The organism is Sphingobacterium litopenaei, from assembly GCF_014692495.1.
Lineage (GTDB): Bacteria > Bacteroidota > Bacteroidia > Sphingobacteriales > Sphingobacteriaceae > Sphingobacterium > Sphingobacterium litopenaei.
On the sequence record NZ_JACOIJ010000002.1, the window covers coordinates 173,015 to 230,685 of the forward strand.

Here is a 57,671-nt window from a genome sequence, read left to right on the forward strand (position 1 = left end):
TTCTTTTTTCAAAGCAATTAATCGGTCATTTACAATAGAGCTTCTAAAACCATCAATTTTGTTTTTAAACTCTTTTAGGTCATCTAAAGATTTCTCCACTAAATCGCCAAGTCCTTGTTTGAATTGATTAAATATTATAGAAATTTCATTTTCATTAATATTCTCTGGCTTTGGTAAAGAATCAATTTGCTTAATCTCGTATTTAATGGCTTGTTGACGTGTTCTAAGTTCAGATAATCTACTTTCCAATTTTACCAAATCTTCCTGAAGTAATTCAAAGGATTCATTATTCTTTAATCCCTCAATAGATTTATTGATTTTTAAAACTTCACTTTCTAACTCATTTAAATGGGCTTTGGCATCCTGAATTTTTAACTCATCATTTTGAGTCACTATTTTTTTTATTTCAGTAAAGTAGTCTTTCTTTTTTTTCAGATTATCGTTCAACGATTTAATTTCTGAATATTTTTCAAGTCCCAAATTCAAATAAAAAAGATGTGGTCCAAAATCTGGTGGTATCCTTTTTTTTGTATCGTGGCACTGAATTAAATCTTTAAATTCCGACCTTTCATCTCTAATAATTGGTTGTAACAAGTTTCTAAAACTTAACCGTTTTAAGCTTGTAGGAAAACGTTCAAAATATAAATTCCCTAAATAGTCCGAAGCATCATCCAATCTATCAAAGTTCTTTTCTTCTCCATTAACGAAAATGGTTATTTGCTCCTGATTTTTTATTGAACGAGAAATAGTCATTTTTTTGTCATCAAAGTCAAGGTCTAATTTGATTTGACTTTCTGTTATTTCAGTATATTTTTTAGGAATCAGATTTAACCTACTGTCGGATATTCTTTTAAGTAAACAAAAGTTTATAAACTCTATACAAATAGACTTGCCCACACCAATTTTCTTATTGGTGCTTTCCGCCTCTTCTCCCATAATAATATTTATCCCATATTCAAAAGTGATTGGGGCAAATATTTGAGGCTCGCTATATAGTCTATTAATTTTAATCATTTTTGTTTTCTAACATAAATAAAAGGCTCTTTAAAATCAATGATTCCTGATGAATATAAAAACGCAAGTCCAAAAAATAAATGACGGTAACGTGTAATATTATATTTTTTTAGGTCTTTAGATAACTCGAAAATAGAAATCTTATCAACTTTTTGACGTTGAATATTTTTCAAAATCAAAGAAGCTACATATACAGATGATGTTTTTATATTTTCGTCTTTAGATACTAACATTGTTAATTATTTGGAAACACATTACAGTTAATCAATTCATCCAATAAATAATATTTTATGGCTATTTTATCGAACTTAATGCCGTTTTCTGAAAGTTTACCATAAAACAATTCAACTAACCTCTCTAATGCCATTTGAGGATTATTAGCCTCAGCCGTTAAAATCTTATCGCTTTCATCTTTTAAATAACTTGATATTTTAATTGCCTTTACACTGTCAATTCCTTGTTTAGCTTCAAATAATGGTTGTTGATAGACAGTACATAGTTCAGCATATAAATTTATCAAAAAACCACTATGTTCAGAGAACCTATTGTAGATTTTAAATTGTGGGTCTACATTTTCAGGTTTCTCTGATATACTTCGATTGTCATCCTTACTTAAATATTCAATCAAAGCCATTATTGTTTCTACCTCGTTGGATTCTGTCTTCTTCCTTTCTTGTAAGACTTGTTCGTTAAGAAAATCTGCAATACTTTTAATCTTATTCAAATCTGTAATATTATTTATTACTGCTAAGATTTTCTTTATATCAAGGACATCTTCCTTATGGTTGAAGTTATTACCAAATTTTGTTTTATAATCTTTAGCGTCCTTAGCGATTAGCAAAAGTTTTAATTTATAGTCTTTACGATTGGTATCTTTGTAAAACCCATCAATAGCCTCCTTAATTTTCTTATTATCATTTTGGGAAGTTACCTGAATAGCCAACTTATTTTTAGTATCAATTAGGTCAATATGAGCAAAATTATTCTCAATGAAATTAGTGTTCTCAAACTCATATCCTAACAAATTGAAAAAATCTCGGTAAAAATTTTCCGCATAGACATTAATATCTGTTAAATTAAGGGAATTGAGTAGCTCTACCTCTGCTTTAAGGTATGCTAATCTTCTTCCAATTAAAGTTAAATATGATTGCCTATTGTCCATACTTATATGCCAGGTAACTGTTACAATACAACATTTTGATTTGGACAAAGATATTAAATTGAGTGTTATGATTTCATTCTAATCATCTGAAACACGGAAAATATTACATGGCGGTTAGAAAATAAAGCTGTGAAAAAATACGTGTTTTTATTAATGTGAATTGGTTGTTTAAGTATAAGTAAACAGTCCTGTTATTTATAAATAACAGGACTGACAGTTCTTTAAAATTTCTACAATTGTGACACAAAAGAGCGTTCCAAACCTTTAAATTTGTGCGATACCTTTTGCATATCCTTTCCAACTTTCTCATTAAGAATTTTTGCATAAATCTGTGTGGTGGCTATGTTTTTATGCCCTAACATTTTGCTCAAACTTTCAAGCGGAACGCCCTCGCTTAAAAACAGGGTGGCAAAAGTATGGCGTGCCAAATGAAAGGTTACTTTCTTTTCTTTAAGGCAGTCGATTTGTTGGGATATTACTTTTAATCTATCATTACAGGAACTATTAGACGGAACAGGAAAAACTTTGCCGTCCTTTGACAATCCTGTATACTTTTCGATAATCATTTTCGGAATATCCAACAGCATTACATTGGACGATGTTGCCGTTTTTCTCCTGCGAACGATAATCCATTGATTGCCATCAAAGAACTCTTGTATATTACTGTTTTTAAGCCCTTTTATATCCGAATACGAAAGTCCTGTAAAGCAACTGAAAACAAACAGGTCTTTAACCAATTCGTCTTTCTTTTTCTCGCAGTTGAACGCTACAAGCTGTTCCAACTCGTTCCGCAACAGATAACCTCTGTCTTTATCCTTTTTGGTGTTCTTGTACTCGCTGAACGGATTAAAAGCAAGGTGCTTTCTGCTAATTGCCAATCGGCAAAGCGTAGTAAAACCAATCATATACAGCCAAATGGTGTTGTGGGTTAAACTTTGGTCGTCACGCAGGTAGTAATCAAAGTCCTGCACAAAATCAGGGGTAAGGTCGTTAAAAGATACATCGGAGTAACCGTATTTTGTAAGGGCAAAATTTTGCAGGTGCTTTAAAAGTGTTTTGTACTTACTGCGTGTACCATTTACCCGAAGTCCGTTATTGACCTTTTTTTCATAATCAGAGAGGAACTGCTCGTAGAATTTGAAAAAGGTCAGTTCTCCGATTTCCATTCCGAGAAAGGCATTTTTAAGTTTAGCAATGTTTACCGCTCCCTCGTTCTTTAGGATTTTGGAATAGCATTCCTCAATACCCAAACGAATTTTGTCAAGTTTGCTGTTTGTGTCTTGTGCTTCTCGGCTTTTTCCTAAAACCCTGCCGTACTTCAAATCCCAATTCGATGCGGAAATATCCAACTTTGTGCTGAATGCAGACTGTTTACCATTTACAGTAATCCTGCACATAACCGTAACTTTTCCATTTTTCTTCGGGGCGTTCTTTTTAAGGTAGAAAAGCACCTTAAATGTTGATTTTTTTGTCGTTTCCATACTCACAATTCTTAATGATAAAATTAAACTTATGTGAGCCACGGAACAATATGAAAGATTGCGCAAAAAGCTGAAATACAGTATTTTGAATCGATTGTTTCCGATGTTTAAAAGTAACGTTTTAGTAACCTTACTTTTGCCAATCGTTGCTTTTTCCTGCGTTTTACCACATTACCAAAAAATCATAAAACGGCTGTAAAGCCTTTATTTACAACCGTTTTGCCTGTTTTTAATCTTTGATGTATATTTGCTGAAAATTTATTTTATATATATGGTAGAAGTTACATTAGAAAACACGTTGATTGGACATCAGAATCCTATTTATACATTGGCTGTTGATGAGCAAAATGGTTTGTTGTATTCAGCAGGTAATGATAAGGGAATTGTTGAATGGGATTTGAATACTATGAAGTTCAAACGTGTTTTGTGTACAGTACCATCTTCTGTTTATAACTTATGTTTTATTCCAGAGAAAGATTTGTTAGTCGCAACTTTACGAACAGGTGGTATCTTGGTTATTCGGAAATCTGAACCTGAATTAGTTGCGAAATTAGCAGTTGAAAAAGGCGCGGCTTTTGTAGTTAAAGCTATTCTTACCAAAAATGAGTTGCTAGCAATCGATGAATATGGAAAAGCTTACGTGTGGAATTTAGATAATTTTGAATTATTGTATTCATTCAAAGTATCAAATACAACAGTTCGTAGTTTAGTTTTGGATGAAAAGAATCAGACTCTAGCGGTAGGTGATAAGAATGGCTATATTCATTTATTTGATACTCGTGATTATCATAAAATTAATTCTGCTCCAATTCATACGCAATCCGTAACAAGTTTAGCTTTTGTAGATGGTTTCTTGATTTCAGGAGGTCGTGATGCCAAGATGTATAAGACTTCTGTTACTGATTTATCAAAAGTAGCCGAAGTGACGCCGCATATGTTTACAGTATATGGAATAATTCCGTTAGGTGAATCAATTTTTGCTACAGTAAGTCGTGATAAGACTATCAAAGTTTGGGATACTGAATTTAAATTGCAGAAAAATATTTCTAGAGATAGAGGTATAGATTCTCATCATTTATCCATTAATTCTGCTGTATATAATAGTTCGTTACAACTTTTATGTACTGCTGGAGACGATAAGTTGGTAAAGGTGTGGAAACTTACTTTCTAATCTTGCATTAAATAGAATTTTCGTTTTTTATAGATTAAGTAGACCACAGTAAAAATTGACCAAAATAATATCAGGACAAAAGTATATCGCATCATGGTATGATTAAGGTTGGAGGTTTCGCTTTGCATATTGTAATAATAAGATCCTAAAATACCTGTAGTATATCCAACCAAAATAGCTGGTAGTTTACAAAGCATGGCTTTATACCAAATAAAACCAAAACTGGTTAGGATAAAAATTAGCGCAAGATAGAATAGGATGTCGTGGTCGGCTGGTAATCTTAAAATTTTATTTAAAGTGGGGATTCCATTAAATCCTAATAAATAAACAAACCATCCGCTATACAAGCCCAATGAAGTTCTGGTGAAAATATGTATATACGTAGGATTATCAACATCTCGTATTCTGAATATCATATTTAATTTCACGAGCGAATAATATGTCACTAAACTGCATAAATACGCGATTAACAAATAATTATTCACTTTAAATACCATACTCATACCCAAGAATAATTGGTTTATTATCATCCAATTTCCAGACTTTTCGATTTGTTGTGCTAAGGGAGCATCTTCTTCACTTTCTCTTTTTAATAAAATACAATAGAAAACAGCTGTCAGAACCAAGCCAATAGTAATCACCTTCCAAATGTTGAAAGTCGAAATATGCGGAGTAAGGTAGGACCAATTCGTCGAAAAGGTTTCATAAATGGATAATCCATATACTTTCTTATCATCTATTATTATAATCCAAAAGCAATTAATAACAATAAATAATAAGTTTAGAAAAGCTATTTGTTTCGCACTTTTCATTTAGGTAAATAATCGTCTATTCTGTCAATAGTTAGTTAGCTTAGTAAATTTAATATTTCTTTAAGATATTTTTCGTCTATTTTATCAAAATAATTTAATAACTCACTATCCACATCCAATACCCCCATTAAATTTTCACCTAGATAAAAAGGAATAACTATTTCAGATTTAGAAAGCGAACTGCACGCAATATGTCCTGGAAATTCCTCTACATTTGGAACAATTAGTGTTTCTTCTTGTGCCCATGAAGTGCCACATACTCCTCTGTTGTAAGCAATACGAGTACAAGCAACAGGCCCTTGAAATGGACCTAACACTAATTCATTTTCCTTCACTAAATAAAATCCTACCCAAAAGAAGTTAAACTGCTCTTTTAGTGCTGCGGCAATATTTGCAAGATTAGCAATCAAATCCGTTTCTCCAGTTAATAATGCTTTGATTTGAGGTACTAAACTTTTGTATTGTTCTTCTCTATCTCCTGAAATGATTTTTAAGTCTTCCGCCATACATGTTTTTTATAAGTAGCAACAAATATACACTAAGCTTAGTAGTAGAAAATAATTTGTGCGTAATTATTGGAATAATAATTTGAACGTGAAGCCAAAATACGTATAAGAAGTGGCAAAAGTTTGGGAAGTATAAGGGCGCACAGCGTTGGAATTGTAAAATAAACGTACATTGTAAAACCTGTTGATGGTATAATCAATAGAAGGATTGAACGTGATATTTTTGTTTCCACCAGTTACTTCGTCATAATCAACTCCTGTACGATACATCAAGACTTTTCTGTCGTTCAATGCAAAATCCATTCGGAGGTTTATGTCGTTTTTCCAATTGCGGTGTGCAAAAAGACCAAAAGGCAAGCGGGTATTTAATTTTCTATAGCCCAGTCCAGCGATATAGGATTTTTCTTCCAACATAGAAAGTTGGCTGTTTTCTAAGCTCAGCGCGATGTCTCTAGATTTGCGATATTCCGTCGTGATACTCATATTATTATCAAAACGCATATCCACACCAATCAAAGGCAGGAAGCGGTTGGTCAAGGTCACTTGGCTGTATTGTTGTGCTGGAATAAAATTATTATTTCTGTCTCGCACATAAGGAAAATTTTCTTCCCGATTATATTGCAGATTCGTGTAATAATTCGATATACTGTATTGCGATTGGTAATGGTGATTCAAATTGATAGAACGAATGATATCTTCAATGCCTAATAGTTGAGCTAAAGCCGAATAGTTTATTCGCCAATTTGGCAAAGGAAATGTTGGTTTGTTAGTTTTATCCAGGACAAAATCCTTATGCAAATACGTTTTTAAGAAAGCATTAAGAATGACATCCTGTTGATTTTCATTATATCCATCCCAAAAATATTGTGCATCTCGACCCGTTGAATTAGGGTTGTAGGTACCTAATAATTCGGAGACTGTCAATTTATTGTTTTCAAAATCTTGAAATAAGATCGCTGTATTTTTGAAGGATGTTTTGAAAGCTACTTGCGAGACGGAATAACTGCCTGTTTCGTAAAAGTTCTGTGTATCGAATGACTGAAAAGACAGAGTACTATTTCTGTTTGAAATACGCGAAAATGTAATATCTATCCTTAACCCTTTTATAGGTTCGGTATGTGCTATAGCGGATAGATTTTCCGAATATGATTTCGTAAATATTCCATTTTGTAACGTGTCAGTAGTCAACCATTGATTGTCTTTAGCTCTTCGTAAAATATCCACTTGCGAACCCAAAATAAAATCTAGTCCTGGCGCATTCTGCTGGAAGCTGTAACCTAGTATATTGGAATTCGGAAGATAACCAGGCAAATAAGTTCCTTCAATTTTGGTATAAGCTGCATTGATAGTTCGAATTCCGGTGAGTATCCTCACCAGAAACGATGTAAAGCTATGGTCTGTTGGCTTTGTATAATCTCTATAAAATCTGAATTTACTATAGAGGGTGTTGAAGTTGAGAGATGGATTGACTTGTATGGTTCTATTGTTTTGGATGCTGTTGCCAAAATTGATGTTTTCATTTTTCAATAGATTCAAAGGCTCACTTTGCCAGTTGAATTGCGTACCATACCGTGTGGTGATATTTATCCATTGTAGGTAAGGAATTTTATGAATTGGCAATGTGTAAGTGAAGTTGAGCATATGGTTGTAATCCATATTTCGTCCCAAACGCCAGAAATTGTTCCAAAGTGTATCTTTGCGCGCTCCGTCTAATCGGCCATGTGGCTCATCAATAATGGCATAATTCGTCGCATTAAAATCCAGTCGCAATGATTTGGTCAGATCCCAACTGATACCATAAATACGGTAGGTGTTGAAGTTTTTGTTATAATATGTCGGCAAGACGTTGTTATTCGCATTGTCCCGAAAAGTGTTTTCATGATAAATTCTATTCACATCCATTCGAAAACTCAACAATGCAGGCATTAAATTATAATTGAAGGATTGGAATAATTTGCTCTTTTTAAAAGGTTCTTTAAATGTGCTGTTGGGATTATTAAACGTATAATCCAAGGAGCCTTTATAGGTTTTTTGCAATTTAGATTCGGTGTACAAATCACGATGAGCGTATTCATTGTACAAATAGGAAAGCGAAAAATTCTCGACATTCCATGGTTTTAAAGTTTTCTCTGCGAAATGAGAAACCTTTCTTGCATTTATGATACTAAAATGCTTACGTTGTGTATAATCTTGAATACGTCGTAATAAAGAGTCTTTACTGCTTTCAGAAAGGCTCTCCAAACTTTTGCTAAGTAAAATATCCCCTTGAAATGGGTTGTATTCTGGTGTGCCGATTTGTTTAGAAAAGTTGAAATAGAGCGGAATCGAAATCGCATGTTTCGGATGAATGAATTTCCCCAATTCTGCATTCGCCATAAAGTCCATGGAAATACGTTCAGTTCTATCTTGTTCGGAAATGCGTTGAGAAATATCCCCGAAGCCTGACGACATTTTGGTTCCCGATACGGAAATATTACCTAAATCGGCTAGTTTCACGTGCAACTGCCCCGTTGCAGCCCAACGACTTTTATCTTCAAAATCTGTTACCCGTAATTCATTGAACCAAAATTCACCTGAAATTTCTCTTCCATCGTCTAATGGATTAGCAGAGTTTTTAGACTTTAGTGGATTTTTAATGCCCAACATATAAAAACGAATTTTGGACAAATCTGGTACGCCTTTGATAGTAATTGTATTCACTCCGTCATTATACTCATAAGGAACATCCAATGGCCAAGGAATTCCATCTTTAAAGGCATTATCTCGAGCCATTTTGGCATCAAGAAGGCTATTTAAATTAACAATAATATTGTTTTCTGAAGGCCAAATAACTTGCGGAGCGGAGCTTCCAGCTGGTGTTACTTTTAGCGGAGCTTCGTATTGATAGTAATGATGTTGGTCGTCCGTGCCCAGTCGAATAAAAGTGAAGGCCTCGTCATCGCGTAAAGTTTCACCTTCAGCATGGACGAAAAATTCTATATTGCCATAAGGTCTAAGGTCGTAAGAAGCATTTTTGAAAGTTGCCCGCCCATAGCCATCTTTTAGATTTTTAATGGTTAAGCTAAGTGACTGTTCGTTCAACTGCACATCCAAATTGTTGTTGCTGTAATCCACTTGTCGATTAATGGTTGGAGGTAACACATAGGGAATAGGTGTTCTTTTTCCGTTTTCTTCAATATTGACATGTGCAACTTCTATTTTGGAGTGGTCAGCAGGAGGATTGAGCCCTAGGTTTGGGTCAGCGATAACTCTTTGGGGAGTATTTTCAAGATTGTATTGTCGCCAATCACTTCTTACAAACTGCATTTGTGCAAGACGTATTATAGCCGTATCGGTAAAGTTGGTGAGAAAAAGCCGCACAAATCGGATGGTTTTAAAATCATTGATATTTCCGTATTTCTTTTCAAAATCTCGAATGGGAATTCTTAGTTTGTACCATTTTACATCCATTTTTTTGTTTAAGACAATAGTTTGGGAAGTTTGTTCATCCACGATATAATTATTTCCTATATACATATCTTGAGGACGTAAGGAGATTTTATATTCGTAATAATTGTCGGGTTCGTTCATCGTATTGTCACGACTGATGTCTTCCGCATCAGGTAGGAGGGTACGCGCTGCATTTTCTATGCCATAAGCTTCTACAGATTGGTTTTGCGTTTTGGAATTGCCTTCTGTGCCGTTAATATGTTGATAACGCGCTAAAATTCCTTGGCTTCGATCAAAATGATTGCCACGATAATAGGTATAATCATCACTCGAAGGATCTTTTGCTAATTTCTCGAAAGCCTGTGGGCTTAAAAGACTTCGCATCTGATTCAAAAAATCACGATGAAATTGGACTTCTTCTTCGTTGGATAGTCCATCGAGACCTACATCTTGGGTTTTTCTGCTTGCATCCGTATTTTCAAAAACTGAGTTGATAGGTTGCAAACGTGCTGCATATCCCCACACCGTTTTATCAAGACCTGTTTTGTCTCCATGAGCTGGGATAGCATTTTCTAACGATTTTCTTCCATCTTTGAGAATATCTTCCGACAAGTTGCCTAAGTTGATGTACAAATCACCTCCGTCTTTATTTGGATTAGTCAACGTCGGGTCCATCATCCAAATATCCAGATATTCAATATTGTGGGTTTCAAAATCAGTTTGTTCAAGTTTTTTGAATATACCAGCCCATCGGGTACGCGGTTGAAGTAATTTTCCTTCTGCATCAAGGAGATAAGTACTATAATTATAAGGACCACGCAACATGGGGTAATAAGCCAAATCCAGAGTAGGAAGAAAAGCATCTATACCAGTCTTGATTTCCTTGAATGGAAAAACTTCCTGTTCGGTGACGCGACGCGTACGATGATCTGTCAAAAACTGTACATCCACATTGGGATTTAAGGAGGAAGATTGATAGAAAATAGGATCGATATTATAAAAAGCTAAATGAGCTCTGTTGTATCCATAAGCTAAATCATTGCTTAATACATGTTCTTGAAATAATTGGGGAGTAGCCGAAATTTGCCAGCCTTGTTGATTTTTAATGTTTATAAAGCTAAAATTATTCTCAAAATCATCTAAATAGGCTATTCCTTTGCGCTCATTTCCAGCGTTCAACGCTTTGGCATATCCAGGTTTGGAATGCGCGATTTCTCCATACAAACTAATTGTTGATTCTTCATTGGTCTTGTAAAAAGGTAATTTATCCAAAATGCGTGTTAACCATTTTGAACTCGTAGCATAATGTATATCTGCACCCATCATCATATTGGCAATAGATTCTGCACCAATCTGTACTTTTTCGGAATAAGGTCTTTCGCTCAATCGCATAAAAGTTGTTCCCAATGCCAGTTTATCATGGACATTGTATTCTAAACGTGCTCCTATAAAAGTTTTTTGCTGCGACCCAAAAATACCATTGTCTTCTATTTTTACGCGCAAATCACCACTGCTTAATAGAAGAGCCTCATTTAAAATGCGCAAAGTACCAGATTCATAGTCTAATGCATAATCCGAGTTTTCTTGTAGCTGTAAGCCTCCTGCATATACCTTGACGGAATTAGGACTTATATCAAAAATTCCTAACTGATATTCTGCACTACTGTTCGATTGAATTGAACCTCTAAGACTATAGCGGTCTTTGTTTGGAAATAGTTGTACGGCATCTGCTTGAGTCTGTAAATATAATTCTGGAAAGGAATATTTTTGTTTTAATGCTTGTTCTGAAGCTAAAAATTGATCCTCTAAGTCCTTGCCAAAGGGTTCTATCGATGGAAATATGAGTTTTCCTCGTATATTATCTATTGTGATTCCTGAAATAAAATCTAATATTCCATCAGGACCTGAATTATTGTTGCTGGTTAATTTGTCCAATCCTGTCAATTCTAGCCAAGACTTGTTTGCCGTGCTATTTCCTTCTTGCAGAAGTGGGTTTTTAGTGCTGTTCTGTGTTTCGGTACGAACAATCTGAAGTTGTATATCCTGTTCGCTGAAGTTGTTTCCACCCAAAGAATAAATATTTTTCATCATCAAATCCCAAATGGGAAGATTGGTTTTCACTACTTCGTTCTTTAGTAGTTTGGTATATAAAGCTTTGGGATTCGCAGCATCAAAAGGAATATCTGTTGATAAATCTCCAACTTGATATTCTTTACCATTCGCTGTGAAACGATAGGCTACTGCTAAAACCTGATCCTCATTCAACGGAAAATTCAAAGAAATATAGCCTAATTGCCGATGGACTATATAATCTTGTCCTTCCAGGAGTTTTTGCGCAGTTTGAAGTCTCGCATAGTTATCTGTAGCTCCATTATTACCAAAAAAAGAGGATAAGAAAGAACTGTTTGAATATCGCCCATTTTCTCCTAGAAGTTCGGTTAGATTGTTTGCTAAGGGCGTTCCACTTTGATTTCCCGAAACAGAGTTAGGGAAAAGAGCATTTGCATTCCCCATAATGTTATTGTTGAACGGATTTTTCTCCGCCAAATCCAGAAACGCTACAATATCTCTTGCGCCTTCCACTTTATTTGTACGATTACTTATCCAAACTTCTATGGTTGTAATTTGCACAGGAGAATTAATTATAGGTGCAGTTTGTAAGCTTTTGTTGTAATTTTCTCTAAAATACTGGGCTAAAAAATAATGCTGATTTGCATCGTATCTGCTTAATGAAAGATTTAATTCTCTCTTAGCTTTCCCGTTTGAAATAATGATTTCATGGCTATCCGAACGTTTTTGTGAGAGTACTCCCGTAAAATTTACTTTTCCTACTTGCAATTGCGTCTTGATTCCAAAAAGTGCTTCTGCATTTCCCATTAATTGAGAGCGCGTGATGAAATTTACATTTCCAATTTCTAATCTTTGTAAAATGTCATCAGGCTTACCGATGTAATCGAATTTAATTTGATTCTCAAAGTCAAATTCAGCTTCTGAACTAAAATTTGCTAGTACGTTTCCACGTTCGCCAATCTTTCCATTCAGATGGAGGTTGAAATTTTGGTCAAAATCTAAGCCCCATAATTTACGATGACGCTCGTTGAGTAGAAGATTATCATTTTTGTTGCGTTGTGCCATCAATGAAATATCCACACTCCCTTTTGGCGTGATTTCGATTTTATTGCCCCCAAAAATTCGCTCAAAAGCAGGACTATTAATAGTTATAGGTTTGATAAATCCAGAGGAAGTATCGGATTTTGTTTGAGAGGCAGAGGTACTAGCCCAATAATTCTGTATGGCTATTTTAGTCGCTAACGCATTATATTCAATACGTTTAAGGTATTGTGGGTAACTAAAAATGGATGGTGCGTTATTTTGTATATGAAAAAGCTGATGCTTAGGATTGTAACTGTATGTTAGATATGAAGGAGTTTGAGATTGGGATTTTTTGAAAAAGGTAAAAGGGGTTGGCAATATATGAACTTTAGATAGCGGTAAAGAATAGCGCAGTGTATCTCCTAAAGACAAAAATGTTTGCCCCTTGCTTTGTAAGCACAGCAAGCATACTAATAAGAGAAGAAAATAGAATCTACGATTCGCCAAGGCTAATGCCAATTAAGGACTTTACAATTGATTTTTTAATTACTTATAAGTATACGATTTCTTTTAAGAATAACAAAGTGATCTGTTATAATAGATTTAGTAGTTTTCTATGTTAATTTATGATTATCTAAAATATTCTTTAAAGAAAAATAATTAACAAAGAATTTGTTTCTTAATAAACTTTTGTTTAAGTTTGATTAAACAGATAAAACGTTTTAGTTGGGTTTTATGATGGGAAATTATGGAACTGATGTTTATTTCTTTTTATGATAACCAAATTATCTTAATAAATCTAGTTTATAAACCAAATTAATGTGTTATGAAAGTTCGAGGCACAATTCAAAGATGGACTGCAATTTTTGGAGTCGCTTTAGCCACTATTATCCAAGTAGGCTGTCAGAAGGATTTGGATGGGGTAGACTTAGATAATGAATATGCTAACTATGGTGCAAATGGTACTGATCAACCTAATTCTTCTTCTTTTGTGTATTTGGTTACCGCATTAAGGGATTTAATGCCAGACAAAATCATTTCGTTTTATAATATTGGTCCATCAGCTTCTCGCCTTTCTTTTAACGGGGTAACAGTTGGCTCAAAAGTAGATTATGCTTGGAATCCGTATTATAGTACTTATTCGGCACCAAATATTCCTGGTCTGGATAAATCAAGGTTAGGTGCCGCTGCTATTGATGTGAATTCCACCTCTAGTTCAACACTGACAAGTTTTGCCAACAGAACAAAAACAGATGGCTACGGTGTATTTCTTTATTATGATTTGCGTTCTACTAATATTGCTTCTTATTTATCGGGTGCCTCAAATATTCTTTATGGACAAAATACAAGTTTTGATAATGGTACTACAATCCAACGCCCACTACGGATATCGAATCAGGATCTACCTATCAATTAATATCCGCTACGAATGGCTCAAGTGTATTAGATGTTTATTTTAGTGGAACTACTGACGGAACTAAAGTTCATTTATGGTCGCCAAATAATAGTAATGCCCAAAGATGGAAAATCACCAGCGTAGGAAACGGTTTTTATAAGCTTCAACCTCTTGTTGCTCCTACAAAATGTTTAGATGTCTCGAATGCTGGAACAGCCAATGGTACGCAAGTACAGATATATAGCGATAACTGTACAAATGCACAAAAATGGAAAATAACCAATGTAGGAAATGGGTATTATACGTTAAGCCCAGCACATAAATTAACTTCCAATTTGGATGTCAACCAAGGAGCTTTTACAGATGGTACTAAAATTCAAATTTATAATGCCAATACGGGTAATGCACAAAAATGGAGATTAATCAAACTATAATTTAAGTTTGTATCAGGTGTGTGAAAAGAAAGGGGGAAAATTTCCCCCTTTTGTATTTTATAGCTTTTTCAAAGCCAATTTGATAATTTGTTCTACGGAAAGTGATTCGCTAGTTTGAACAATAGAAGCCAATACTTTTTCGACTTGATTTTTGGCAAAGCCAAGCATAACTAAAGCTGTTAAAGCTTCTTCTGGCACAGATTGTTTTGCAATTGGTAAAGGCAATAAAGCATCATCACCTTGTTTTTTCAATTTATCCTGAAGTTCCAGGATAACACGTTGTGCTGTCTTGGGGCCAATACCTTTGATTTTTTGGATCATAGCCACCTGACCATTCACGATTGCAGATTGTATCTCTTCCGGAGTACTTGAAGAAAGCATCATCCGCCCCGTATTCGGACCAATTCCAGAAACGGAAATCAAATGGTTAAACAAATGACGTTCACCTTCTGTCGCAAAGCCATATAATGTATGCGAATCTTCTCTTACTTGAAAAGAAATAAACAACTTGGAGTTCTCCTGATCTTTGATCAGCGAATACGTTGTTAATGAAATATGTATATGGTATCCAATTCCTCCTACTTCAAGAATAACATGCGTAGGGGCTTTGAATACCAATTTACCGTTAAAATAATCGTACATTTTTATTGTTTTTCGTATGATTGCGCATCCACAACAGCGATTGTTACCATATTCACAATTTCGCGTACCGAGCTGTCTAATTGCAATACGTGTACTGGCTTGTTCATTCCCAATAAAATAGGACCGACAGCTTCTGCATTACCCACTTCTTGCAACATTTTATAAGCAATGTTACCTGATTCTAGATTCGGGAAAATAAGTGTATTCGCCGCTTGTCCATTCAATGTGCTGAAAGGGAAGTTAGATTTCAACAATTCACTATTCAATGCAAAGTTCGCTTGCAACTCGCCATCTACTACTAAGTCAGGATGATTTTGGTGTAATAATTTTACCGCTTCACGAGTTTTGATTGAAGTAGGGCCATCGTTTGATCCAAAGTTAGAATACGACAATAAGGCCACACGAGGTTTCACGTTGAAACGACGTACCGTTTTCTCAATTAAAACCGTAATATCTGCTAACTCTTCAGCTGTTGGGTTTTCATTCACGGTAGTATCACCAAAGAATAAAGGTCCTTTTTCAGTCAACATCATATACATACCAGCAATACGACTACCCGGTTTTGCACCAATAACTTGTAAAGCTGGTTTAATTGTAGAAGCATAGTTGCGTGTCAAACCTGAAATCAATGTGTCCGCATCACCAAATTCCACCATACTTGCTGCATAATAGTTGCGGTTTGTGATAAGATGTGTAGCATCAAATTTGGATAAACCACGACGTTGACGTTTTTTATACAGGTTTTCCACATATTCGTTGAAACGAGGACTATCTACTTCTTTACGTGGATCAATGATGGTAACGTTGTCTAATTCGAAGGCATATTCTTCAATCAAAGAAGTGATTTTTTCTTTATTTCCCAACAAAATAGGAATAGCGATGCCTTCTTCTTTCACGATCTGAGCAGCACGGAGAGTTTTGTAATTATCTGCTTCTGCAAAAACCACACGTTTAGGATTGTTTTTTGCTACTGCAGAAAGATGACGCATAATACCATCATCCTTTCCTAGACGTTTACGTAATTCATCTTTATAGACATTCCAGTTTTCAATGGTTTTGCGTGCTACACCTGATTCTACAGCAGCCTTGGCAACGGCCATAGAAACTTCCGTAATCAAGCGAGGGTCTGTAGGTTTTGGTATAACGTAGTCCGTGCCGAAACGTAAATTGCTAGTGTTGTACGCTTGATTTACCTCTTCAGGAACAGGTTCTTTTGCTAATTCAGCTATGGCTTTCACCGCAGCAATTTTCATTTCCTCGTTGATAGCTGTTGCACGAACATCTAATGCTCCACGGAAGATGTATGGGAACCCTAATACGTTATTTACTTGGTTTGGATAATCTGAACGTCCTGTACCCATAATGATATCGTCACGAGTCGCAACGGCCAAATCATACGCAATTTCTGGGTTTGGATTAGCCATCGCTAATACTATAGGTTTTGGTGCCATTGTTTTCAACATTTCAGGTGTCAGAACATCCGCAGCGGATAAACCTATAAATACGTCAGCATTGTTTACGGCATCCGCTAAAGTATAAATATCTCTATCTGTAGCCCATTCTGCTTTTGTTGGATCAAGATTTTCTCTATCCTTTCGGATTACACCTTTACTATCCAACATGACGATATTTTCTTTGCGTGCGCCTACTGCCACGTACATCGCTGTACAGGAAATAGCCGCAGCACCAGCACCGTTAACAACGATTTTCACGTCAGCGATATTTTTGCCTTGCAATTCACAAGCGTTTATCAATGCTGCACCTGAAATAATAGCTGTACCATGTTGGTCATCGTGCATAACAGGAATATTCATTTCAGCTTTCAGACGTCTTTCAATCTCGAAACATTCTGGTGCTTTAATATCTTCTAAATTGATACCACCAAAAGTCGGTTCTAATGCTTTGACGATATTGACAAATTCATCCACATTTTTTGTGTCTAATTCAATATCAAAAACATCAATGTCCGCAAAAATTTTAAATAAAAGACCTTTTCCTTCCATTACAGGTTTTCCGGCTTGTGCGCCGATATCCCCAAGTCCTAAAACAGCAGTACCATTACTGATTACTGCCACAAGATTTCCCTTAGTGGTATATTTGTATGCATCTTCGGGGTTGGCTGCAATAGCCAAACAAGGCTCTGCCACACCTGGTGAATACGCTAATGATAAGTCTCTCTGTGAGTTGTACGGTTTTGTTGGAACGACTGCAATTTTCCCAGGACGACCCATTGCATGATAATTTAGGGCATCCTTTTTTCTGTTAATATTGCTCATAATTTATTTTTTGTAATCTACTTAATCCACAAAAGTATTATTATATATTAATATGGACGAAAAATATTCACTATTATTTTAATGTATTTAGTAGTGTAAACATGCGTTGACGCATTTGCGAAGCTCCACCATCATAGTTGTAAACTAATAAGGAAAAAGTGTATTTCTTGCCGTCTTTAGCAGTATGATAGCCAGTATAGCCTAAAGTTCCATTGATAGTTCCACTTTTCATGGTCATTTCATTATAAGTTGGCAGACTTTTTTGGAATTCACTAAACCAAGGTCTTTTGAGTGCATATTGCATAATTTGGTTCATAGCATTAGTAGTCACATTGTTTTGAGGAGACAATCCGGAGCCATCCACAATATCCAATTCACTGGATTTGAGATTCAATTTTTGCTCCCAATATTTTTTTACATACTGTGCGCCATCATAAGTTGATGTTTTGCCTCCGCTAATAAATGCAATGCTTCTTAATAAAGCTTCTCCATATAAGTTGATACTGCGTTGATTGAACCAATGTACTATTTCGTGCAAAGGAGGCGATACATGAGTATCCAATTCTTTAGAAGCTTGTGGTACTTTTTGTCCTTCTTCAGCCATACGTTGGCCTGTAGTGATTCCTTGCAGGATTTCAATGCTATCCGTTGCCAAAACTTTTTGAAAATTAAAAGCTAAATCATAAGCTGGATCAGGTAAAGAAATCTCAATTGTTTTTTTCAAATTTTGACCATAAGTTCCTTTAATGACAATTTTCTCACTGTATGGTGCAGAATAAGCATATACATTATCGCCTGAGCCGGGACGGCCTACTTTAACTTGATTTACCAGTTTCAAATAACTTAAATCCGATGTGGTATTCGAAATAGGGGCATCATCTTGAATTCTTCCCGCTTGAAAATTAATTCCGCTGCTATTTTCACGCCAATTCAACGAAGAAATACCAGCACCGTAATAATTGCCCATATCTGTCCAAATCCACCCTCCTGGAACATCTATGCCTTGGTACATACTATCATCTGCTATAATACGCCCATCAACGGATGTAATACCAACATCGATAATTGCTTTCTTCCATTTGGCTAAAATCACATCTTCTTTGGTGTGTGCATATCGATGACTACCTAAAGTGGGATCTCCTTCACCATGCACTACAATATCTCCATGCAAGATGCCGACAGAATCAATTTCTCCAGTATAATACAGCTTCGTTTTATACGTGTAATCTTTTCCTAAAATATCTAAGGCCGTAATAGAAGTAATGACTTTCAAGGTCGAAGCTGTTGGAAGTCCTACGGTCGTGTTTTTTTCAAAAAGCGTTTCCCCTGTTTCGCTATTGATTACATGCAACGCCGCTATACCGTTTGTAAGAGAAGGATGCTTCGTAAAAGTTGAAAAACTCTGTTCTAACTTTTGTTTGATTGTTTGCGCTTGCGTAGTACACGTAATGCCCAAACTTAGGATGCTTGCTAGTAAAATAGATTGTAATTTCATAGTATTGGGTATATGAGCAAATATACATTTTTCAAAACTATCCCTTATGTACCGTATTTGTAAAAAAGGTACACACATTTGTGTTCGATTTCCATTATGGGAATATAAATGTTTAACTTGCATTACTTTTACATATCAAAAACTATGTCACATTTAGAAAGATTAGCACAGATCAGAGCGGCTATGAAAAGCCAAGGAATTGATGCTTATATCATTCCATCATCTGATCCGCATATAAGTGAGTATCTTCCAGAAAGGTATAAATGTATTGCTTGGGTTTCTGGGTTTACAGGTTCTGCAGGTACTTTAGTTATTACTCAGGACTTTGCAGGATTATGGACGGATGCAAGATATTTTGTACAAGCCAATGAGCAATTGGCGGGTACGGGGTTTGAATTGGTAAAATTAAAAACACAAGGGGCAGCTGAATATGCCGATTGGTTAAGTGAGCAATTAGAAGAAGGTGCTCAGGTCGCTTTTGATGGCAACTTAGCCTCATTATTAGTAGCTCACACCGTCAAAAGTATTCTAGAGCCTTTGCAAATTAAGGTGAATGGACATGTAGATTTACTTTCTGCAATTTGGAATGATAGACCTGAACTTCCGCAAGTAAAAGCTTTTCTTTTGGATGAAAGCACAACGGGACAATCAACAACTTCGAAATTGGCTGCTGTTCGTCAAATCTTAGCAAAAGCAAGAGTAGAAAGTCATTTCATTTCTTCGTTGGATGACGTTGCTTGGTTGCTAAACATCCGTGGACAGGATGTTCCTTGTAACCCAGTGGTCTTATCTTTTGTGTACTTGTCACAAGATAAAGCTATACTTTTTATTGCTGATGGTAAGCTGTCTCCTGAAGATATCGCTATCTTAAATAGCCAAGGTGTTGAAATTGCTGATTATGAAGCAGCATTAGAGTTTGTGAAGAATATTGATACAGCTTCTATAGTTATCGATCCAAAACGTACTTGTTTCGCTATTTACGATAGTATTCCATCTTCGGTTAAGATTGTAGAAAAAATCAATCCTTCTACTTCCTTAAAGGCAATTAAGAATGAGGTAGAGATTAATCATATCCGTCAGACAATGATTAATGACGGTGTCGCGATGACTAAATTTTTCAAATGGCTAGAAGAGGCTATTGGTCAAGAGGAATTATCCGAAATATCAATTGCTGAGAAGTTACAGGGATTTCGTGCAGAGCAAGACGGATTTGTGGATGTAAGTTTCAGCACTATTGCAGGTTATTTAGATCATGGAGCTTTGCCACATTACCATGCTACGGAACAAAGCAATTATACATTGAAACCAGAAGGTTTATTGCTGGTCGATTCTGGTGGCCAATACAAAACAGGAACAACCGATATTACGCGCGTGATTTCTTTGGGTAATATTACGCAAGAGGAGAAAGATGATTACACAATTGTGTTGAAAGGAACAATAGAAGGAAGTCAAGCTATTTTTCCAGTAGGTTCTAAGGGGTATCAAATAGATGCCATTACACGTAGACCCATTTGGGCTACCTTACGTAATTACGGTCATGGAACAGGACATGGTATTGGTTTCTTCTTGAATGTGCACGAAGGTCCTCATGTTTTCAATCCTACTCCGACAGATATCGCTATTGAAGAAGGAATGATTACTTCTATAGAACCGGGCTTATACCGAGAAGGAAAACACGGTATTCGTATTGAAAACTTAGTCTTGGCTAAAAAACATGATAACAGCATTTTTGGCGATTTTATGAACTTTGAAACGCTGACTATCTGTTATATCGATACAGATTTAGTAAATAAAGATTTATTAGGGCAGGAACATATCGATTGGTTAAATGATTACAACCAATTCGTCTTTGATAAATTATCGCCTCATTTGACAACTGCAGAAGCAAGTTGGTTGGCAAATAAAACAAAAGCCATTTAAAAGAAAAAATGCTACTCAATCGAGTAGCATTTTTTCTTTTAAATGGACTTATAATTGATATATTTAGCTAATCAATATAAAGGCTATACTATATTATGCATTCAAGAAGATTCTTTATTAAAAAAATAGGACTCTCCACGCTTAGCGTTGGCTTATTTACGACGGCATCACAAGCTTTTTCTTTTGGCACAAAAGCTAAATCGAATAAGCCGATAGTCCTATCAACCTGGGATTTCGGTTTAAAAGCGAATGAAGAAGCTTGGAAAATTTTATCTCAGGGAGGCAGAGCTTTAGATGCAGTAGAGCAAGGTGTGCGTCTTACAGAAGCAGACCCGGAAGAGCGCAGTGTGGGATATGGAGGACGTCCGGATCGTGATGGCAAAGTCACCTTGGATGCTTGTATTATGGATGAAAATGCTAATATTGGTTCTGTAGCTGCTTTGAAAAATATAAAGCATCCTATTTCTGTGGCACGAGCGGTTATGGAGAAAACACCACACGTCATGTTAGTAGGTGAAGGTGCTTTGCAATTTGCCAAGTCGCAAGGTTTTTTGGAAGAAAATCTATTGACCGAACCATCTGAAAAAGAATGGAAAGAATGGTTAAAAACAGCAAAGTATGAACCTGTAGTCAATATTGAGAATCACGATACGATTGGTATGATTGCATTGGATGCGAAGGGCAACCTTTCGGGAGCATGTACTACGAGTGGTATGGCTTACAAAATGCACGGTCGAGTAGGAGATTCGCCTATTATTGGTGCGGGATTGTATGTAGATAATGAAATTGGCGCAGCGACGGCTACGGGGCATGGCGAAGAAGTTATCCGTACTGTGGGCAGTCATTTGGTTGTAGAGTTAATGCGTCAAGGAAATTCTCCGCAAAAAGCTTGTGAAGAAGCGGTGCAAAGAATTATTAAGTTTACGCAAAAGAGAGGCAAAACCTTAGATAATATACAAGTTGGCTTTATCGCTTTAAATAAACAAGGAGAGTATGGCGCGTATTGCATACATGGCGGATTTAATTATGCCAAGTATGATGCAAAAGGAAATGAATTAATAAAGGGAAAATCGTATTTGAAGAATAATGGCTAAACTAGAAATAGCAAGTTTTAATGTACAATCTGCATTGATAGCACAAGAATTTGGTGCAGATCGCGTTGAATTGTGTGCGGGAATGGATGTCGGTGGGACGACTCCTTCGGATGAAGATATCAAAGAAGCACGTGATAAGTTAAAAAATAAACTTCATGTTATGATTCGTCCTCGTGGCGGAAATTTCGTGTATTCAGAAGCTGAATTCGAACAAATGAAAGCAGATATATTGCGTATTAAACAAATGGGTGTAGATGGATTGGTGTTTGGTGTTTTGAACGAAGACAACACGGTTAATGTTGCGCAAAATCGCGAATTGGTACAATTGGCTTCACCACTTTCTTGTACGTTTCATAGGGCTTTTGATGAAGTTCCAGATTTTAAAGTAGCATTAGAAGAGGTTATATTCTGTGGTTTTGAGACTATTTTAACATCAGGTTGTAAGCCAAATGTGAATATAGGGCTGGGTAATTTGCGGGAGCTGGTACAATTGGCTAATGACAGAATCACCATTATGCCTGGTGGTGGGTTGCGTTCTACTAATGTGCAGCATATTCTGTACGAAACAGGAGCTTCTTATTTTCATTCTTCTGCTATCACTGATGGAAGTGATACGACAGTAGGGATGGAAGTAAAAGCAATTAAAGGCGCAATAAAAGTTTAAGCGTTTGTTAATAGTTCTTTTAATTTTTCCTTGTTCAAAGGTTTTTGAACATAATCTAAAATAAAAGGATATTGATTTATTTTTTGTTTATCCGACTCCAGATGAGAAGAACTAATAATGAAAATCTTAGAAGTTAGTATAAACCGATAGCTTTCTTCCTGAATTTTGTCCATCATTTCCCATCCTGACATATAAGGCATATTAATATCTACAAATATGTAATCTGGCATTTTACTATTCATTTGATTTTGCGCGGTCAAAGCTCCTAATGCATCTAATGCATTTTCGTAACTTATAAAATCTATAGTTATATTTTCAATATTCTTTACCATGTTTTCGAATATGAATCGAAAAATAGCATTATCATCAATGAGAACTACGTTGTAATCGGCCATTGTATATTATATTATTGGAAATTTAACAAAAAATGTTGTGCCTTCGCCCACCTTACTTATAAGATCTATTTTACCACCAAGAGACTCCACTTGATATTTTGTGATGTTAAGACCGATACCTTTTGTTTCAAATCCCCGATGAAATATCTTTTTAAACATAAAAAGTTGTGATTTCATTTTCTCCAATTCCATTCCCAGGCCGTTGTCTTGAATAGACAAAGTAACATAATTCCCATCGTGATAGGTTCTCACATGAATTAGAGGTTTTCTTTTAGGATCTGAAAACTGTAAAGCGTTATCCAAAAGTTGGTCAATGATACTGTATAAAGTAACTCTTTGGGTTTTTACTTCTTTAACTTCTATATCTTTAGTAATGGTTGCTGCTTTTTGTAGTATAGTTGGATTATGTATGTTGATTATTTTTTCCAAGACAGCATGAAAATTGCAAAGTTCTATCTCGTTTTTATCCTTAGTCGGATTAATATCGGAGGTAATCACAATTAAATCTTCTACGGTTTCATCCAATTCATCGCAACTTGATTTTAAAAGTTCCAGAAACACATCTATGCTTTCTTTTTCCCGAGATTCTTTGATGCTGTCTATTAACATTTTAATATTAGCTATAGGACTTAGGAAGTTGTGCGCTATGATATGATTGGCTTCTTCTATTTGCAGAATTTTGGATTCTAAGTGTACTTTTATTGTTTCTAAATGATTTCTCTTGATTTCTAATTCATCTGCATTTCTTTTTAAACCTGTCATATCTACAAGCTGAACTATGAAATATTTAGGATTCTTTTGGGTATCCCGAACTAAAGAAATGGTAATAGAACACCATACATAATAGCCACTTTTATGTAGATATCTTTTCAAAAATGTTTGGTAATTTCTTTTTCCCTCGATTAATTCATTTCGCACCAATAAATCATATTTCTTATCATCTGGATGTGTAATATCCTTCGAGCGGATCTTTTGAAGCTCTTCCTTAGAGTAACCTAAAATTTCTGAAACTGTATGATTGCTTTCTACCACGTAGCCGTCTATAGAGGTGAGCGTAGTTCCTACACCCGAAAAATGGAAAGCCTGATAGAACTTGCGTTCTGAAAAGATCAATTGATCTTGATATTCTTTTTGCTTGGTAATATCGGTAATGACAACGGCAACGATTTCCGCGTTATCAGGAATAGGTTTGATCGTTAATGAATACCATTTGATGTTTTCACTGCCCTGAGCAAAGCTATATTCTAAGGTATTTTCAGTTCTGTTTTCGAGGCTATCCCGTATTAGAGGACTAGCTTTAGTTGAAATTGCTGGAGGAAGAACATCCGTTAAAACTTTTCCAAGGAAGGTGCTGGGAGGGAGTATTAGTAGTTCTGGTTTATTTGTCCAATAATTTAAGAACACTCCTTCTTTATTTACTTCGAAAATAATATCATTAATCGAAGATACTAAAAGCCTGTAATGATGTTCCTGTTTCCTTAATTGTATAAGTTGTTCTATTAAAAATGTATTATCATACAATGAAACTATATATTCATCTTCAGATTGGCATAGTTGAAAATGAGCAGAAAGGTACTTCGTATTTTTGTTTGTATTTACTTGGATAATGTACTTTGAGTCGTTACTGAGAGGGATTTCGGATAATACTGGTCTTAAAGAGTTGTAATCTAAGAATGAATATTCTTCAAGCACATTTATATTATCCACATCAGCTATGGATAATAAATATTGTGCTTCAGGAGTGAGCTCTATGATAAAGCCCGTGGTATTTATCCGTAATATTCCTTCTACCTTGAACTTATCCAAAGAGTCATTTTCAAACATTAATATCCAGCTAAATTGTTTAATTAGAGGTGTTATTATCAAATTTTTACTTAACCTCTCTTTAAAGATAACAGTTTTTGGAAATGAACGAATGGTTTTTAAAAAACTTTTGAAATAAAGGTATATTGGTTAATTTTTAGTGATTAATTCTGTATAATAATTAATATAACCTAGAATAATTTTTCTTTTAAGACAACGAAATTTTAGGAATTTGTTCGATCAATGTACTTGCTGCAGCCACTGTTAAATCATGCTTTAATTCAGATAATTCTAATTTAGTTTGATCAGAAAGACGAGGAATACAATAAAGATGAATCGAAGATTGTACTTCTGAAAGGATAATATCGCCAAAAACTATTCCTTTTCCTGCCAGAATTATTTTTTCTGGATTGAGAATATGAATTAACGTTGCAATTCCTTTCCCCAGCATATGTCCAATTTTTTTAATTGCTTCGATTGTCAGTTGATCCCCTACATTGTAAGCATGCACTAGTTGTTCGTAAGTAATCGGACCATCTTTGGTACTTAGAATGGAAGCTTCTCCTGCATTAAGACGTTCTTCAATATAATCAATAGCAGTCTGGAGAGAAGCTTCTACTTCCAAACAGCCTTTTTTGCCACATCTGCATAATTTATTACTATCTGCTAATGGGATATGACTAAATTCGCCAGCAAAACCTTTATGACCTTTAAAGATCTTATTGTTGATAAGAATTCCTAATCCCACACCCCATGTCAAATTGATTACAAGAGTATGAGAAGAGTTTTTAGCTTTCCCAAAATGTTTTTCTACCAAAGCAATCGCTGTTGAATCATTTTCAATATAAGTAGGTAATAATGTGCGCTCTTCTAAAATGCCCGCTACATTATACAAAGGAGAATCAGGTAAGTGCGAAGAATTAATTTTCTTTTCAGCATCTACGAAACCTGGGCATATAATACCAATACCCAAAAAGGCTGATTTACCAAACTGTTGCTTTATATTTTCAACAGCACTAACAATTTCTTCCAGTAATTCGTTTTCCGCGGTGATTAATAAAGGAATTTTCACCGTATCTACAACCTTTTCGATATCCATATTATAAACATCAATCAAAGTACGTTTCCTTTCTATCGAAATCGAAATTATATATCCTAATTTATTTTTATCGGCTTTATATAAATATGCTTTTCTACCACCTGTAGAATCTGTGAGACCTAAATTTATAATATATCCTTTTTTTAGTAGGTCTTTGATTCCTTTGGTAGTAATAGGTATACTTTTTTCTACAGCAAGGCTTAAATCGCCGATGGAGGTAGAGCCCAAAAAGAACAAATTTTTAAGGATGTTAGTGTTTAGATTCATGGTAATTGGTTTTTATTTTTGTAAATATATAAATTAAAAATTAATAAAATTAAAATTTAATAAGGCTAAATATTATCTTTTTTAGAAAAATGTAAAATTAAAACTTTACTGAGAGACTATTTGGTATTGCAATTAGTGGATTATAAGATCAAAATAATTGTATAGCTATTTTACTAAAAAAAAGTTTTACTTTTTTCTTTTTAGTAAAAATTTTCTTCTTTTTTCTTTTCCATTGTATCCTTTAGGATTGTATTCTTTTATAGTCCAAAAAAGAAATGCGCTCCCAATGGAGCGCATTTCATATGAATAAAAGATAACTTAGTTTTGTTTAGCCCACCATAATGGTGTCAATACCGCATCAGGACCACCCAACAAAGAAACGGCTTTATCATAGCCATCTTTGTCGGAGTTCATTAGACTAGATGGATATTTTAACCTTTGTGGGAAAAATTTGATCTGATTGGTCATGTAATTTGCAGTTGTCAATGCTGGCAAATTTGGCAAAGGATTTTCAATCGCAGGATTTTCGAAGAAAGGTAAACCTAATCTTCTGTGATCTGACCATGCTTCTAACGGCAACCATGGCATATTTGCAATATACTTTTGGGTTATGATTTTTGTTAAAGCATCGTTGCGAACAGTTCCGTTTTTATAAATACTATTGACAGGATATTGAATAGTTGCGGTGCCTGCCACTCCTGTGTAGCCGTCTACATAATTCATCGTTCTCGAAGCACCCGGCTCTGTTGTATGGGTGAATTTTACCGATGTTCCCACTCTATTGTAGGTTTCAGAATTCAAGTATGCTGATGCATATTGGGAAACTCCATGGTAATCAAAGTTAGCTTTCACGCCATTTTCATAAGCCGCTTGAGCAGTAGTTCCCGTATTCCAGCCTTTTAGCGAAGCCTCAGCAAGTAAGAAGTAAGTTTCCCAGCTCGCGAAGAATATACGGGAAGAGTTACTTGTTCTATAAGTCTTGGCAAGTGCAGGCATTTTTCCGACTTGAATCGAACGAATTGGGTTCACAGCGCCTTTGGCTCCAAAGTCACCACTTACTGCCGTGCTCCAAGTGAATTTCGTATCTATCCTAATAGTATCCGTATTGAATCCTGTTACAGGAGGAAATTTAACTTGGGTAGTCGAAGCATCGCTCGTATATGAAGGATAATTAGACCAAGTATTGCTATTAATATCTCCCGGTATATAGAAGGTTTTATAGGCTCGTGGGTCTATAATATTAGGTAAACCATCAAAGAAATATCCCGCTGTTGGATCATTGGTTCGAGTGGAATAATGACCTAACATTCTTTTTCCAATGTAGTTTTCTGGTTTTATAGCTGAATGATATTGATCGCCTAACTGATCCTCGGATTTAACACCTCCTAAACCCACATAAATATTATTTAGTGCTGTAGAAATTACCTGACCATTCCATTCTCTACTCATCACACCAGAAAGTGGATCCCATCCTGGTCGCTCTGCTACTTTGAAATTGTGGTCTGCTGTAGTGATTAATTTGTTGGATGCTACAGCATCTTCAAATTCTGATTTTGCTTTATTAGCATCTACCTCAGCGATACGCATAGCTAAGCGAAGGCGCATTGAGTTACCATATCGAATCCATTTGTCCCAATCATATTTGTACGCGGGATCTTGGTTTTGAAGTTTGTCAGGACGAGTTATATTAGCATCTATTTTGCTTGTAGCATCTTTCAGTTCGGCCAACAAGAAGTAGTACACATCTTGTGTTGATTTGAATTCTGGATTTTGGCCAGCAAATGCTTCGGTAGGAATAGCACCAAAATTGTCTGCCAATTCACTCATCAAATATGCTCTCCAAATTCTAGCTACCTGAGTAAGGTTATTGTTATAAGGTTGCGCAGAGCCATTTACAACTTTCATTTCGGCGATTTGAAGTGCTGTATTTGCGTGATTTAACCATTCTGAGATGTAGCGCCAATAATCGTTTGTCCAATCATCATTGTATCCACCACTGGTAATACCTCCTGAAAGGTGTTGACGGCCAGCAGCTTTCCAATACAATACAAATACGCGTTCAGCAATATGTGGATCTTGTTGCGCTGCAATTATTGAATTATTAATAAAATACTCTACTTGAACTTGATTTTCATTTGCTTGCGTAGGGTTAGTATTTATTTCATCAAATTTCGAACAACTCGAAAATGATGCTGCGGTTGCTAATGCAATTGCTATAGTAAGTTTTGTTAATTTCGTTTTCATTTTCTTAGATTTTAGAAGCCCAATGAAATATTTAAAAAGTATGAGCGTGAAGTTGGGAATGATAGGTACTCGAATCCCACAGCATTGGTGCTAATCGCATATACTGATTCTGGATCCACACCATTTGCGTGGCTCTTAATCATCCAAACATTGTTAGCGGATAAAGAAAATTTAGCACTTCTTACTATTGAAGAATTCAATAATCTTCCAGGAATACTGTAGCTCAATTGTATATTTCTTAAACGAATATTCGTCGCGTCATATAGATTTTGCTCCGTGATACCTAGGTTTCCAGAAGTGTTAGTCACTTGGTTCCAATATTGTTGATGGGTTACCGTTTTAGTATTCGCAGTATAACCACCATTGCCATCACTCACTACACCATCTACCACAAATGGTTGTCTATCGCCATTTACTACAGTCTCTGCTGCAAGTCCAGCACGTTGCAATGCTAGATTAGTACCAGCGAAGAATTTTCCGCCAAATCTACCATCCACTAAGAATGATAATCCAACATTTTTGTAAGAGAAGGAGTTTGTGATACCCAATAAAGCTCTTGCACTTTGATCACCTAATAAATGAGAACCGTTTGCTGCTGTTGGAAGTCCATCACCGTTTACGATAATTTTGCCATAATGAGGGCTGCTAGTATCCTCCACGCGCGCATATTTTGTTCCGTATATAGTACCATAACGTTGACCAACTGTACTATTAACTTGCAAATTGTCAAAGCCACCTAATTGATAGATGTTTAGATCCTCTGTAAGCTCGATCAATTCGTTTACATTTTTAGAGTAGTTGACATTAATATCCCAAAGTAAACTTTCAGCATTTTTTAAAACATTAATTCCTAATACGGCTTCTAAACCTTTGTTTTGAATATTACCCGCATTAGCCATATAGTTTTGATATCCTGAAAGAGGATTCATAGCCAATTTAATAAGTTGGTTGGTTGCATTAGTTTTGTAATAAGCAAAATCTAAAGAGAAGCGATCGAATGCTCTGATGTCAAAACCAACTTCAAATGATTTTAGGAGCTCACTTAGTACATTTGGATTATACAAAGTTGGGTTTTTAGAAGCAGTGGTGTTTCCATTAGGATCTTTTCCGATTGAATATGTGTTATATAGTTCATAAGGAGCAAGACTGCCTCCAGTTTCCGCATATGAAGCGCGTAGTTTAGCAAAATTTAACCAGGTAGGGATTGAACCTCCAGTTTTGCTAATCATATCAGACACGACCAATGATGTACTTATTGAAGGATAGAAATATGATCTATTCGCTTTGCTTAAAGTTGATGACCAGTCATTTCTACCTGTCACGTTGATAAACCAGAAATTATCGTAGTTGATTTCAGCAGTTCCGAATAATGAATTGATTTGTTTTTCACGAATACCTTCCGACACTCCTGGATTTCCTTCTGAGTTGCTAATTGTGAATAAATTCGGTACAGTCAACGAACCTGCCGATGAGGAGAGCCAATTTGAGCTTTGTTTCATTATTTGTCCGAAAACAGAAGCTGAACCATTCCATTTACCAAATAAATTGTCTTTACGTGCATTTAAACTTACAATGTAGTTGCGCTCATTGAAGTTGTCAGATCCTACACTATACGAGTTTGTTAATGAAGATCCTGTATAGGTTCTACTGTCGAATTTCGTGTTATATAGATCCGAACCAGCTCTGAAGTCCGCATCTAACCAATCATTAAATTTGTATTTGATAGTCGCATTTAATAAAAAGCGATTTCTCGAATCTTTATTTAACTTATTATTTACCGCCCAATATGGATTTACTGTATTACTGTTATTATACCAAGTTTGATTTGCCCCAGGTTGATCCATGCCTGCTTCGAATTCCGTAATATCAATTGTATTAGGTATTAATAATGCCGTAGAATAATAGTTACCTGCGTTTGAACCACCAACAGCTCTGTTATTAGCTGTTGTATTCATGTATTGAACTTTCAAATCTGTGGTCCATCTTTTTTCTGCACCAAATTGTGATGTCAGTTTAGAGATTAGGTTCAAACGATCCAATTTTACGCCTGGCGTTTTACTATCGTCATGTAGATAGGTGCCTGAAGTATACAAACTAGTGCCTTCGCTTAAAGATTGTTGGAAAGTTAAATTGTGAGTTGTGTTTACACCTGTCTTGAAGAAATTATCTAAATTGTTATATGCCTGTAAAGTGTGTGGTTTTCCGTCCCAGCCTGTTACACTTTGACCGGTAATCTTTTCTCCCCAATTACTTCCTGACTGTGCATTAAATAATCCATCCGTACCTTGAGAAAATTCCGTTTGAAGTTCTGGCGTAATGAAAAGATTTTCTAATCCTACGGTAGCCGAATAAGAAATACCCGCTCCTCTAGAACTTTTACCTGATTTTGTGGTGATTAAGATTACTCCGTTTAAGGCTCTTGAACCGTATAAAGCTGAAGCAGCACCACCTTTTAATACGGACATACTTTCGATATCTTCGGGATTTAAATCTCCGATACCGTTACCCATATCTGCAGATGGGTTCCAAAAATCATTGTTCGACGCACCAGCAAAGTTTTCCATAGGAACGCCATCCACAACGATTAAAGGTTGGTTGTCTCCCGTTAAGGATGTGAAACCCCTCAAAACAATTTTAGATGATGAAGCGGGACCACTTGAACCTTTGATAATTTGCAAACCTGCCACTTTACCCGTCAAGGCGTTAGCGATATTGTTTTCTCTTGCTTCTACTAATGCATCCCCTTTAATGTCCTGAAATGAGTATCCTAAGGATTTTTTCTCTCTTTTAATACCCATTGCTGTCACTACGACTTCGTCGATGCCGCTAGCATCTTGTTCTAAAGTAACACTTACTGTTGTGCCCGATACAGTGATTTCTTGAGAAAGGTAGCCTAGTATAGAAAATTTTAATTTTTCTCCATTGTTAGCTTGAATAGTAAAATTACCATTTGTGTTAGATTGGGTGACTCTATTTGTGCCAAGGACATAAACTGTCACACCAGGCAAGCCTCCATTAGAATCTGTTACTCTCCCAGTAACAGTCTGTTGTGCAAACACTGTTGTAATGCTACATATTAGCATCAACAGCGAAATGCTCCAATGTTTGTAAAATGTGCTCATAATTTGTTAGTAGTAATGAATGTTTGTTATTGATTTTTTATTAAGTTGTCACTTTGCATGACAGCTACACAAGCTGATGCAATAGTTTGTATATTGTCTAGATTTGATATTTCGATAGATGTACGTTGTGATAGTCTTGGAATACAAAAAATGTGAATTGATGATTGAATCTCTGGTAACAGGATAGCTCCAAAGGCAGCTCCAATGCCGCTAATGATTACTTTCTCAGGATTTAGAATATGTATTAACGTGGCTATACCTTTACCTAGCATGAACCCCATTTTCTTTATTCCATGAATACTTAATTGGTCGCCCAGTTTGTAAGCTTGGATAAGTGAATTTAGAAATTGTGACTTGTCTTTACTCTCCACATGAGGTGCTAATAACGATACTTCGCCTTCTTTCAGTCTTTCTTTTATGTATTCTATTGCGGATTCGAGTGAAGCTTCTACTTCCAAGCAGCCTTTTTTGCCACATGAGCACAGTTTATTCTCATCCGCCAATGGAATATGGCTAAATTCACCAGCAAACCCATTGAAGCCTCGGAATAATTGTTGATCTACTATAATTCCTAATCCAACGCCCCAAGTTAAATTGATTATTAGTGAATGATTTGTGTTTTTCGCTTTCCCAAAGTTTTTTTCCGCAATTGCGATGGCTGATGAATCGTTTTCTATATAAACGTCTAACTTAAGATCATTTTTTAATCTACGAGGTAGATCGTATAATGGAGATTCCTTTGAATACGAATTATTTACACCTTTGTGAGAGTCCACAAATCCTGGAGTAGTAATGCCAATAGCAAAAATTGGATATGTATTATAGGTTTCTATAATTTTTTCAGCATAAACAACTATACTGTGGTATATAGTCAAGTCATCGAACTGATTAATGTTTATATCTATATTTTCTATCAACGGTTCGTTGAAAATATTATATAAGCCCATAATAATGGAATACCTATTTATACTGATTGTAAGCGTATTTCCAATTTTTTCTTTGTTCAATTTGTAGGCTGCCGCTCTACGGCCACCAGTTGAGGCTCTAAGGCCGTCTGGAATAACAAAATTTTGGTCAATCAATGACTGTATCGATTTAGCAATAATTGGAACGCTTTTCCCAATAGAATTACTTATCTCTGCTATTGATTGTGGTCCAGAAAAATATAAGGATTTTATAATTTGCGTATAAAACTGGTCCATCATAAATAGGTTCTTGTAAATGTTTTATAAAGTTAAGTATATAATTTTTTAAATTCCAAATACTTTTTAAAAAATATAATAAGTTGTACTTGTTTCCTGCATTTTTATTTTAAGTCACTTGTCAAATCATTTTTTTATCTTCGGGAAACTAAACTCTATCTAATTACATGAAACAACGTTATTATTCGCTGGATGTGTTTCGAGGTGCTACAGTTGCACTTATGATAATGGTCAATAATCCAGGGACTTGGGGAATTATGTTTGCTCCGTTGAAACATGCGCCCTGGCATGGATGTACGCCAACGGATTTAGTGTTTCCTTTTTTTTTATTTGCAGTAGGAAATGCTATGTCATTCGTTATTCCTCGATTACAAGAAGCAGGAGATGCTATTTTTTGGAAAAAGGTGATTAAAAGAACAATTCTTATTTTCTTAATAGGATTGGGATTAAATTGGTTCCCATTTGTCCAATGGATTGATGGTACACTCCAATTCAGAGAGTGGATGAGTAGTGTCGATCCTACAAAAGGGGTGCGAATTCTTGGGGTATTACAACGTATTGCTATTGCTTACTTCTTTGCATCTATACTTGCATATTACTTTAAACCGCGGACGTTAATTTATATTTCAGCTCTAATTTTGTTTGGTTATTGGGGGATATGCGCGGCATTAGGTGGTGAGGATCCTTATTCATTAGCAGGATGGTTTGGTACTGAAATAGATAAAAATATTTTAGGTGTACCGCATATGTATAAAGGAGAAGGCGTACCTTTTGATCCAGAAGGACTGATGAGTGCCTTGCCTGCGGTAGTACAAGTTGTATTCGGTTATTTAATAGGAGTGTTTATTAAGAAACAAGGTCAGGTAGATTGGTTGTGGACTAAAGTTCCTGCTTCCAATGAACCACATTTTAAATTATTGTCTGGACTTTTTGTGACAGGATTTATCCTTATAGTTTTGGGATGGGCATGGTCATTAGGATTTCCAATTAATAAAAAGATATGGACTAGCTCGTACGTGCTCTACACAACTGGATTGGGAATTATGACGATTGGCGGAATGATATGGTATATCGAGGTACAAGGTGTTAAGAATTGGTTAACTAAATTTTTTGATGTCTTTGGCAAAAACCCATTATTCATATTTGTATTGAGTGGTTTATTTCCAAAAGCTATGGCTTTAATTCGTATACCGAATGGATTGTCTGATGCTGGAGAACAATTATACATCACGCCTTTATCTTGGTTTTATCAAAATGTTTGTGCGCAAATGCCGGGAGTACCTGAAATCGGGTCATTAGTTTATTCATTATTGTTTTTGGCGCTGATGTGGATTATCGGTTATTTCATGGATAAAAAAGGTATTTACGTGAAGGTGTAAGTAATATGAAAGTTTGGAAATTAGGTAAATTTGGAAATAGTATAGATAGTTGTCTAAATATATGGGAAATCTGACTGTGAGATAATTGCTCATAGATAAGGTAATTTTCAAATTTCCAAATTCTTTTCATTTTCAAATTTAATGCTTACCTTTGCAGACAATTAATTAAATTTTTAACGCTTTAATATTATTCACGAAATGTATTTAAGTAAAGAGTACAAAGCTGGTATCTTCGCAGAATTTGCTGGTGCAGCTGAAAACACTGGTTCTGCAGAAGGACAAGTTGCTTTATTCACTAAAAGAATTGCTCACTTAACTGAGCACTTGAAAAAAAACAGAAAAGATTTTAATACACAACGTTCTCTACAAAAATTAGTAGGTAAACGTCGTTCATTATTAGCTTATTTGTACAAAAAAGATATCAACCGTTACCGTGCGATCATCAAAGGTCTAGGTTTACGTGATATCATCAAGTAAGCTTCATACAGTGAAAAGCTTAAAAAGCCATCCATTTTTGGATGGCTTTTTTTTGTATTATGCTTACATAGAATAAAAAATCCGTAACTTTGTTCAGAATTTTTAAAGGTCATAAAAATCGATGCATCAGTAGAATAAAGAGGAAAAATGCATCTCGAATTACAAAACAATGAGTTATAACGAAAAAAAAGTAACAATCGATTTAGGCAACGGACTTGCTCCTATCGAATTGTCTACAGGTAAATTGGCTAAACAGGCTGATGGTTCTGTAGTATTAAAGCAAGGTGATACGATGTTGTTAGCAACAGTAGTATCATCAAAAGAAGCTAAAGCAGGTGTGGATTTCTTACCACTTTCTGTAGACTACCAAGAAAAATATGCGGCTACAGGTCGTATCCCAGGAGGTTTCTTACGTCGTGAAGCAAGATTATCAGACTATGAAGTGTTGATTTCTCGTTTGGTAGATAGAGCTTTACGTCCATTATTCCCCGAAACATATCACGCAGACACGCAAGTGATGATCTCGTTGATCTCTGCTGATAAAGATATTATGCCAGATGCATTAGCTGGTTTAGCGGCTTCTGCAGCTATCGCTGTGTCTGACATTCCTTTCAACGGTCCTATTTCTGAGGTACGCGTAGCGAAAATCGATGGTCAGTTAGTAATCAACCCACGTTTATCTCAATTAGATAAAGCGACTTTAGAATTTATCGTTGCTGGTTCTGCACAAGATATCGTGATGGTAGAAGGTGAAGCAAACGAAATTTCGGAAGCTGAAATGGTAGAGGCTATTGCTTTTGCACATGAGGCTATCAAAAAGCAAGTTGCTGCACAATTAGAATTATCAAAATTAGTAGGTTCGGAGACTAAACGTGAGTTTAACCACGAGCCTTCGAATGAAGAGTTAAGAGCTCAAATTTTCAGTGCTACTTACGATAGAGTATACGAGATTGCAAAATCTGGTTCTTCTAAACATGAACGTTCTGAAAAATTTGCTGCTATTGGTCAAGAAGTAATTGATTCATTAGGTGAAGAAATCGACGACGAGACTAAATTTTTAGCTAAAAAATATTTCCACGATGTACAATACGATGCGGTTCGTAATCTAGTATTGGATGAAGGAATTCGTTTAGATGGTCGTGATGTACGTACTGTACGTCCTATTTGGTCTGAGGTAGATTATTTACCTGCAGCACACGGTTCAGCAGTATTTACACGTGGTGAAACACAATCATTGACTTCCGTTACTTTAGGTGCTAAAGACGATGAGCAAATGATTGATGGTGCATTTATCAATGGATACAACAAATTCATTTTACATTACAACTTCCCAGGTTTCTCAACAGGTGAAGTAAGACCTAATAGAGGTGCTGGTCGTCGTGAAATTGGTCACGGTAACTTGGCTATGCGTTCATTGAAAAAAGTATTGCCTGCTGATTCTGAAAATCCGTACACAATTCGTGTTGTTTCGGATATCTTAGAATCAAACGGTTCTTCTTCAATGGCGACTGTTTGTGCGGGTACGTTAGCTTTATTGGATGCGGGTGTGAAATTAAAATCACCAGTATCTGGTATTGCAATGGGCTTAATCACGGATGAAAAATCAGGTAAATATGCTATTCTTTCTGATATCTTAGGTGATGAAGATCACTTAGGTGATATGGACTTCAAAGTAACGGGTACAGAAAATGGTATCGTTGCTTGTCAGATGGACTTAAAAATCAATGGTTTGAAATGGGAAGTATTAACTCAAGCGTTGGATCAAGCGAAAGAAGCTCGTCTTCATATCTTAGGTGAGATGAAGAAAACTATCGCAGAGCCTCGTGAAGATTACAAACCTCACGCTCCTCGTATCATCCAATTGACTATCGATAAAGAATTTATCGGTGCTGTAATTGGTCCAGGTGGTAAAATCATCCAAGAAATGCAACGCGAAACTGGCGCTACTATTTCTATTGAAGAAGTAGATAACAAAGGTATCGTTCAAATTTTTGCAGATAATAAAGCTTCTATCGACGCGGCTACTACACGTATCAAAAATATCGTAGCAAAACCAGAAATTGGTGAAACGTACGAAGGTAAAGTGAAATCTATTATGGCTTTCGGTGCTTTCGTTGAGATTATGCCAGGTAAAGATGGTTTATTACACATTTCTGAAATTGATTGGAAACGTCTTGAATCTATGGACGGAATCTACAAAGAAGGTGATATTGTAACTGTTAAATTGTTAGATATTGACAAACAAGGTAAAATGAAACTTTCTCGCAAAGCTTTATTGCCTCGTCCTCCACGTGAAGACAAACCAAGAAGAGAAGATAAGCCAGCTGCAGCAGCTCCAGCTCCTGAAGCGCCAAAAGCTTAATTTTTCAATAACATAATATTATAAAGGCTCAATCAAAAAAGGTTGAGCTTTTTTGTGGAATGAGATTCAGCTTACTTATTATTGTCTGTGTATTTTTAGACAAACGATTTATAAGGAGCTTTTTAAAGAGTAGAGATAATAATTTTTTACTCACTCCGTTTCACAGGTTCTAAATCTTTTAATTCGTCTTCGGAGAATAATCGATAATGTACTTTAAAGGTTTTGCCGAGAGGTGTTTCTAAAGAAAAGCCACCAGGTCCAAAACCGTCTAGTACATCTAAAGTAAAATGAGAATATTGCCAATATTCGAAAAGGTCTCTATCAATCCAAAATTCAAAACCCTCGACTAGACCTATCATGGCGTCATTCATTCTTGGAAAATATCCGCCTTTTTCAAAACATTGAGGTTGTGTCCCTTCGCAACACCCACCAGCTTGATAAAACATCAAATCTCCATGTTGCGCTGCTAACTGTTGAATCACTTGCTTTGCTTCTTCTGATACATCTAATCGTTTTATCATAATTCAGTTTTTTATAAAAATGGGGTTTCCTTGGAAACCCCAATACATAGATAGTGTGTCTAAAAAAATCCTAATTTTTCTTTATTATAAGAAATCAACATGTTCTTTGTTTGTCGGTAGTGATCCAGCATGATTTTGTGGTTTTCACGACCAATACCTGATTGCTTATAGCCTCCAAATGGAGCACCAGCAGGGTAGGAGTGATATTGATTTACCCATACACGTCCTGCCTGTATGGCGCGAGGAACCGTATACAGTTGATGTGCATCACGAGTCCAGACACCAGCACCTAAGCCGTAGATTGTATCGTTTGCAATTTCAATGGCTTCTTTCTCATCTTTGAAAGTGGTAACAGCCAACACTGGACCGAAAATTTCTTCTTGGAAAATACGCATCTTGTTGTGTCCTTTGAATAAGGTAGGTTTGATATAATAGCCATCTTCAAATCCTTCACCTACGTTGTTTACATCACCACCAGTCAATACTTCTGCTCCTTCTTCTTTACCTAGTTTGATGTAAGATAAAATTTTATCTTTTTGAATTTTCGAAGCTTGCGCACCCATCATTACTGTTGGATCTAGTGGGTCACCCACTTTAATCGCATTTACACGTTCAATTACTTTCTCAATGAATTTATCGTAAATGGATTCTTGGATTAATAGGCGCGATGGACAAGTACAGATTTCCCCTTGATTCAGGGCAAATAGAACTGCGCCTTCTACAGCTTTATCTAAGAACGCATCGTCATGATCCATTACCGATTCGAAGAATACGTTTGGTGATTTTCCGCCTAATTCCAACGTAACTGGAATAATGTTTTCTGTAGCATATTGCATTACCAATCGCCCGGTTGCTGTTGATCCTGTAAAGGCAGCTTTCGAAACTTTTGGATTAGTTACTAAGGCACGGCCTAATTCAGCACCAAAGCCATTCACAACATTGACCACACCGTCAGGAATCAGATCCCCAATCAATTCCATTAATACCATGATAGATGTAGGGGTGCTTTCTGCAGGTTTTAATACAACAGTATTACCTGCCGCTAGGGCTGGAGCCAATTTCCATACCGCCATTAATAAAGGAAAATTCCAAGGGATAATCTGGGCAATTACACCAATCGGCTCATGTACAATTAATGAAACTGTATTAGCATCCAACTCACTTAATGAACCTTCTTCTGCACGGATTACACCCGCGAAATATCTAAAATGATCAATTGCCAATGGAATATCGGCATTTAACGTTTCACGTACGGCTTTACCATTATCAACAGTTTCTACTGCCGCGATATATTCCAGATTTTGTTCGATGCGATCGGCTATTTTGTTCAGAATGATACTTCGTTCTGTAGCAGAAGTTTTCCCCCAGGTTTGAAAAGCTTTTTCTGCAGCATTTACCGCTAATTCTAAATCTTCTTTTGTAGAATGAGCAGCTTGTGTAAAAACTTTTCCATCCAAAGGAGAGATGTTGTCAAAATATTTTCCTTGAACTGGAGGTACAAATTTTCCTCCAATATAGTTGTCATAACGCTCTTTGAACGTCGGTCTTTGAATTGTACCCATATTAGTGTTTATTTATTTGTGTTATCTGTTTATTCAAATTTACCGAACACGAAAGGGGTGCTATAGCATATTTGTGTCAAAGTGCAGGACTATTGTTTCAAGGTCTGTAACAATTTATTATATTTGGTTACGAGCCAATTATAAAAGTTTTTAATGTTATGATGAACAAATCTTTTATAAATACTCTTCCGTACGCGAAGGAAAAGGAGCTAACTACCTTGATAGAGAATAAGCGTTCCTTTGCTGTAGACGAAATGGAACTTCATGTTTTCGAAACATATGAAGCTAGTTCCCTTGTACCATTACAATTTGGCGATATTGTTCTGATTAATATGTTGGAAGGCAAAAAAGTTATGCATATTGGCCAATTAGATGCATTTGATTATCAGCCGGGACAAATGCTCATGCTTCCATCCTATACCAAAATGCTGATAGATTTTCCAGAAGCTACATTGCATAAACCAACACAATGCACTGCTTTGGTCGTAAGTAAAACGAAAATAGATTCAATATTGAATTATCTCAATGAATTTAGTCCAAAGCATCAAATGATAGGCGAATGGAATTTTGATCCTAATATCTTTCATTTATATAATACACCTGAATTGACCGATCTACTCAATAAGTTTTTTCGCATAATGATGGATTCGAATGCGCTCAAAAGTGTGTATGCGGATTTGACCTTCAAAGAAGTCATGATACGTCTCATGCAAGCGCAATCTATGTTGGCATTAGAAATTGGCAATTCTGCGAATGCGGTACTTTTGCACTTAAAGGAATTTATTCGTACACGGATTACTGAGAGAATTTCGATAGAATCTCTAGAGAGAGTAGCTAATATGAGTAAATCGAGTTTGACGCGTCTATTTAAGAAAGAACTTGGTGTAAGTCCAATGGAATACGTTATCAGTGAGCGAATCAGCAAAGCTAAAGAGTTGCTCAAAATGACTAAATCCGTCAAAGAATCCTGTTTTGGAGCAGGATTCAGTGATGTAAATTATTTTGTACGTATTTTTAAGAGTAAAGAAGGTATTACTCCTGGTGCTTTCTTGCTTTCTGTTTAGAATTAAAATTTCATTACGCGATCGAGTTCACGTTTTGTATCACGCTCTTTGATGGATTCACGTTTGTCGAAATCTTTTTTACCTTGTGCTAAAGCTATTTCTATTTTGGCGTATCCACGCTCATTTATAAAGATGCGTAAGGGGACAATAGTAAAACCTCGTTCTTCTCCTTTTTCTTTTAATTTCTTGAGTTCTTTTTTAGTTAAAAGCAATTTTCTATCGCGTTTTGCTTCGTGATTATAAAAGGAACCGAACGAATACTCGGCTATGTGCATGTTACGAATGTACAATCCATCTTCAAAAAATGAACAAAAACTATCGTTAATATTGGCCTTGCCTTCACGTATAGATTTGATTTCTGTCCCCAACAATTGCAACCCTGCTACGTATTTGTCAAGAAGATGATATTCGAACGATGCTCTTTTGTTTTTTATATTTATTTGGGATGATATAGCCATATTTTAATTCTTCCTATGCTGCAAATTTAATAAAATAAAGCATTGAATTTAATATTCTTAATACTTGTTAGTGTATTAACAATAACTTAACTTTATGATATTTATAAGTTTATAAAATTGCTAATAACCGACCAAAATTTTGTAAGTTTGCACGTTTTGGTTAGAGTTTAATGATTCGTAAAAAATGGACTAAGCAATGGAAGCTCTAGTATGTTAGATTAAAGTCATAGTTTTAATGTACCGTATCAACTTCATATTTAATCCGTATTTTTGACGATTATTTGATTTTAGTCAAAAAGTAAGAAAAATCGCATTTTAATAGAAATATCTATAGCATGAGCAAGGGAAAGTTAAGTGAAAGAACAAATAAGTTTCTTCAAGAACAACTAGAGCCTATAAAAGCAAACGACTTATACGCATATTTTAGACCCATACAATCCAAACAAGATACGGAGGTTATAATTGATGGCAAGCGTGTGTTAATGTTTGGTTCGAATTCGTATTTAGGTCTTACTACCGATCCACGCATTATTAAAGCTTCTCAAGATGCATTAGCAAAATACGGTACAGGTTGTGCAGGTTCTAGATTCTTAAATGGAACTTTGGATATTCACGTAGAATTGGAAGAAAAATTGGCTGATTATGTAGGGAAAGAAGCAGCGGTATTATTCAGTACAGGTTTCCAATCCAATTTAGGTCCTTTGTCATGTATCACAGGACGTAATGATTATATCCTTTTGGATGAACGCAATCACGCATCCATCATAGATGGAAGTAGATTGTCCTTCTCAAAAGTAATTAAGTATGCACACAATGATATGGAAGATTTACGTGCTAAAATTGCTCGTCTTCCAGAAGAAAGCTTCAAATTAATCGCTACAGACGGTGTATTCAGTATGGAAGGTGACATTGTTAATCTTCCAGAATTAATCAAGGTAGCTGAAGAATTTGATGCCGCAGTAATGTGTGACGATGCGCACAGTTTGGGTGTGATTGGTGAGCGTGGTGCAGGTACAGAAAGTCACTTTGGTTTGAAAAACAAAGTTGATTTGATCATGGGTACTTTCAGTAAGTCGTTAGCATCTTTAGGAGGTTTCGTAGCTGCTGATAAAGATACTATCGAATATTTGAAACATAGAGCACGTTCATTAATGTTTTCAGCTAGTATGACTCCTGCTTCTGTAGCTTCTACATTGAAAGCTTTGGAAATCATCCAATCAGAACCAGAGCATATCGAGAAATTGTGGGCTAATACGAACTACGCTAAAAAATTATTGTTAGACAGCGGATTTGATTTAGGACATACTGAAAGTCCGATCTTACCTATTTTTGTTCGTAATAATGATAAAACTTATTATGTTACAAAAACGCTTCAAGACAATGGTGTATTTGTCAATCCAGTAGTTGCTCCAGCTGTTCCAGCAGAAGAGTCATTGATTCGTTTCTCCTTAATGGCAACACATACTTTCGACCAAATCGACGAGGCTGTTGAAAAAATGGCTAAAGTATTTAAAACTGCTGAGGTGGAAACATTTGTAGGCTAAGTTTACACTAAAACATAAAAAGGACATGATTAATATCATACCTGTTACTACTAAAAAACAACGTGCGGAATTCATAGATTTTCCGCATGATTTGTATATGGGGGATCCGAATTATGTTCCTGAGCTTTTTGTAGCTCAAGACGATTTATTAAATCCCAACAAGCATCCATTTTACTTACATTCTTCGGCACAATTGTTCTTAGCGTACAAGGATAATAAAATAGTAGGAAGAATTGCGGCAATATGGAATCCTCACCACAATGAGTTTAATAAAGTTAACGAAGGGCAGTTTGGATTTTTTGATTGTATTAATGATCAAGAAGTAGCCAATAAACTTTTCGATACGGCAAAGGCTTGGGTGAAAGAGAAAGGTGGTGATAAGATAGTCGGTCCGATTAATTTGTCTACAAACGAAACCTGCGGATTATTAATTGAAGGGTTTGATCGCCCTCCTGTGGCGATGATGACTTACAATTATCCATATTATATGGATTTAATTGATAATTATGGTTTTACAAAGCAGGTAGACCTTCGCGCGTATGAAATCTTGACAGAAAATGCGAACACTCGTTCTGTTTTATTATTAGATAAGTTAGAAGAACGCTTAAAGCGCTCAGGAATAATTCTACGTTTGATTGATTTGAAAAATTTCAAAAGCGAAGCCGAAAAAATAAAAAAAGTATACAATAAGGCTTGGGACAAAAATTTAGGTTTTGTTCCGATGACTGATGAGGAATTTGCCTACATCGCAAAGGACCTCAAAATGATTGTAGATCAGAACTACTGTATTATTGCAGAAAAAGATAATGAGATTGTAGGTTTTGCTGTCGGAATTCCTAATATTAACGAGATACAGATTAAGATCAAACGTGGACGTTTATTGCCAACAGGTATTTTCAAATTGTTGTTTGGTCGTAAAAAAATCAAAACTTTGCGCGTCATGATGCTTGGAGTTTTGGAAGAGTACCGTAAATTGGGCATCGAAGCATGTTTGTATGGACGAATTATCAAAAATGCGAAGCAGCATGGTATCAAAGGGGCAGAATGTTCCTGGATGTTGGATCATAATTATATGATGAATCACGCTATAGAGCAGATAAACGGTAATTTATATAAACGTTACCGTATCTATGAAAAATTAATATGACAACGAAGGTTTTCATAACAGGTGCAAGTGGTTTTGTGGGATCGCACCTTGTTGAAGCAGCAAAAAATCGTGGATGGGAAGTGCATGCTGCAGTCCGGTCATCAAGTAAGATTGACGATATTAAAACTTATGTGGACAAATTTGTTCATCCAGATTTTGGCAATGTCGAGGAGCTTAAGCATCTTTTTCTTCAAGAGCAATACGACTATATCATACATGCTGCAGCATTAACAAAATCCAAATCGGAGGAAGAAATTTTGCGCGTCAATGTCGGAATGACACAGAATTTGATGCAAGTAGCTTTTGAAGAGGGCGTCCAATTGAAACGTTTTGTATATGTAAGCAGTTTGGCTGCTATTGGTCCTATCGCATATAATAGTACAGAAGATATTCAAGAAGATACAGATTATCGTCCCTTGACAGTATATGGTCGTAGTAAACGTACTTCTGAATTAAATATAAAGAAGAGATTTGCAGATAAACCCATTTCGATTTTCAGACCTACCGCTGTGTACGGTCCACGTGAAAAAGATTTGTTTATCTTATTTGACACACTAAATAAAGGGCTTGATCCTTACATCGGTTCCAATCCACAGAAACTTAGTTTCATCTATGTGAAAGATTTAGTAGATGTGCTTTTGAAAGGTTGTGAAGTTCCTCAGTTTGCATTAGAATTTTATAATATTTCAGATGGTCACGTATATTCGAAATATGCGATGGCTGATATTTTTCGCAAAACATTTAAGAAAAAGGCACTTCGTTTGCATATACCATACAGAGTGGTGGCATTTGTTGCGCGCGTATCCCAAATGTTATATAAAAACTCTTCTAAAACACCCGTGATTTATCCTGAACGTTTAGGAGAGCTTACGGCTGAAAATTGGAGTTGCGATATCAGTAAAGCCAAAACAAAATTGGGATTCAATCCCCAATTTGATCTTGAAAAAGGTTTGACAGCTACATTATTGTGGTATAAAGACAATAAGTGGCTATAAATATAAAGTAATGAGTGAAGGAAAAATTGACAAGAAGTTGTTTCAGGACAGAAAAAGAACGAATATTTTAAGTAACCCTGAGCAACAATTTATTACCTATCTACTACCTAAGATTCCTAATTGGATTTCTTCTGATGGACTGACGGCAATAGGATTTTTTGGTTCTTTGATGATCCTGATTAGTTTTTTGCTTGCAGAATATGTGGATCGTTCGTTATTATTATTAGGTATCGTTGGTTTTTTCGTGCAGTGGTTTGGTGACTCTTTGGATGGACGTATTGCTTTCTTTAGGAACAAATCACGTAAGTGGTATGGTTTTGCCTTAGACATTGTCATGGACTGGGTGAGTACCGTATTAATCGGTTTGGGATATGTGTTTTATGCCTCCGAAGATTTTAAATATTCTGGATTTGCTTTAGTAGCATTGTACGGTTGGGCAATGATTATTTCACAATTGCGTTACAAAATCACTGATAAATATACTATTGATGCGGGTCTTGTAGGACCTACAGAGATTCGTGTGATTATTGGTTTGGTCTTATTATTGGAAGTTTTAGTTCCTTTCTCAATTAATTACAGTGTAATTGTAATCTGTGTGATTTTGTTTTTTATCAATTTAGCGGATACGAAGAAATTGTTGGATTTGGGTGATGAACGCGATAAAGCGGAGAAACTTGCTAAACAGCATAAAGATTAAAGAATGGGCTTCAAACTAAAAGAATTTTTAAAAGCACAGCTTTCTGCCTTTTTGGGTGGAATGACTGACCTAGGAATTTATTCTTTTTGTTATAAGGTGTTGAATTTTTCAGCACCTTTTTCCAATGCAATAAGCGGGGCGTTAGGTGCAATTGTTAATTTTTTAATCAATCGCTATTGGTCATTTAACAATCAGAAGACGCCTATTGCCAATCAGCTTTGGAAATTCATCCTCGTTGTCATTGGAAGTATCACGTTAAAATCGCTTGGGATATATTTCTTTGTGGATAGATTGCAGTGGGATGGTATTTTATCAAAATTACTTGTTGAAGTAATAGTTTCCTTGGGTTTCAACTTTACCCTGCAGAAATTTTGGGTCTTTAAGAAGTAATTGGATCTTGAAAATATTTAAAGCCTTTCCATCATGGGAAGGCTTTTTTGTTGGGTGGAGCTGTGAAAATTCAGTAGGCTTTGCTATATTTAGCTAGTATCCAATTGCCCTATGAAACTAAATTATTTGCTGATTATCTTTTTTGTATACATTTCTATGCCATGCAGAGCCCAATCTAGTAATTTTGCATATCATGTATTAAAGAATATTTCATTTGGTCACCAGAATATAGCAGCAAATTGTTTTGTACAAGACAGTTTGGGTATGATATGGGTGGGCACAAATAATGGACTTTATAATTATGACGGTTATACTGCTAAGAGTGCACCCATACCAGACAAAAATTTCAAAACTTTCATTCATGCGCTTTTGACGCTAGACAATAAATATTTGGCTGTTGGTACGGGTGATGGTCTATTCATTTATGATTATATAAAGGATGTACATGAAGTGGTAGGTGATTTAGCACATGTTGACGTCAGGAGTTTGTTGTTAGATGAGGATAAGTTGTGGATTGGTACATTGAATGGTCTTTATGTTTATGCGTTGAAGACCAAAAAACTTACGCGATATATCAATGTACCAATCCAAAACCAACCGATTTATGCGTTAAAAAAAATAGCAAATAAAGTTTTCTTGGGCACATACAATGGACTGTTCGAACTAAATACACAAAATAAAGCATCGAAAAAGCACGTCTTACCTCATTATAAAATTCAATCCAATCAATTTGTAAATGCATTATATGTTCAAGACAATATCTTGTGGATAGGTACAGAAAATGGATTGTATTCTTTATCAAGCAATACGATAAATAAGAATTTGATTTTTAATAATGTTTCCATTAAATCTTTAGAAGGATACCAGACAGATCAGCTTTTGATAGGAACTGATAATGGCCTTTTTATTTGGAAAAGGGATAGTTCCTATTATGAAAAGATAACACATGATTCGAGGAATTATTTTTCGTTGGCAAATAATATTATTTGGCGGACATTTGTAGATCAGAAAAGTAATATTTGGGTGGGAACTGAGGCCGGTTTTTCAATTTGGCGACCACAGAGTAAAGAAAAGCATTTTCCAATATATGCTTTTTCACCAACTAATGATGGTAATAATTTTTACCATATCTATAAAGATTCTCAAGGATGGTATTGGTTGGGTGGGGATAATGGATTGATTCGCACAAAATATCTCGATAAGTATGATCAAAATACGCAATGGTTTAGTGTAGATCAAAATACAACATCTTTGCCGCATAATCGCATACGAAGAATTTATGAAGATAAATCCAACAATTTGTGGATAGCCTCTGATGGAGGTGTCAACGTGTATGATCGGAACACAAATAGATTTAGACCTTTTGAAATAACAGATTCATCCCGTACCCGCAATGCCAAATGGGCGTATGATATTATAGAAGATTGTAATGATAATATTTGGGTAGCAACGTATTTAGGTGGTGTTTTTGTGGTGAACAAGCAAAAATTACTTTCGAGTAATACGCAAATTGTCGCCGATCAAAATTTCACCAAGAAAAATGGATTGCCTGTTGATTTTGCTAACCAAATTGTAGAAGATAAAAAAGGAAGAATCTGGATACTTTCTTACCATGCTGGAATAGTGTTGTTTGATCCTTCAACAAGAAAAATGACTGAAATAAAAGATGCTAAGGGGAATTCTATTCAGAAGGCATCCTATTTTATTCAGGATGCTACAGGTAATATTTGGGTTGCACTAGCTGGTGAGATTCTAAAAATAGATACCAAAGACACCTTCACGACAATCCCATTAGATAAATCTGATCATGCTCAAATTACTTCTCTCGCTGATGTTGGCCAATATATTTGGGTGAGTAGTTCAAATAGTATTTGGGTGGTGAATAAGCAAGATCATACCGTTGGGATTGCCAAATATAATGCGAAAGTAAATGCATTATATCATGATGTAACCACTAAGCAGGTACTTTTGGGCGGAAATGACGGGGTGATTTCTTTGTCCGATTATGTACAAAATACAATAGTGACTTCTTCGTCCATTTACCTGACATCTATCTTTGTCAATAATGTCCTGGTCGATAAGTATAATAAGGGAATTCGTTACCTGAACTCATTTATGTTTGAAAATGAGGAGAACAACCTACGTTTAGAGTTTTCAGATTTAAATTATAGTGATGAAGCAGGAATGCGCTATGCCTATCGGTTTAAAAAAGGTGGATCTGAAGTTTGGGCACCTTTAGAAGTGGGGGAGAATAAATTGCTTTTGACAAATTTGGCTTCAGGGAAGTATATTCTGGAAGTTTGTAAAATCAATATGAAAGGAGAAGAACGTTCTTCCATTCACGAATTCAATTTTTATATACGTTATCCATGGTATGCTAGCACTGTAGCAAAAGTCATTTATTCCATATTACTCATCGGTTTTATTTGGTGGGTTATAAACTTCTTTAGAGTAAAAAATAGATTAAAGCTAGAACGTCATGCCCGAAAAAATATTCAAGAAGTTACCAAGCTGAAATTAGACTTTTTCACGACAATTTCACACGATCTTAAAACACCTTTAAGCTTAATAATTGGGCCTTTGAGCCAAATTATTCATCAGACAAAAAATATGGAGAAGAAAAAGGAATTGGAGCTCATTCAGAAAAATGCGCACAAAATTCATTCGTTAGTTGAAGAGGTTGGCAATTGGGATAAGGCAACGATTACAGAACAAAAACAAAATCAGCGCATTTATTCTTCGGTGTCGCTTTTGGTGCTACTTGAACAAATTGTGGAACGATTTAAAGCTGTGGAAAAGGATGCTGAAATTAACATTCAGAATTTCACTCAAGAAGACACGATTTATTTGAAAACTGATATTATCAAATTGGAATCAATACTAACAAATATATTATCCAACGCTTTCAAGTATAACACTGCCAAAATAAAACGTATCGACATACAAGTCGAAGCGATAAATAATGTGTTGCGCATCGCTATAACAGATAATGGAATTGGAATTTCGGAAGAAGAGCTACCTTATATTTTTAGCAAATTTTATCGATCGAATAGAAATATTGTACAGCAGAAAGAAGGTACAGGATTAGGATTGCATATTGTAAAAGATTTTGTGGAGCAATTGGGCTGGCAAATACAGCTTGAATCTATAGTAGATGAAGGGTCAAAGTTTACTATTTCTATTCCTGCGGAAGATGTATCTTTTGATGTCAAGCAATTGGATAAATTATTCTCTGCTCAAACGCAACAGAAAAAAATCCTCTTGGTAGAAGATAATGTAGAGCTTTCGTCTTTTATTGAGCAAATTTTGGAGCAAGATTACCGCTGTGTAGTATGCGATAATGCGCTCAAGGCACTTGAGTTTTTAGAAAAAGAAGGTAATCCTGATTTGATAATTTCGGATTATATGATGCCGGTAATGGATGGCCTAGAATTTATAAAAGCTGTCAAGAAGAAAAAGCACACAGCGACAATTCCAGTTATTTTGCTGACCGCACAACGAGACAAAAAAACAGAATACGAAAGCGCTGCATTGGGAGTGGATACATTCATCGCTAAACCATTCGATGTAGCGTATTTAAAAACAAAAGTGACTCAACTATTAAATCGTGTAGAACAATTGTTAGAAAAGGTCATGCTTGAAAATATTCAGGAACCAAAAAATGTGCATGTAAGTTCAGCGGATGAGAAATTTTTGTCCCGTATTACGGCTTGCATAGAGGATAATTTGGATGATTCTGAATTTTCGGTTCAACGGCTAAGTGAAGTATTGGATATTCCGAGCAAACAATTGTACCGTAAAGTCAAAAATATTGTTGGGTTGACGCCTGTGGAATATATTCGTAAAATCCGATTAAATAATGCGGCTATACTTTTGCAAAAAGGAAATTTCAGTATAGCTGAAGTAATGTACATGGTTGGATTCTCAAATGCGTCCTATTTTTCTAAATGCTTTCATCAGCAATTTGGGTTGAGTCCAAAAAATTATGTGGAACAACAGAAGCAGCTATTCAAAAAATGATTCAAGACCTTAAAATGTGCGTTTGCAGTCAATTGGCCGTTGTTATTGTCCATTTTGTGTTAGTATTTGTCTTATATGTTTCGTCTTTTAGTTGTACTTCAACCTTAAGTTTGTAATTAGATAACCTATTTTATTATAAACTTAATCGTTAGAAATGAAGCATCTATTTTTATTTGTTGCTGCACTCTTTTATTATTCAACAATTTTTGCACAGGATAAAACTCCTACGGTTTATATTGATAAATCGGGCGTTTTACGTTGGAATCATACGAACCAAGAAGCTTCATTTTACGGAGTAAATTATACCGTCCCTTTTGCACATGCTTACCGTGCATTAAAATATAAGGGTGTCAATCCTAAAGAAGCCATTGACCGTGATGTGTATCATATGTCCCGAATGGGCTATAATGCCTACCGTATACACATATGGGATGTAGAGATCTCAGATAGTACTGGAAATTTATTAACCAATGTACACTTAGATTTATTAGATTATTTATTTGCTAAGTTAGAAGAAAAGGGCATTTATAGCTTGGTTACTATGATGACCAATTTTGGGAATGGATATCCCGAAAGAAATGTAAATACAGGAGCGTTTACATATTTGTACGATAAGTGCAATGTACACGCAAATCCGGAAGCTATAAAAGCACAGCAAAAGTATATCAGCCAATTGGTCAATCACAAAAACCCATACAATGGAAAAACATATAAAAATGATCCTTTCATTGTTGGTTTCGAAATCAACAATGAGCCTTGTCATACGGGAGATATTGCGATAACCAAAAACTATGTGCGAACCATGGTTGATGCTTTGAAAGCAGCGGGCAACAAAAAGCCAATTTTCTATAATGTAAGCCATAATGAATCGCATGTCTCTGCATATTACCAGCCCGGAATAGAAGGCACAACATACCAATGGTATCCTATAGGTTTGGTAGCAGGAAAAGAACGTAAAGGAAATTTTTTACCTTACGTAGATAGCTATCCTATCTCGTTTTCGGGTGTTAAAGATTTTGACAAAAAGACTTTGGCGGTTTACGAATATGACCCTGCGGATATACTGAGCAGTTATATTCATCCAGTTATGGTTCGTACATTTCGATCCACAGGTTTTCAGTGGATTACACAGTTTGCTTATGACCCGATTGATATCGCGAGGTATAATACCGAATACCAAACGCATTTTCTAAATTTAGCATATACGCCATCGAAAGCTATAAGCACGATGATAGCTGCAGAAGTGGCGTTTCAAATTCCTCGAAAACAAGTATTTGCTCCTTTTCCCGAGAATACGACTTTTGGTGATTTTACAGTGAATTATGAACAAGATTTATCGGTCCTGAATGATGGTGTAAAATATTATTATACCCGATCTCATGAGATCGTTCCCAAATCGGAGCATACATTACGACAAGTGGCTGGAGTTGGTAATTCTACTCTTGTAAATTATAACGGAACAGGAGCGTATTTTCTAGATCAATTGGAATCTGGTGTTTGGCGTTTAGAGCTCATGCCTGACGTGGAAATTACGTCCGATCCATTTGAAAAACCTTCCTTGAATAAGGAAATAGCAGCCATATTTTGGAACAATCAACCTATTGAAATTCGATTACAGGATTTGGGCGTAGATTTCCAAGTTCTAAAATTAAATAGTGGAGAACAAACAGTTGCTAAAGCATCATCTTTTTCAGTGAGCCCCGGTGTATATATTCTAAAGGCTAAAAATAAATCTGGCTCAAGCTGGAATGCAGAAAGCAAATTTAAAACTGGAAAATTGGGTGATTTCTATGCTCCAGAGCCTTCTAATTTTACTGTTCCGATCGTGATTCACACAGCTCCACAATTTATAGAAATGGAGCGAGGTGCTGAGATTTCGATGAAAGTACTTACCAATACAAAGATTGATTCTGTAATCCTTCAGACGGATCAAATATCTTTTTGGAAGGATAAAAATCCTTATCTCAAATTGCATAAAAATGGAAATCTTTACACGGCTTCTTTGCCAAAAGATATGTTGTCGAAGCAAGATTTGGCTTACACAATTACCGTATACACGCAAAATAAGAAATACACCTATCCCGAGGGAAAAGAAGGAACTCCTTTGGACTGGGACTATATATCTAAAAATTATTATACAGCTAAGGTTGTTTCTGCTTCAGCACCAATTATGCTGATGGATGCAAGAATTGAAAAGGAATCTTCGCTAGAGCATTATGCTATACCCGACAGTTCTTTTCTTTGGGTCACAAAAGATGAAGGAGATTTCACGAAACCTGCTTCGTGGCAGTATAAATTGACAAGTAAAGATTCACAAAGTAGATTCTTTTGGAAGAAATATGTACGTCCAACAATCGAAGAACGTGCCACAGGGATGCAGCATGTCAATAAAGTGGGTGCGACACTAGAAGTGAAGGATTTTAAAGGAACAATTCAGATTGGTTTCATTACACGTAAAGGGTTTACTTATGTGAAAGATATGGCTGTTTCGGCCTTGAATTATGATAAGGTTGAAGTGAATTTACAAGAACTCTCCTTAGTTCCGACACCTATTTTACCAGCGCCGTATCCCGTATTTCTGAGTAGATATTTTGTGCCTCAAGTGAAAGAGCCTTTCGATGTGCAGGATATAGAACAGGTGATTATTTCAACTTCAGAATTGCCTAAAGGGCAAGCTGATGTACGAATAGGAGCGATTTGGCTTCAGTAGATAAGACAATTATAGATAACCAATTTAGCATAACATAAATTAAACTATATGATAAGGTCGAAAATCAAAGTTAGCTTAGTGGGATTGGTCCTTCTGTATGGAGAATCACCACTACAGGCCACATCAATTTCGGTTGATAAGCTGCCAGCTGAACTTTACGTTTTGCAGCAGCAAAAAGAAATACGAGGTGTTGTTCGAAACGATAGCGGGGAATTGCTTTCGAATGTGACAGTAAGTGTTGGTGGAACCAATATTAAAACAGCAACAAATTCAGACGGAACTTATAAGATCAATCTACCAAATGTAAACAGTGCATTACAGTTTACGATGTTGGGTTATGAAACCAGAATCATTAACCCTTCATCGGCTGTATTAGATGTGGTATTAGTGAGTGCGAGTACTGCGCTAGAAGAATTAGTGGTGGTGGGCTATGGTAGTACAACAAAAAAAGATTTGACAGGATCGGTGAATACAGTTTCTAGCAAGGACTTTAATAATGGGTTGGTAGGCTCTCCGGAGCAATTGATCAGTGGTAAGGCGGCTGGTGTACAGATCACATCCAATAGTGGATCACCTACGGCAGGGAGTACTATTCGTATTCGAGGAGGAGCTTCTTTGAGCGCGAGCAATGATCCATTAATCGTATTGGATGGTGTACCGTTAGAAGCCGGAGGTATCAGTGGGAATAGCAATAGCTTTTTGAGTTTGATTAATCCAAATGATATTGAATCGATGACTATTCTAAAAGATGCTTCAGCTACAGCCATATATGGTTCACGTGCATCGAATGGCGTATTGTTGATTACGACTAAGAAAGGAAGTTCAGGAGCCTTGAAAGTGAGTTTTTCTTCTACACTTTCCTCTCAACATGCTTTGGGTGTGGCGGATATGATGAATCCTGAAGAGTACAGAAGTTTGATTCAAAGAGAAGGAAATGCTGCGCAACAAGCGTTAATCGGTACGGCAACAACAAATTGGTTGGATGAAGTTTTTCAGAAAGCATTAGGTACCGACAATAATATTGGTTTGAGTGGCAATTTCTTAAAAAATGTACCCTTTAGAGCTTCTGTGGGGTATTACAACCAAGAAGGGACATTGAAAACAGACAAAACAGAGCGTATAACTGGAGCTTTGACTTTAAATCCTTCTTTTTTACAGAATCATTTGACCTTGAATGTGAATTTAAAAGGGGCGCGTAATAATAATATTTTTGCAAATAATGATGCCATATGGTCGGCATTAGCCTTCAATCCGACGCAACCCATCTATTCAGGGGTTGATCTTTATGGTGGATATTACGAAAGTTTGGACAATGCTGGGTTGCCAGCAACCGGTGCTAATATTAATCCATTAGGACTTTTGTTCCAAGAAAACCATAAGAGTAATGTAAATCGCTTAATAGGGAATTTTGATGCGGATTATAAATTCCATTTTATGCCAAGCTTGAAAGCTCATGTTACTTTAGGCTATGATTATGCGCAGGGGAAGGGTTCGAATTTTATTCCGGAGACTGCGGCTACTGCATTTTTGTATGGAGGTGAATCGGATGAATACGAGCAAACTTTGAAAAACAAACTGTTCACAGGCTATTTGAACTACAATAAATATTATCCCGATGCTAAAAGTACAGTAGATCTTACTGTAGGGCATGATTATCAATATTGGAGTAGTACTCGTCCAGAAATTACTTATTACAATGCAAAAGGTGATGTACGTTCTACGGGCGTAGGTTCGGATGAGCGACATACGTTAATGTCGCTTTATGCGAGGCTGAATTACAATTACGATAGCCGTTACTTATTTACTGCGACAGTACGTCGTGATGGTACATCTCGCTTCAGTAAAGACAATCGCTGGGGAACTTTTCCATCTTTTGCATTGGGTTGGCGTATTTCTGAAGAGAGCTTCTTGAAAGAAAGCACCATTCTTTCGGATTTGAAACTAAGAGCAAGTTATGGAGAAACAGGTCAACAAGAAGGAATTGGTAACTATGGATATTTGCCTGTTTACAAATTAAGTACAGAGGCCTCACAATACCGATTTGGAGATCAATACCACAAATTTTATAGACCATCAGTATACAATCAAGATTTACGTTGGGAGTCGACCAAAGCATTTAATTATGGGGTAGATTTCGGTTTTCTGAATAACAGAATTTCAGGTTCAGTGGAATATTACACGCGTAAAACCAATGATTTGATCGCAAATGTACCTGTAGCAGCAGGAACGAACTTTGATCAAAATGCCACCATAAACGTGGGCAATGTAGAAAGTAGTGGATTTGAATTCCAACTGTTGACAACCCCTATTAAAAAGGAAAATTTTCAATGGGATGTGAATTTCAATGCGACCAATCAAAATATGAAGGTAACCAACATTGCGCTTGTGCAAAATGCAGATGCTATCGGATCTTTTGTTGGACCAATTGTAAGTGGACGCAATTTGCAGATTTTGACTTCTGGCTATGAGCCATATATGTATTATGTGTATAAGCAAGTTTATGACCAAGCAGGAAGACCTATAGAGGGCATGTATGCCGATCTTAATAATGATGGTGTGATTAATGAGTCAGATTTGTATCGATATCAATCACCTGCTCCAGAGTGGATCTTTGGATTTAATACACAAGTGAATTATAAAAAATGGGTAGCAGCTACAACTTTACGTGCCAATGTTGGCAATTACGTGTTTAATAATACCAAAATGGATTTGAGTGCGTGGGAGACAATGCAATATGTTTCTCCCGCTATTAATAACCTGCACCGTGATTATTTGAATACGGGTTTTCAGACTAGACAATATTACTCGGATTATTATGTAGAGAATGGTTCTTTCTTACGTATGGAAAATATTTCCTTGGGATACAATCTGGGTCGAGTAGCAAAAGTGGCTAATCTTCGTCTAGGTGCAATTGTGCAGAATGTATTCCTAATTAGTAGGTATTCAGGTATTGATCCAGAACTTTCAAATGGTTTTGATAGTTCATTTTATCCCAGATCAAGGACTTATTCTGTAAGCCTAAATCTAGATTTCTAAAATTCTGTTGTAAAAAAAATTAAGAACGTAGGTTATGAAAAAGATAGTAGCATTAAGTAAAGCTTTTATTTCATCGGTCATATTGATGATGAGCTGTACAAAAGATTTGGACCAATTTCCAACGATAGAAACTACATCAGAAAATGTATATACCTCATTGGAAGGTTATAAATCCGTGATGGCCAAACTATATGGCTCATTTGCGGTAGCAGGGAATAATAGAGGTGATGGGGACGCGGACATGGCTAGCTCTACAGCTTCTTGGGGGTATTTGCGTGTGTATTTCAATATGCAAGAGGTACCGACAGATGAGCTTATTTACTCGTGGGCTGGAGGTGATAATATGGTGGATTTGCAATTCATGAGCTGGGGAGCATCAGACACTTGGGTAAGTGCGATGTACTACCGGATTTATTACAGTATAGCGTTGGCAAATGAATTTTTGAGAAATGCAGGAGATGATAAAATCGCTGGTTTTTCGGATAGTGAAAAAAGTGAAATTCAATCTTTCAAGGCAGAAGCTCGTTTTCTAAGAGCTTTAGCGTATACGCATGCGATGGATTTGTATGGCAATGTACCTTTTGTGCAGGAAACAGATCCTGTAAGTGCGTTTTTTCCACAACGTATCACGCGCTCCGATTTATTTGATTTTATTGAAAAGGAACTTGTAGCGATTTCAGATATTTTACCTGCTCCAAAACAAAATCAATATGGACGTGTAAGTAGAGGTGCATCTTGGGCTTTATTGGCAAAAAATTATTTGAATGCAGAAATATACACAGGAAAAGCAAGGTACAATGACTGTGTGACGTATAGTAAGAAAGTCATTGATGCTGGTTATACTTTAGAGAGTGATTACAAAAAATTGTTCAATGCAGATAATGACAAGCGCACCAATGAAATCATTTTTGCCATACAAGCAGATGTAGAACGTACGAATTCTTGGGGAGCAACTACCTATTTGGTTAATGGACCTATTGTAGGTTCGATGAAAGCAGCGGATTATGGTGTGTTATCGGGATGGAATAGCTTCCGCACCTTGCGTGAGTTTGTGAAATTATTTGAGGCAAATGACCAAAGAGGAAGGTTTTGGAAAGACGGACAATCGTTGGATGTAGATGATCCATCGACTATCAGCCAAGGTTACGGAGTCATAAAATTCACGAATTTGTATGACAATGGAACATCTAAAACAGATGAAGGTATGGTCAACACGGATTTTCCAATGATACGTTTAGCGGATGTGTACTTGACCTATGCAGAGGGGACACTTCGTAATGGTGGCGGCAATCTTAATGAAGCATTGGCATTGGTAAATAGTTTACGTCAACGTGCTTATGGCAATGCAAGCGGTAATATTAGCACGGCACAATTGAATCTGGATTTCATTTTAGCAGAACGAGGTAGAGAACTTTTCTGGGAAGCTACAAGACGTACGGATTTGATTCGTTTTGGCAAATTCACAACCAATGCTTATTTATGGCAATGGAAAGGTGGAAGTGTAGATGGAGTTGCGGTAGATAGCAAATACAATTTGTATCCTATTCCGACAACAGACCTTTCCGCTAACCCTAATTTGATTCCAACGACAGGTTATTAAAATTTAAAAATATTGAAAATGAAAAATCTCATTTTATTATATACGCTGCTTTTAATAGTATGTGCGTGTACCAAAGAAGGGGACAAAGTCATTGTAAGTGGTTTTGAAGCTCCGACTTTATCCAGCACAAAGACTCAATTGGATTTAGAGGAAGTAAATGCTCAAAACTTAGCTTTGCAAATTGTCTGGCAGCAGCCCGTTTTGAATGCATCTCAGCCTATTTCACAAAAAGCAATCAAGAATACTTTACAGCTATCCGTAGATCAGAATTTCTCCACTATAGGTCGTTCGATTGATAGTGATGCATCTTCAATCAGCTACACACATGAACAGCTTAACCGCATTCTTTTGGGATTAGGATTCGCTCCCAATGAAGGTAAAACTTTATATGCGCGTGTGGTTTCAAAATTAGCCAACAATATCACGCCTCTTTACAGTAATGTAATTCCCATTGCTTTAAAGGCCTATCAACCTGCAGAGAATGCAGACTATTTGCATATGTCTAATAAAGATATGACTCAGTTTCCATGGAAATTATGTTCTCGTAATAAGAATGGATTTTATGATGGATTTGTACAGGTTGATCAATGGTACAATTTCTATTTGCTAGACGAGCCGAGTGCAGCAGCTAGCAAAATTTATGGTTCTTATCCCGCAGATAATGGTCAATACAAATTGCATGCAGGTGATGATAGATGGAACTGTTGGACGAATAATGGAGGATACCTATATATTTCTGCAGATGTCAATAAATTGGAATGGAAGGAAATTGTTATTTCTTCCTTATCTGTAACTGGTGATTTTAATGGTTGGAGTACTTCGGCAAACAGCATGACTTATGATGCACAAGCAAAAGTATGGAAAGCAACGATAACGACTACTGCTCCAGAACAATGGGGTATGAAGATCTTGGTGAATGAAAGTTGGAGCTGGTTTTTCGGAACTGCCGAAAATGAAGGTGAATGTACATTATATGGTGCAGATGCGA

At 36.0% G+C, this 57,671-nt stretch carries 39 protein-coding genes (2 of these 39 running past the window's edge); 20 read left to right on the forward strand and 19 right to left on the reverse strand.

The features are described 5' to 3' along the window. From H8B04_RS01960 to H8B04_RS01975, 4 genes are all read right to left on the reverse strand, one after another. A protein-coding gene (locus tag H8B04_RS01960; RefSeq protein WP_024568177.1) for a DUF2326 domain-containing protein crosses the window boundary here: on the reverse strand, nt 1-1,014 show its 5' portion. Its footprint begins 714 nt before the window's first position; only the first 1,014 of its 1,728 coding nucleotides appear in the window; the start codon lies at nt 1,012-1,014; the stop codon falls past the left edge of the window. Then, the gene (locus H8B04_RS01965; protein ID WP_024568176.1) at nt 1,011-1,247 is read right to left on the reverse strand and encodes a hypothetical protein; all 237 of its coding nucleotides are present in this window, start codon (nt 1,245-1,247) and stop codon (nt 1,011-1,013) included. Before H8B04_RS01965 ends, H8B04_RS01960 begins: the two co-directional genes overlap by 4 nt. Nucleotides 1,248-1,249: 2 nt before the next feature. Further along, the gene (locus H8B04_RS01970; RefSeq protein ID WP_190301268.1) at nt 1,250-2,176 is read right to left on the reverse strand and encodes an SMEK domain-containing protein; all 927 of its coding nucleotides are present in this window, start codon (nt 2,174-2,176) and stop codon (nt 1,250-1,252) included. 230 nt (nt 2,177-2,406) lie between these two features. Further along, entirely contained in the window at nt 2,407-3,657 is a 1,251-nt protein-coding gene (locus tag H8B04_RS01975; RefSeq protein ID WP_090000222.1) for a site-specific integrase, read from the reverse strand. 271 nt (nt 3,658-3,928) lie between these two features. Between H8B04_RS01975 and H8B04_RS01980 the strand changes: the two genes are divergently transcribed. Further along, complete coding sequence (locus tag H8B04_RS01980) at nt 3,929-4,828, forward strand: WD40 repeat domain-containing protein (protein ID WP_190301269.1); 900 nt, start codon at nt 3,929-3,931, stop codon at nt 4,826-4,828. Here the strand turns inward: H8B04_RS01980 and H8B04_RS01985 are convergent. From H8B04_RS01985 to sov, 3 genes are all read right to left on the reverse strand, one after another. Then, nucleotides 4,825-5,640: a hypothetical protein gene (locus H8B04_RS01985; RefSeq protein ID WP_165290048.1), complete on the reverse strand. Its 816-nt coding sequence runs from the start codon at nt 5,638-5,640 to the stop codon at nt 4,825-4,827. The genes H8B04_RS01980 and H8B04_RS01985 overlap by 4 nt on opposite strands. 35 nt (nt 5,641-5,675) lie before the next feature. Further along, nucleotides 5,676-6,146, reverse strand: coding sequence for a GAF domain-containing protein (locus H8B04_RS01990; protein WP_165290049.1), 471 nt, complete (start codon nt 6,144-6,146; stop codon nt 5,676-5,678). Nucleotides 6,147-6,212: 66 nt separating this feature from the next. Beyond that, nucleotides 6,213-13,100: a T9SS outer membrane translocon Sov/SprA gene (gene sov / locus H8B04_RS01995; RefSeq protein ID WP_223815206.1), complete on the reverse strand. Its 6,888-nt coding sequence runs from the start codon at nt 13,098-13,100 to the stop codon at nt 6,213-6,215. Nucleotides 13,101-13,494: 394 nt separating this feature from the next. On the opposite strand from sov, the gene H8B04_RS02000 reads away from it, so the two are divergent. Together H8B04_RS02000 and H8B04_RS17395 are read left to right on the forward strand one after the other, a co-directional pair. Next, on the forward strand, nt 13,495-14,085 hold the full coding sequence (locus H8B04_RS02000) for a glycoside hydrolase family 18 protein (RefSeq protein ID WP_190301271.1): 591 nt from the start codon (nt 13,495-13,497) through the stop codon (nt 14,083-14,085). Beyond that, nucleotides 14,085-14,498, forward strand: a complete 414-nt coding sequence (locus tag H8B04_RS17395; RefSeq protein ID WP_394354868.1) for an RICIN domain-containing protein — start codon at nt 14,085-14,087, stop codon at nt 14,496-14,498. Before H8B04_RS02000 ends, H8B04_RS17395 begins: the two co-directional genes overlap by 1 nt. A 57-nt stretch (nt 14,499-14,555) precedes the next feature. On the opposite strand, the gene ruvA is transcribed toward H8B04_RS17395, so the two are convergent. From ruvA to dacB, 3 genes are all read right to left on the reverse strand, one after another. After that, a complete protein-coding gene (gene ruvA / locus H8B04_RS02010; RefSeq protein ID WP_165290052.1) occupies nt 14,556-15,140 on the reverse strand; it encodes a Holliday junction branch migration protein RuvA in 585 nt (194 codons plus the stop codon). A gap of 2 nt (nt 15,141-15,142) precedes the next feature. Further along, nucleotides 15,143-17,416: an NADP-dependent malic enzyme gene (locus H8B04_RS02015; RefSeq protein WP_190301272.1), complete on the reverse strand. Its 2,274-nt coding sequence runs from the start codon at nt 17,414-17,416 to the stop codon at nt 15,143-15,145. Between the two features lie 73 nt (nt 17,417-17,489). Continuing rightward, nucleotides 17,490-18,911, reverse strand: coding sequence for a D-alanyl-D-alanine carboxypeptidase/D-alanyl-D-alanine endopeptidase (gene dacB / locus H8B04_RS02020; protein WP_165290054.1), 1,422 nt, complete (start codon nt 18,909-18,911; stop codon nt 17,490-17,492). A gap of 144 nt (nt 18,912-19,055) precedes the next feature. Between dacB and H8B04_RS02025 the strand changes: the two genes are divergently transcribed. The 3 genes from H8B04_RS02025 (at nt 19,056) to H8B04_RS02035 (ending at nt 22,589) form a co-directional block, all read left to right on the forward strand. Next, the gene (locus H8B04_RS02025; protein ID WP_165290055.1) at nt 19,056-20,831 is read left to right on the forward strand and encodes an aminopeptidase P family protein; all 1,776 of its coding nucleotides are present in this window, start codon (nt 19,056-19,058) and stop codon (nt 20,829-20,831) included. Between the two features lie 95 nt (nt 20,832-20,926). Beyond that, on the forward strand, nt 20,927-21,925 hold the full coding sequence (locus tag H8B04_RS02030) for an isoaspartyl peptidase/L-asparaginase family protein (RefSeq protein WP_190301273.1): 999 nt from the start codon (nt 20,927-20,929) through the stop codon (nt 21,923-21,925). Next, nucleotides 21,918-22,589, forward strand: a complete 672-nt coding sequence (locus tag H8B04_RS02035) for a copper homeostasis protein CutC (RefSeq protein ID WP_190301274.1) — start codon at nt 21,918-21,920, stop codon at nt 22,587-22,589. Before H8B04_RS02030 ends, H8B04_RS02035 begins: the two co-directional genes overlap by 8 nt. Here H8B04_RS02035 and H8B04_RS02040 read toward each other — a convergent pair. The 6 genes from H8B04_RS02040 to H8B04_RS02065 form a co-directional block, all read right to left on the reverse strand. After that, on the reverse strand, nt 22,586-22,984 hold the full coding sequence (locus H8B04_RS02040; protein ID WP_190301275.1) for a response regulator: 399 nt from the start codon (nt 22,982-22,984) through the stop codon (nt 22,586-22,588). The genes H8B04_RS02035 and H8B04_RS02040 overlap by 4 nt on opposite strands. A 6-nt stretch (nt 22,985-22,990) precedes the next feature. Beyond that, nucleotides 22,991-24,808: a PAS domain-containing sensor histidine kinase gene (locus H8B04_RS02045; RefSeq protein ID WP_190301276.1), complete on the reverse strand. Its 1,818-nt coding sequence runs from the start codon at nt 24,806-24,808 to the stop codon at nt 22,991-22,993. 187 nt (nt 24,809-24,995) lie between these two features. Then, complete coding sequence (locus H8B04_RS02050; protein ID WP_165290059.1) at nt 24,996-26,153, reverse strand: ROK family protein; 1,158 nt, start codon at nt 26,151-26,153, stop codon at nt 24,996-24,998. A 318-nt stretch (nt 26,154-26,471) separates the two neighbouring features. Continuing rightward, complete coding sequence (locus H8B04_RS02055) at nt 26,472-28,397, reverse strand: SusD/RagB family nutrient-binding outer membrane lipoprotein (protein ID WP_165290060.1); 1,926 nt, start codon at nt 28,395-28,397, stop codon at nt 26,472-26,474. An 11-nt stretch (nt 28,398-28,408) separates the two neighbouring features. Beyond that, nucleotides 28,409-31,519 (reverse strand): SusC/RagA family TonB-linked outer membrane protein, encoded by a 3,111-nt coding sequence (locus H8B04_RS02060; RefSeq protein WP_190301277.1) that lies wholly within the window; start codon nt 31,517-31,519, stop codon nt 28,409-28,411. 26 nt (nt 31,520-31,545) lie between these two features. Beyond that, nucleotides 31,546-32,724 (reverse strand): ROK family protein, encoded by a 1,179-nt coding sequence (locus tag H8B04_RS02065; RefSeq protein WP_165290061.1) that lies wholly within the window; start codon nt 32,722-32,724, stop codon nt 31,546-31,548. A 164-nt stretch (nt 32,725-32,888) separates the two neighbouring features. Here H8B04_RS02065 and H8B04_RS02070 point away from each other — a divergent pair, with 164 nt between their 5' ends. The 3 genes from H8B04_RS02070 to H8B04_RS02080 all read left to right on the forward strand — a co-directional run bounded on the left by H8B04_RS02070 (nt 32,889) and on the right by H8B04_RS02080 (nt 36,939). Continuing rightward, nucleotides 32,889-34,100, forward strand: a complete 1,212-nt coding sequence (locus H8B04_RS02070) for an acyltransferase family protein (RefSeq protein ID WP_190301278.1) — start codon at nt 32,889-32,891, stop codon at nt 34,098-34,100. Between the two features lie 198 nt (nt 34,101-34,298). Beyond that, on the forward strand, nt 34,299-34,577 hold the full coding sequence (gene rpsO / locus H8B04_RS02075) for a 30S ribosomal protein S15 (RefSeq protein WP_149914686.1): 279 nt from the start codon (nt 34,299-34,301) through the stop codon (nt 34,575-34,577). A 169-nt stretch (nt 34,578-34,746) separates the two neighbouring features. Then, nucleotides 34,747-36,939, forward strand: a complete 2,193-nt coding sequence (locus H8B04_RS02080; protein WP_190301279.1) for a polyribonucleotide nucleotidyltransferase — start codon at nt 34,747-34,749, stop codon at nt 36,937-36,939. Between the two features lie 146 nt (nt 36,940-37,085). On the opposite strand, the gene H8B04_RS02085 is transcribed toward H8B04_RS02080, so the two are convergent. Then, nucleotides 37,086-37,460, reverse strand: a complete 375-nt coding sequence (locus H8B04_RS02085) for a DUF779 domain-containing protein (RefSeq protein WP_165290064.1) — start codon at nt 37,458-37,460, stop codon at nt 37,086-37,088. A 59-nt stretch (nt 37,461-37,519) separates the two neighbouring features. Further along, entirely contained in the window at nt 37,520-39,022 is a 1,503-nt protein-coding gene (locus H8B04_RS02090; RefSeq protein ID WP_165290065.1) for an aldehyde dehydrogenase family protein, read from the reverse strand. Nucleotides 39,023-39,180: 158 nt separating this feature from the next. Here H8B04_RS02090 and H8B04_RS02095 point away from each other — a divergent pair, with 158 nt between their 5' ends. Further along, entirely contained in the window at nt 39,181-40,086 is a 906-nt protein-coding gene (locus H8B04_RS02095) for a helix-turn-helix domain-containing protein (RefSeq protein ID WP_223815207.1), read from the forward strand. A 2-nt stretch (nt 40,087-40,088) separates the two neighbouring features. Here H8B04_RS02095 and smpB read toward each other — a convergent pair whose 3' ends face one another. Continuing rightward, nucleotides 40,089-40,544 carry an SsrA-binding protein SmpB gene (smpB, locus tag H8B04_RS02100; protein WP_165290066.1) on the reverse strand — a complete coding sequence of 152 codons (456 nt, stop codon included), beginning with the start codon at nt 40,542-40,544 and terminating at the stop codon, nt 40,089-40,091. A gap of 335 nt (nt 40,545-40,879) precedes the next feature. Between smpB and spt the strand changes: the two genes are divergently transcribed. From spt to H8B04_RS02150, 10 genes are all read left to right on the forward strand, one after another. Next, nucleotides 40,880-42,088 (forward strand): serine palmitoyltransferase, encoded by a 1,209-nt coding sequence (spt, locus tag H8B04_RS02105; RefSeq protein WP_165290067.1) that lies wholly within the window; start codon nt 40,880-40,882, stop codon nt 42,086-42,088. A gap of 25 nt (nt 42,089-42,113) precedes the next feature. Then, nucleotides 42,114-43,235: a GNAT family N-acetyltransferase gene (locus tag H8B04_RS02110; protein WP_165290068.1), complete on the forward strand. Its 1,122-nt coding sequence runs from the start codon at nt 42,114-42,116 to the stop codon at nt 43,233-43,235. Continuing rightward, entirely contained in the window at nt 43,232-44,230 is a 999-nt protein-coding gene (locus H8B04_RS02115) for an NAD-dependent epimerase/dehydratase family protein (RefSeq protein ID WP_165290069.1), read from the forward strand. The genes H8B04_RS02110 and H8B04_RS02115 overlap by 4 nt, the downstream gene beginning before the upstream one ends. A 10-nt stretch (nt 44,231-44,240) precedes the next feature. Next, nucleotides 44,241-44,927 (forward strand): CDP-alcohol phosphatidyltransferase family protein, encoded by a 687-nt coding sequence (locus H8B04_RS02120; RefSeq protein WP_165290070.1) that lies wholly within the window; start codon nt 44,241-44,243, stop codon nt 44,925-44,927. 3 nt (nt 44,928-44,930) lie between these two features. Further along, nucleotides 44,931-45,317, forward strand: coding sequence for a GtrA family protein (locus H8B04_RS02125; protein WP_190301280.1), 387 nt, complete (start codon nt 44,931-44,933; stop codon nt 45,315-45,317). 111 nt (nt 45,318-45,428) lie between these two features. Beyond that, nucleotides 45,429-49,337 (forward strand): hybrid sensor histidine kinase/response regulator transcription factor, encoded by a 3,909-nt coding sequence (locus H8B04_RS02130; RefSeq protein ID WP_190301281.1) that lies wholly within the window; start codon nt 45,429-45,431, stop codon nt 49,335-49,337. A 154-nt stretch (nt 49,338-49,491) separates the two neighbouring features. Beyond that, entirely contained in the window at nt 49,492-52,047 is a 2,556-nt protein-coding gene (locus H8B04_RS02135) for a glycoside hydrolase family 5 protein (RefSeq protein ID WP_190301282.1), read from the forward strand. Nucleotides 52,048-52,095: 48 nt separating this feature from the next. Beyond that, nucleotides 52,096-55,083: a SusC/RagA family TonB-linked outer membrane protein gene (locus H8B04_RS02140; RefSeq protein WP_190301283.1), complete on the forward strand. Its 2,988-nt coding sequence runs from the start codon at nt 52,096-52,098 to the stop codon at nt 55,081-55,083. Between the two features lie 34 nt (nt 55,084-55,117). Further along, nucleotides 55,118-56,683 (forward strand): RagB/SusD family nutrient uptake outer membrane protein, encoded by a 1,566-nt coding sequence (locus tag H8B04_RS02145; RefSeq protein ID WP_190301284.1) that lies wholly within the window; start codon nt 55,118-55,120, stop codon nt 56,681-56,683. 18 nt (nt 56,684-56,701) lie between these two features. Then, nucleotides 56,702-57,671 carry the 5' portion of a SusE domain-containing protein gene (locus H8B04_RS02150; RefSeq protein ID WP_190301285.1) on the forward strand. It continues 86 nt past the right edge of the window, so 970 of the gene's 1,056 nt are visible here — the first part of the coding sequence; it begins with the start codon at nt 56,702-56,704; the stop codon falls past the right edge of the window.

Excerpts from the sequence above, each read along its gene's own strand:
- H8B04_RS01965 (WP_024568176.1), bottom strand. The coding sequence starts at position 1,247 with ATGTTAGTATCTAAAGACGAAAATATAAAAACATCATCTGTATATGTA.
- H8B04_RS01970 (WP_190301268.1), bottom strand. The coding sequence starts at position 2,176 with ATGGACAATAGGCAATCATATTTAACTTTAATTGGAAGAAGATTAGCA.
- H8B04_RS01975 (WP_090000222.1), bottom strand. The coding sequence starts at position 3,657 with ATGGAAACGACAAAAAAATCAACATTTAAGGTGCTTTTCTACCTTAAA.
- H8B04_RS01980 (WP_190301269.1), top strand. The coding sequence starts at position 3,929 with ATGGTAGAAGTTACATTAGAAAACACGTTGATTGGACATCAGAATCCT.
- H8B04_RS01985 (WP_165290048.1), bottom strand. The coding sequence starts at position 5,640 with ATGAAAAGTGCGAAACAAATAGCTTTTCTAAACTTATTATTTATTGTT.
- H8B04_RS01990 (WP_165290049.1), bottom strand. The coding sequence starts at position 6,146 with ATGGCGGAAGACTTAAAAATCATTTCAGGAGATAGAGAAGAACAATAC.
- H8B04_RS02000 (WP_190301271.1), top strand. The coding sequence starts at position 13,495 with ATGAAAGTTCGAGGCACAATTCAAAGATGGACTGCAATTTTTGGAGTC.
- ruvA (WP_165290052.1), bottom strand. The coding sequence starts at position 15,140 with ATGTACGATTATTTTAACGGTAAATTGGTATTCAAAGCCCCTACGCAT.
- H8B04_RS02015 (WP_190301272.1), bottom strand. The coding sequence starts at position 17,416 with ATGAGCAATATTAACAGAAAAAAGGATGCCCTAAATTATCATGCAATG.
- dacB (WP_165290054.1), bottom strand. The coding sequence starts at position 18,911 with ATGAAATTACAATCTATTTTACTAGCAAGCATCCTAAGTTTGGGCATT.
- H8B04_RS02025 (WP_165290055.1), top strand. The coding sequence starts at position 19,056 with ATGTCACATTTAGAAAGATTAGCACAGATCAGAGCGGCTATGAAAAGC.
- H8B04_RS02030 (WP_190301273.1), top strand. The coding sequence starts at position 20,927 with ATGCATTCAAGAAGATTCTTTATTAAAAAAATAGGACTCTCCACGCTT.
- H8B04_RS02035 (WP_190301274.1), top strand. The coding sequence starts at position 21,918 with ATGGCTAAACTAGAAATAGCAAGTTTTAATGTACAATCTGCATTGATA.
- H8B04_RS02040 (WP_190301275.1), bottom strand. The coding sequence starts at position 22,984 with ATGGCCGATTACAACGTAGTTCTCATTGATGATAATGCTATTTTTCGA.
- H8B04_RS02045 (WP_190301276.1), bottom strand. The coding sequence starts at position 24,808 with ATGTTTGAAAATGACTCTTTGGATAAGTTCAAGGTAGAAGGAATATTA.
- H8B04_RS02050 (WP_165290059.1), bottom strand. The coding sequence starts at position 26,153 with ATGAATCTAAACACTAACATCCTTAAAAATTTGTTCTTTTTGGGCTCT.
- H8B04_RS02055 (WP_165290060.1), bottom strand. The coding sequence starts at position 28,397 with ATGAAAACGAAATTAACAAAACTTACTATAGCAATTGCATTAGCAACC.
- H8B04_RS02060 (WP_190301277.1), bottom strand. The coding sequence starts at position 31,519 with ATGAGCACATTTTACAAACATTGGAGCATTTCGCTGTTGATGCTAATA.
- H8B04_RS02065 (WP_165290061.1), bottom strand. The coding sequence starts at position 32,724 with ATGATGGACCAGTTTTATACGCAAATTATAAAATCCTTATATTTTTCT.
- H8B04_RS02070 (WP_190301278.1), top strand. The coding sequence starts at position 32,889 with ATGAAACAACGTTATTATTCGCTGGATGTGTTTCGAGGTGCTACAGTT.
- rpsO (WP_149914686.1), top strand. The coding sequence starts at position 34,299 with ATGTATTTAAGTAAAGAGTACAAAGCTGGTATCTTCGCAGAATTTGCT.
- H8B04_RS02080 (WP_190301279.1), top strand. The coding sequence starts at position 34,747 with ATGAGTTATAACGAAAAAAAAGTAACAATCGATTTAGGCAACGGACTT.
- H8B04_RS02085 (WP_165290064.1), bottom strand. The coding sequence starts at position 37,460 with ATGATAAAACGATTAGATGTATCAGAAGAAGCAAAGCAAGTGATTCAA.
- H8B04_RS02090 (WP_165290065.1), bottom strand. The coding sequence starts at position 39,022 with ATGGGTACAATTCAAAGACCGACGTTCAAAGAGCGTTATGACAACTAT.
- H8B04_RS02095 (WP_223815207.1), top strand. The coding sequence starts at position 39,181 with ATGATGAACAAATCTTTTATAAATACTCTTCCGTACGCGAAGGAAAAG.
- smpB (WP_165290066.1), bottom strand. The coding sequence starts at position 40,544 with ATGGCTATATCATCCCAAATAAATATAAAAAACAAAAGAGCATCGTTC.
- spt (WP_165290067.1), top strand. The coding sequence starts at position 40,880 with ATGAGCAAGGGAAAGTTAAGTGAAAGAACAAATAAGTTTCTTCAAGAA.
- H8B04_RS02110 (WP_165290068.1), top strand. The coding sequence starts at position 42,114 with ATGATTAATATCATACCTGTTACTACTAAAAAACAACGTGCGGAATTC.
- H8B04_RS02115 (WP_165290069.1), top strand. The coding sequence starts at position 43,232 with ATGACAACGAAGGTTTTCATAACAGGTGCAAGTGGTTTTGTGGGATCG.
- H8B04_RS02120 (WP_165290070.1), top strand. The coding sequence starts at position 44,241 with ATGAGTGAAGGAAAAATTGACAAGAAGTTGTTTCAGGACAGAAAAAGA.
- H8B04_RS02125 (WP_190301280.1), top strand. The coding sequence starts at position 44,931 with ATGGGCTTCAAACTAAAAGAATTTTTAAAAGCACAGCTTTCTGCCTTT.
- H8B04_RS02130 (WP_190301281.1), top strand. The coding sequence starts at position 45,429 with ATGAAACTAAATTATTTGCTGATTATCTTTTTTGTATACATTTCTATG.
- H8B04_RS02135 (WP_190301282.1), top strand. The coding sequence starts at position 49,492 with ATGAAGCATCTATTTTTATTTGTTGCTGCACTCTTTTATTATTCAACA.
- H8B04_RS02140 (WP_190301283.1), top strand. The coding sequence starts at position 52,096 with ATGATAAGGTCGAAAATCAAAGTTAGCTTAGTGGGATTGGTCCTTCTG.
- H8B04_RS02145 (WP_190301284.1), top strand. The coding sequence starts at position 55,118 with ATGAAAAAGATAGTAGCATTAAGTAAAGCTTTTATTTCATCGGTCATA.